General features: G+C 62.3%; 49 protein-coding genes and 4 pseudogenes. 20 read left to right on the forward strand and 33 right to left on the reverse strand.

All coding sequences use genetic code 11. From position 1 onward, the window contains the following. The 6 genes and pseudogenes from OZ411_RS21625 to OZ411_RS21650 all read left to right on the forward strand — a co-directional run. Positions 1-753, forward strand: a pseudogene (locus OZ411_RS21625) (hypothetical protein); the annotation flags it as partial. An 886-nt stretch (positions 754-1,639) separates the two neighbouring features. Further along, the gene (locus tag OZ411_RS21630; RefSeq protein ID WP_282529585.1) at positions 1,640-2,122 is read left to right on the forward strand and encodes a helix-turn-helix domain-containing protein; all 483 of its coding nucleotides are present in this window, start codon (positions 1,640-1,642) and stop codon (positions 2,120-2,122) included. A 15-nt stretch (positions 2,123-2,137) separates the two neighbouring features. Then, complete coding sequence (locus OZ411_RS21635; RefSeq protein ID WP_282529586.1) at positions 2,138-3,736, forward strand: MFS transporter; 1,599 nt, start codon at positions 2,138-2,140, stop codon at positions 3,734-3,736. A 29-nt stretch (positions 3,737-3,765) separates the two neighbouring features. Further along, complete coding sequence (locus tag OZ411_RS21640; RefSeq protein WP_282529587.1) at positions 3,766-4,254, forward strand: cupin domain-containing protein; 489 nt, start codon at positions 3,766-3,768, stop codon at positions 4,252-4,254. Positions 4,255-4,301: 47 nt separating this feature from the next. Beyond that, positions 4,302-4,823 carry a hypothetical protein gene (locus tag OZ411_RS21645; RefSeq protein ID WP_282529588.1) on the forward strand — a complete coding sequence of 174 codons (522 nt, stop codon included), beginning with the start codon at positions 4,302-4,304 and terminating at the stop codon, positions 4,821-4,823. Between the two features lie 138 nt (positions 4,824-4,961). After that, positions 4,962-5,903: a haloalkane dehalogenase gene (locus tag OZ411_RS21650; RefSeq protein WP_349017027.1), complete on the forward strand. Its 942-nt coding sequence runs from the start codon at positions 4,962-4,964 to the stop codon at positions 5,901-5,903. Positions 5,904-6,597: 694 nt separating this feature from the next. On the opposite strand, the gene OZ411_RS21655 is transcribed toward OZ411_RS21650, so the two are convergent. Genes OZ411_RS21655 through OZ411_RS21690 form a run of 8 tightly spaced genes read right to left on the reverse strand, consistent with a single transcriptional unit; the run spans position 6,598 to position 13,826 of the window. Beyond that, positions 6,598-7,110: an amino acid synthesis family protein gene (locus OZ411_RS21655; protein ID WP_282529589.1), complete on the reverse strand. Its 513-nt coding sequence runs from the start codon at positions 7,108-7,110 to the stop codon at positions 6,598-6,600. Next, positions 7,107-8,480 (reverse strand): amidase family protein, encoded by a 1,374-nt coding sequence (locus tag OZ411_RS21660; protein ID WP_282529590.1) that lies wholly within the window; start codon positions 8,478-8,480, stop codon positions 7,107-7,109. Before OZ411_RS21660 ends, OZ411_RS21655 begins: the two co-directional genes overlap by 4 nt. After that, entirely contained in the window at positions 8,477-9,667 is a 1,191-nt protein-coding gene (locus OZ411_RS21665; RefSeq protein ID WP_282529591.1) for an ABC transporter substrate-binding protein, read from the reverse strand. Before OZ411_RS21665 ends, OZ411_RS21660 begins: the two co-directional genes overlap by 4 nt. A 20-nt stretch (positions 9,668-9,687) precedes the next feature. Further along, a complete protein-coding gene (locus tag OZ411_RS21670) occupies positions 9,688-10,383 on the reverse strand; it encodes an ABC transporter ATP-binding protein (protein WP_282529592.1) in 696 nt (231 codons plus the stop codon). After that, positions 10,383-11,096 (reverse strand): ATP-binding cassette domain-containing protein, encoded by a 714-nt coding sequence (locus tag OZ411_RS21675; RefSeq protein ID WP_282529593.1) that lies wholly within the window; start codon positions 11,094-11,096, stop codon positions 10,383-10,385. Before OZ411_RS21675 ends, OZ411_RS21670 begins: the two co-directional genes overlap by 1 nt. Beyond that, on the reverse strand, positions 11,096-12,100 hold the full coding sequence (locus OZ411_RS21680; RefSeq protein WP_282529594.1) for a branched-chain amino acid ABC transporter permease: 1,005 nt from the start codon (positions 12,098-12,100) through the stop codon (positions 11,096-11,098). Before OZ411_RS21680 ends, OZ411_RS21675 begins: the two co-directional genes overlap by 1 nt. A 2-nt stretch (positions 12,101-12,102) precedes the next feature. After that, positions 12,103-13,002 (reverse strand): urea ABC transporter permease subunit UrtB, encoded by a 900-nt coding sequence (gene urtB / locus OZ411_RS21685; RefSeq protein WP_282529595.1) that lies wholly within the window; start codon positions 13,000-13,002, stop codon positions 12,103-12,105. After that, complete coding sequence (locus OZ411_RS21690) at positions 12,999-13,826, reverse strand: FCD domain-containing protein (RefSeq protein ID WP_130579877.1); 828 nt, start codon at positions 13,824-13,826, stop codon at positions 12,999-13,001. Before OZ411_RS21690 ends, urtB (OZ411_RS21685) begins: the two co-directional genes overlap by 4 nt. Before the next feature lie 95 nt (positions 13,827-13,921). Between OZ411_RS21690 and OZ411_RS21695 the strand changes: the two genes are divergently transcribed. Continuing rightward, the gene (locus OZ411_RS21695) at positions 13,922-15,301 is read left to right on the forward strand and encodes an amidase (RefSeq protein ID WP_282529596.1); all 1,380 of its coding nucleotides are present in this window, start codon (positions 13,922-13,924) and stop codon (positions 15,299-15,301) included. 532 nt (positions 15,302-15,833) lie between these two features. On the opposite strand, the gene OZ411_RS21700 is transcribed toward OZ411_RS21695, so the two are convergent. The 4 genes from OZ411_RS21700 to OZ411_RS21715 all read right to left on the reverse strand — a co-directional run bounded on the left by OZ411_RS21700 (position 15,834) and on the right by OZ411_RS21715 (position 18,810). Then, the gene (locus tag OZ411_RS21700) at positions 15,834-17,015 is read right to left on the reverse strand and encodes a vanadium-dependent haloperoxidase (protein ID WP_282529597.1); all 1,182 of its coding nucleotides are present in this window, start codon (positions 17,013-17,015) and stop codon (positions 15,834-15,836) included. Between the two features lie 548 nt (positions 17,016-17,563). Continuing rightward, positions 17,564-17,872: a DUF1330 domain-containing protein gene (locus OZ411_RS21705; RefSeq protein ID WP_282529598.1), complete on the reverse strand. Its 309-nt coding sequence runs from the start codon at positions 17,870-17,872 to the stop codon at positions 17,564-17,566. 76 nt (positions 17,873-17,948) lie between these two features. Next, complete coding sequence (locus tag OZ411_RS21710) at positions 17,949-18,167, reverse strand: SAM domain-containing protein (protein WP_282529599.1); 219 nt, start codon at positions 18,165-18,167, stop codon at positions 17,949-17,951. Between the two features lie 367 nt (positions 18,168-18,534). Beyond that, a complete protein-coding gene (locus OZ411_RS21715; RefSeq protein WP_282529634.1) occupies positions 18,535-18,810 on the reverse strand; it encodes a hypothetical protein in 276 nt (91 codons plus the stop codon). A gap of 913 nt (positions 18,811-19,723) precedes the next feature. Here OZ411_RS21715 and OZ411_RS21720 point away from each other — a divergent pair. Both OZ411_RS21720 and OZ411_RS21725 read left to right on the forward strand, forming a co-directional pair. Next, positions 19,724-20,005, forward strand: a pseudogene (locus OZ411_RS21720) (septal ring lytic transglycosylase RlpA family protein); the annotation flags it as partial. Between the two features lie 367 nt (positions 20,006-20,372). Further along, positions 20,373-21,050: an Arm DNA-binding domain-containing protein gene (locus OZ411_RS21725; RefSeq protein WP_282529600.1), complete on the forward strand. Its 678-nt coding sequence runs from the start codon at positions 20,373-20,375 to the stop codon at positions 21,048-21,050. Positions 21,051-21,624: 574 nt separating this feature from the next. Here the strand turns inward: OZ411_RS21725 and OZ411_RS21730 are convergent. The 9 genes from OZ411_RS21730 to OZ411_RS21770 all read right to left on the reverse strand — a co-directional run bounded on the left by OZ411_RS21730 (position 21,625) and on the right by OZ411_RS21770 (position 31,182). Then, a complete protein-coding gene (locus OZ411_RS21730; protein ID WP_282529601.1) occupies positions 21,625-23,367 on the reverse strand; it encodes a nitrilase-related carbon-nitrogen hydrolase in 1,743 nt (580 codons plus the stop codon). A 22-nt stretch (positions 23,368-23,389) separates the two neighbouring features. Beyond that, entirely contained in the window at positions 23,390-24,088 is a 699-nt protein-coding gene (gene urtE, locus OZ411_RS21735) for an urea ABC transporter ATP-binding subunit UrtE (protein ID WP_282529602.1), read from the reverse strand. Then, positions 24,085-24,834, reverse strand: a complete 750-nt coding sequence (gene urtD / locus OZ411_RS21740; RefSeq protein ID WP_282529603.1) for an urea ABC transporter ATP-binding protein UrtD — start codon at positions 24,832-24,834, stop codon at positions 24,085-24,087. The genes urtE and urtD overlap by 4 nt, the downstream gene beginning before the upstream one ends. Positions 24,835-24,836: 2 nt before the next feature. Next, positions 24,837-25,994 carry an urea ABC transporter permease subunit UrtC gene (gene urtC, locus OZ411_RS21745; RefSeq protein ID WP_282529604.1) on the reverse strand — a complete coding sequence of 386 codons (1,158 nt, stop codon included), beginning with the start codon at positions 25,992-25,994 and terminating at the stop codon, positions 24,837-24,839. Between the two features lie 5 nt (positions 25,995-25,999). Continuing rightward, the gene (urtB, locus tag OZ411_RS21750) at positions 26,000-26,893 is read right to left on the reverse strand and encodes an urea ABC transporter permease subunit UrtB (RefSeq protein WP_130577225.1); all 894 of its coding nucleotides are present in this window, start codon (positions 26,891-26,893) and stop codon (positions 26,000-26,002) included. Between the two features lie 78 nt (positions 26,894-26,971). Beyond that, positions 26,972-28,222, reverse strand: a complete 1,251-nt coding sequence (locus tag OZ411_RS21755; RefSeq protein WP_282529605.1) for a transporter substrate-binding domain-containing protein — start codon at positions 28,220-28,222, stop codon at positions 26,972-26,974. Positions 28,223-28,564: 342 nt separating this feature from the next. Further along, positions 28,565-29,155, reverse strand: a complete 591-nt coding sequence (locus tag OZ411_RS21760; RefSeq protein WP_028161838.1) for an ANTAR domain-containing protein — start codon at positions 29,153-29,155, stop codon at positions 28,565-28,567. Positions 29,156-29,169: 14 nt separating this feature from the next. Continuing rightward, positions 29,170-30,321 carry a transporter substrate-binding domain-containing protein gene (locus OZ411_RS21765; protein ID WP_130577227.1) on the reverse strand — a complete coding sequence of 384 codons (1,152 nt, stop codon included), beginning with the start codon at positions 30,319-30,321 and terminating at the stop codon, positions 29,170-29,172. Between the two features lie 33 nt (positions 30,322-30,354). Further along, positions 30,355-31,182: a LysR substrate-binding domain-containing protein gene (locus OZ411_RS21770; RefSeq protein ID WP_282529606.1), complete on the reverse strand. Its 828-nt coding sequence runs from the start codon at positions 31,180-31,182 to the stop codon at positions 30,355-30,357. Between the two features lie 10 nt (positions 31,183-31,192). Between OZ411_RS21770 and OZ411_RS21775 the strand changes: the two are divergent. Both OZ411_RS21775 and OZ411_RS21780 read left to right on the forward strand, forming a co-directional pair. Continuing rightward, a pseudogene (locus tag OZ411_RS21775) lies at positions 31,193-32,542 on the forward strand (GMC oxidoreductase); the annotation flags it as partial. 32 nt (positions 32,543-32,574) lie between these two features. Beyond that, positions 32,575-34,074, forward strand: coding sequence for a CoA-acylating methylmalonate-semialdehyde dehydrogenase (locus tag OZ411_RS21780; RefSeq protein WP_282529608.1), 1,500 nt, complete (start codon positions 32,575-32,577; stop codon positions 34,072-34,074). 94 nt (positions 34,075-34,168) lie between these two features. Here the strand turns inward: OZ411_RS21780 and eutC are convergent, their stop codons facing one another. The 12 genes from eutC to OZ411_RS21840 form a co-directional block, all read right to left on the reverse strand. Continuing rightward, a complete protein-coding gene (gene eutC / locus OZ411_RS21785; protein ID WP_130577229.1) occupies positions 34,169-34,975 on the reverse strand; it encodes an ethanolamine ammonia-lyase subunit EutC in 807 nt (268 codons plus the stop codon). A gap of 1 nt (position 34,976) precedes the next feature. After that, on the reverse strand, positions 34,977-36,368 hold the full coding sequence (locus OZ411_RS21790) for an ethanolamine ammonia-lyase subunit EutB (RefSeq protein WP_130577230.1): 1,392 nt from the start codon (positions 36,366-36,368) through the stop codon (positions 34,977-34,979). A 9-nt stretch (positions 36,369-36,377) separates the two neighbouring features. Beyond that, positions 36,378-37,166 (reverse strand): histidinol-phosphatase, encoded by a 789-nt coding sequence (gene hisN, locus OZ411_RS21795; RefSeq protein ID WP_130577231.1) that lies wholly within the window; start codon positions 37,164-37,166, stop codon positions 36,378-36,380. Further along, positions 37,166-38,101: a choline/ethanolamine kinase family protein gene (locus OZ411_RS21800; protein WP_130577232.1), complete on the reverse strand. Its 936-nt coding sequence runs from the start codon at positions 38,099-38,101 to the stop codon at positions 37,166-37,168. The genes hisN and OZ411_RS21800 overlap by 1 nt, the downstream gene beginning before the upstream one ends. A 20-nt stretch (positions 38,102-38,121) precedes the next feature. After that, positions 38,122-39,087, reverse strand: a complete 966-nt coding sequence (locus OZ411_RS21805; RefSeq protein ID WP_282529609.1) for a phosphotransferase — start codon at positions 39,085-39,087, stop codon at positions 38,122-38,124. Then, positions 39,084-40,373 (reverse strand): Zn-dependent hydrolase, encoded by a 1,290-nt coding sequence (locus OZ411_RS21810; protein WP_282529610.1) that lies wholly within the window; start codon positions 40,371-40,373, stop codon positions 39,084-39,086. Before OZ411_RS21810 ends, OZ411_RS21805 begins: the two co-directional genes overlap by 4 nt. Beyond that, a complete protein-coding gene (locus OZ411_RS21815) occupies positions 40,366-41,127 on the reverse strand; it encodes a DeoR/GlpR family DNA-binding transcription regulator (RefSeq protein WP_130577235.1) in 762 nt (253 codons plus the stop codon). The genes OZ411_RS21810 and OZ411_RS21815 overlap by 8 nt, the downstream gene beginning before the upstream one ends. Before the next feature lie 61 nt (positions 41,128-41,188). Then, a complete protein-coding gene (locus OZ411_RS21820; RefSeq protein WP_282529611.1) occupies positions 41,189-43,027 on the reverse strand; it encodes an ABC transporter ATP-binding protein in 1,839 nt (612 codons plus the stop codon). Continuing rightward, complete coding sequence (locus tag OZ411_RS21825; RefSeq protein ID WP_130577237.1) at positions 43,024-43,944, reverse strand: ABC transporter permease; 921 nt, start codon at positions 43,942-43,944, stop codon at positions 43,024-43,026. Before OZ411_RS21825 ends, OZ411_RS21820 begins: the two co-directional genes overlap by 4 nt. 13 nt (positions 43,945-43,957) lie before the next feature. Further along, complete coding sequence (locus tag OZ411_RS21830) at positions 43,958-44,938, reverse strand: ABC transporter permease (protein WP_130577238.1); 981 nt, start codon at positions 44,936-44,938, stop codon at positions 43,958-43,960. 69 nt (positions 44,939-45,007) lie between these two features. After that, the gene (locus OZ411_RS21835; protein WP_282529612.1) at positions 45,008-46,591 is read right to left on the reverse strand and encodes an ABC transporter substrate-binding protein; all 1,584 of its coding nucleotides are present in this window, start codon (positions 46,589-46,591) and stop codon (positions 45,008-45,010) included. Between the two features lie 399 nt (positions 46,592-46,990). Beyond that, positions 46,991-47,650, reverse strand: a complete 660-nt coding sequence (locus OZ411_RS21840) for a TetR family transcriptional regulator (protein ID WP_282529613.1) — start codon at positions 47,648-47,650, stop codon at positions 46,991-46,993. A 157-nt stretch (positions 47,651-47,807) separates the two neighbouring features. Between OZ411_RS21840 and OZ411_RS21845 the strand changes: the two genes are divergently transcribed. From OZ411_RS21845 to OZ411_RS21885, 9 genes and pseudogenes are all read left to right on the forward strand, one after another. Next, a complete protein-coding gene (locus OZ411_RS21845; RefSeq protein ID WP_282529614.1) occupies positions 47,808-49,175 on the forward strand; it encodes an aminotransferase class III-fold pyridoxal phosphate-dependent enzyme in 1,368 nt (455 codons plus the stop codon). A gap of 41 nt (positions 49,176-49,216) precedes the next feature. Continuing rightward, complete coding sequence (locus tag OZ411_RS21850; RefSeq protein WP_282529615.1) at positions 49,217-50,326, forward strand: class II histone deacetylase; 1,110 nt, start codon at positions 49,217-49,219, stop codon at positions 50,324-50,326. Positions 50,327-50,464: 138 nt separating this feature from the next. Beyond that, on the forward strand, positions 50,465-51,760 hold the full coding sequence (locus OZ411_RS21855; protein ID WP_130577242.1) for an ABC transporter substrate-binding protein: 1,296 nt from the start codon (positions 50,465-50,467) through the stop codon (positions 51,758-51,760). A 12-nt stretch (positions 51,761-51,772) separates the two neighbouring features. Beyond that, positions 51,773-52,588: an ABC transporter ATP-binding protein gene (locus tag OZ411_RS21860; RefSeq protein WP_130577243.1), complete on the forward strand. Its 816-nt coding sequence runs from the start codon at positions 51,773-51,775 to the stop codon at positions 52,586-52,588. After that, positions 52,581-53,309 carry an ABC transporter ATP-binding protein gene (locus OZ411_RS21865; protein ID WP_130577244.1) on the forward strand — a complete coding sequence of 243 codons (729 nt, stop codon included), beginning with the start codon at positions 52,581-52,583 and terminating at the stop codon, positions 53,307-53,309. The genes OZ411_RS21860 and OZ411_RS21865 overlap by 8 nt, the downstream gene beginning before the upstream one ends. Positions 53,310-53,313: 4 nt before the next feature. Further along, positions 53,314-54,198: a branched-chain amino acid ABC transporter permease gene (locus OZ411_RS21870; protein WP_130577245.1), complete on the forward strand. Its 885-nt coding sequence runs from the start codon at positions 53,314-53,316 to the stop codon at positions 54,196-54,198. Between the two features lie 7 nt (positions 54,199-54,205). Further along, on the forward strand, positions 54,206-55,243 hold the full coding sequence (locus tag OZ411_RS21875) for a branched-chain amino acid ABC transporter permease (RefSeq protein WP_130577246.1): 1,038 nt from the start codon (positions 54,206-54,208) through the stop codon (positions 55,241-55,243). A gap of 15 nt (positions 55,244-55,258) precedes the next feature. Next, positions 55,259-56,845, forward strand: a complete 1,587-nt coding sequence (locus OZ411_RS21880; protein WP_282529616.1) for a GMC family oxidoreductase N-terminal domain-containing protein — start codon at positions 55,259-55,261, stop codon at positions 56,843-56,845. Positions 56,846-56,943: 98 nt separating this feature from the next. Further along, positions 56,944-57,052, forward strand: a pseudogene (locus OZ411_RS21885) (transposase domain-containing protein); the annotation flags it as partial. Positions 57,053-57,671 lie beyond the last annotated feature (619 nt).

Below are 57,671 nucleotides of genomic sequence, written 5' to 3' on the forward strand. Positions count from 1 at the left end.
GCCGAGACAAAGCGGCTCCATCTTCGCCCATTGGCCGTCAGTCAAAACGAATCGTTCCATCCAAAGCTTGACTCACAGCCAAGCACGAATGAGAATCCTGAATCCCAACAGACCCTAGACAATCCTATCCGGCGCGAATTCCATCTTTTCACATTGCTGTGGGGGTCTAGGCCCACCGCATTGCAGCAGGCTAGGCCCGAACACATCAATTTTCCACGGCGAACGCTCCACATCCCTAAGCCCAAGGGAGGCAGCAAGCGAGCGTTCGACATCCCGCTGTCTCGGGAAATGATCCTGAGCCTCATTCGGGTGCTTCGTTTCGGCAGGCAAATCCATCCGTCTCAGGCGCAAGAATGGTTGTTCCCAGCTGAGAGCGCCTCAGGACACTTGGCGGAAACAAAGGAGGATCGAGATATCTTGTCAAAATGGGGCAATGACCTTCGTCAAACATTTCGGACAATTGCCACCGCTGCTGGCGTTTCCGAGTTCGACGCCAAGCTCCTCATGAACCATTCAATCCCTGGTGTGAACGCAGGTTATGTCACTCGACACAAGCTAGTTGAAGACCACCTGCGCAGCCAACAACAAGCCATCAGTACCGTCGTGTTTTCCGGACTCGGTAAGCTGCTTGCAGAACAGGAAGCTCTGATCAATTGGCTTGGCCACGGGGCAAGCCGAAAAGCCGTAACCCAATTCCGATTGGAGCCAAGGACTCTTGACGAGGAGCAAGAAAGAATTCGGCAGGCGGCCTGACCTCAAGCCGGACGCTGGAAAAGTAGGGCAGCGTAACTCGGCAGACTGCTCTGGACGGTGTGCCGAAGGTTGCAGTTTGGGCATGGTCGATCACCGCCTCCGATAGCTTCGGTACAGTGGTGCAAACCCGGATGCGCGATCCCGTTAAGTCAGCCCGGTGACCAGAGTGCAGCGCTTTCCAAATGCGCTGTAAGGACCCGTGCGTACCGGAGTTCTGTACGTAACAAACTCAACGCTTTAAGTCTCGTTTTGGCCGCAACAGATCAGAACCGAATGGCGGAATCAAAACCTGCTTGATTATTCAGCGATTTCAACGGGCATTTGGAAAAAATAGCCGGATTCGCAGATAGTAATATCAATTGCTTAGCAGGCATTTCCAAATAACAGAGCGCCTCGCCGGCGAAGATCGGCTTGAACAATAAGGGGCTGCGCGTACGCGCATCGACGTAGCAGATCGATGCCTCCGAGGTCGGGGGTTCGAGTCCCTGGAGCGCTACATCGCTAAACCACTATTTCGGAAGCCCTTTTTTCTTATCGGCGGGCAGCGTAAGCGGCTGGCGACGCTTTGAAAGCAGGCCAAAAGCCGCCGTGTCTGCGCAATCCAAGCGTGCCGTGCAAATCGGCCGAACAGGTTCGAATCCCATGTCGGCCGACCGAGAGTGGGCATCGGCGAGCTAAGCGACAAAGTCCGCGATGGGCCAAAAAGGCGGCATTGGAAAGAAGAAGGCGTCGCGGAGCGTTCCGACCGGATGCTTTCCAGAATCTTTGCTGGCGCTACTTGACAGGGTATACGCATATGCCGATATGCCTACGCATATGCTGACATTCGGCATAGGGGCGGCGTCGTTACGCGGGGTCCGTCTCGGGTGCAGCGGAGGACACCATCATGCCTAGCCGCAGGGACAGGCGTCGGAAGATCGCGGAGCGGCCCGCCGACGAGGAGGCCTGTAATTGCACTGTTCTGCGCAAGGCAGCGCGGCGGGTGAGCATGCTTTACGACCGTGCTCTCGATCCCGCCGGCATCAGGCTCACGCAATATGCCCTCCTGGCCGAGCTCGACCGGACTGGCCCGATGACCATTACGGAATTGGCGAACGCCATGGTCATGGAGCGCAACGGGCTCGGCCACAATTTGCAGCCGCTCGAGCGCGACGGACTGGTGAGGATGGAGATCGGCCGTGACCGACGCAGCCGCATCATCGTGATGACCGAGGTGGGCCGACAACGCCTCGCTGAGGCCAAGCCATTGTGGCGGCGGGCGCAGAAGCAGTTCGCCACGGCATTCGAGGCCGAAGAGATCCATGCGCTGCGCGCCCTGCTGACCACTGCAGTCGCTGCCGATTACGGCGACACCACCGCTAGCGACTGATCGAAGGGCGAAGTCATGCGTCTTGCGGAAACGCTCCACTCCCAGCGAACGCGGCAGTTCCTACTGCTCCTCTGTGTCTCCGTGCCGTCGTTCATGATCAATCTCGACGCCAACATCGTGCCGGTGTCGCTGCCCTCGATTGCTCGCTCCATGCATGCCGACTTTGCTGCCATGGAGTGGGTAGTGAGCGCTTACACGCTCACTTTTGGCTGTCTCGTATTGCCGGCAGGAGCGCTGGCGGATCGCTATGGGCGCAAGCGTTTCTTGCTGCTCGGGCTTGGAATATTTTCCGTGGCCTCGCTTCTCTGTAGCGCAGCACCTTCGCTAGCAGTGTTGAACAGCGCGCGAACGCTGGAAGGCGTCGGTGCCGCGCTCCAACTCAGCGCATCGCTCGCTATTCTCAGTCACGAGTTCAGCGGAGCCCAACGGGCGCGCGCCTTCGCGTTTTGGGGCGCGATGGTTGGCCTTGCGATTACGGCCGGTCCGATCGCAGGTGGCATCGTCACCCAGACGTTCGGCTGGGAGTGGGGTTTCTGTATCGATCCTCCGCTTGGGTTTATCCTGGTGCTGCTGTCTCTCTATGCCGTTGTGGATTCGTCCAGTCCCCACGCGGACCCAGTAGATGTCCCTGGGTTCGTCCTCTTCAGCAGCGGCGTGTTCGCCCTGACGCTGGCATTGATCTTCGGCAATGCCAAGGGCTGGTCAAGTTCGCCGGTCGTAGTCGCCTTCGGCTGTGCGGTTACGCTACTGGCCGGATTTCTCGTGGCCGAAGCGCGGCAGCGCCGGCCGATGGTGGATCTGCATCTCTTCGGGCGACCGACCTTCCTTGGTGCCAACATCGCGGCGCTTGCTTTCGCGGCAACGCTGCTGGCGCTGCTCACTTATCTGCCGATGTACTTCCAAGGTGCGCTCGGCTGCAATCCCGTGCAGGCCGGCTTCCTGATGCTGCCGCTCAGCCTGCCGCTCTTCGTAGTCCCGCGGCTTGTTGCCGTTCACTTATCCTCGCGGCTGTCGGGGCGCGAGCTACTGACACTTGGGCTCTCGCTGGTTACCATCGGCTTGGTTGAGCTTGCGGTAGCGGTTCCTCTCTTCAACTACACGGCGCTGCTTGCGGGCCTTATCACCGCGGGCACCGGCGCCGGCGTGCTCAACAGCGAGGTTGTGAAGGTCGGCATCAGCGCTATTCCGCCCGGGCGTGCAGGCATGGCATCGGGTGTGTCCGGGACAGTACGCTTCACCGGTATAGTCATCGGCTTTGCGGCGCTCGGCGCCGTGCTCGCGGGACGGATAACAGCTGTCTTGCATCGAGGCCTCAACGGCCTCGGCCCCGCTGTGAGCGGGGGCCGCGACCACGCGGCACTGGTGCGAAGCGTGGTCGCCGGCGATCTGTCGGGCGCGGTTTCAAGCGCGCCAGAAGCCGCTCGCAGCTCGCTGCACGCGCTCGTGATGACGAGCTTTGGCGAGGGCTTCCAGGCAATCCTGCTTGTCGCGGCGGCATTCGCCGCACTCTCGGCTCTTCTGACCTGGGCGCTCGTTCGTCAGAAGGATACCGCCCCAGTCGAGCGTAAATCACGTCCGCTTCGGTCGGACGCGATCAATCTGGTGAACGAGTGACGCCGTTCCCCACATAAAAGGAGATAGACATGCACAACCGTCACGATAGATCCTTCAAAGGCATTTTCGCTTTGCTCGGCGCTGCGGTGCTCCTGGCGACGCCCGCCGTCGCGCAGACCGCCGCGAACAAGCCAAAACAACAGGCCGGTGCGGAAACGATCACGCCGCTTCCTGACCTCACTACAACGACGGCAGGCGAACCGCTGATCTACCTCAGCACGCCCAACCCTGTGATCTTGTCGGACATTCTGACCGTCCCGCCTGGCGGCGTTACGCGTTGGATGACCCATCCGAATCCCGAATACGTCTACGTCCTTCAGGGCGATCTCACCGTTCAGTTCGCCGACGGCAAGGAGAAAACGTTCCACCAAGGTGAAGTCCTGCTGCAGCCCAGGACAGTGTGGCACCGTGGGCGCAATGAGGGAAAAGGCCCGCTTCGCTTTTTAGCCGTGGCTTTCGGAGCGAAGGGCGTTCCGGCAATCCTCCATCCACCAGGCGACTCAATGGCCACGAACTGAGACGGAATACTTGGCCAGTGTGATCAATCGAAACGGAGGTCTATATCATGCCATGGGTCGAAATAACCACACGCGAACCGTTAGCCGACGACGTTCGTGCACATCTCGCGCGGAGTATCTCAGACACGATGGAAACGATTGAGTTCGGCCATCCTACGGAGAAAGCCCGTAAGGTTGACTGGACGTGGTTCCATACGCTGCCCGCCAACATGTGGGCTGTTGGCGGCCAATTTGACGATACCTATGTGAGCGGACGCAAGTTGGCTTTCGCTCGCATCATTGCGCCTGAAGGCTTCATGAACTCGCAACTCAAGGCGAGAGCTTTGAGCGAAGTTGCGAAAAATATTCGGGAGGCGCTCGCAGTAGGCCCCGATGACGATGCGTCCGGCATCTGGGTCGTGTGTGCCGAGGAGCGGGAGCGGCATTGGCTTGTGGGAGACCACATGACCCCGTTGCTTGAGATCGTCGATATGATGGAAGGCGACGTCTCGCAGGAGCGCCGGGACGAAATGGAGGCTCTCTTCGACGGTCAAGCCAGGCTCAAGGACACGTTCGGCATCCCCAAATAGCTCGGCGGTCGGTCAATCGCCGGGACACGCCTTTGGAGCGGGGGCACGGAGTGTTCGCCTGACACCTACACGCTCCTCCCCCTGCGCCCAAGGGGACATCTACTGACGGAGGCGAGGATCTCTCGCGCCCGAAAAGACGTGAAGCTGCGGCTTGCCGGGCGGGCGCTGTGGACCTCACGCGGAGAGGACAAATCGATGACTTTGCGTTCCAAGAAGTATGTGGAAGTTCTAGGCTCGAAGATGGCCTATGTGGATGAAGGCGTCGGTGAAGCTGGGACGCCCGTTGCACTGCTCCTGCATGGCAATCCCACGTCCTCCTATCTTTGGAGGAACGTGATTCCGCACGTCGCGCCTCACATGCGCTGCATCGCTCCCGATCTGATCGGGTTCGGGGACTCCGACAAACCCGACATTCCCTATCGCGTCGAAGATCACGCGCGATATCTCCAAGGATTCATCCAAGCGCTTCAGCTGAACGACGTGATCTTGATTTTGCACGATTGGGGTTCGGCTTTGGACCTCGACTGGGCGCGGCGGCATCCGACCCGGATTCGCGGCCTGGCCCTCATGGAATTCATCCGGCCAATCCCGACATGGCTGGACCTGGGGCCGCAGGCCTATGAATTCTTCAAGGCCTTCCGCGACCCGGTCATGGGGCGAAAGTTGATCATTGGTGACAACGCCTTCATCGAGAAGGGTTTGCCGGACGGCATCGTGCGCGAGCTTTCTCCCGAGGAAATAGCGGAATATCGCCGACCGTTCCTCGACCCGAAAGACCGTGAGCCGATTTACAGGCTCCCTAACGAACTCCCGATAGCTGGCACACCGAGCGATGTCTATGCGATGGCGATGGCCTACCACGATTGGCTTCTCGAAACGGAAACGCCGAAAATCTTCTTTCTCGCGACTCCGGGTATCTTTATTCCGCCAGCGCGTGCTGCTTTCTATCGCGAGTGTCTGAAATCGTGTCGCGCCGTCGACCTGGGGGAAGGCTACCATTATCTCCAGGAAGATCATCCAGACACAATCGGGAAGGAAATCGCGGCATGGTTAGGTGATAAGGGACTTCACTCAGGCTGAAAAAGTGAACGTGATCGTGGTACTCATCAACGCCCGCACCCGTAGTCGCACTTGCGTTGGACGAGCGGCGGCCCTTCGCTCGTGACGCAACCTACGACAATCAAATTGCAGCCAACGAGGCGCAACCCCCTACCATATTTCGCGAATTCATAAGCAATGGCAACTATTTATCAGATATCTGATAGCGGGGGAGCGCTACCGCCTTTCCCCACACTCGAGCAGCTTGCGATACGTTCTTCAATCCTCCGCTTGATGCGGGACGTGAACGACTGGTCTTGCTGAGTTTCTAAGCGCGCAATGCAAATCTTGGAACAGCACGACCTTCGATATCGGCGGCGAGGATACTGATCGAACGGCCCCGCGCCTCTTAGCCGCTCAATCGTGAAGCGGCACGCAATCTTCCTCTCTTCTCGGGCATAGAATGAAACATATTCAAATCGCAGAGTACAACGCCCGATTCGAGTGGCCGCTCGGCGACAAGAGCTGCCCTACCCGCCAATGCTTGACCAAGCAGCCGTCGGCCAAGATAGCGACTGCGGCCGCTTGCTGTTGACCCGCGCTCGTTGCAGCACGCGCGAGGCGGCAACGAAACCCGGCGTTTCAAAACCCTCGGTGAACTTTTGATAGATAGGGGCGAGCAATCGGGACGATCGGCTGCGGGATATTGCGCGTAGCGTCAGATCGGCTCGGCCGGCTAGCTGCCGGTCTTGCCGATCCTTGCATGAGCGCGTCCACCTGCAGCCAAAGCAATGATGATGACGATTTCGTGTGCCGCCGGTGCACCAGGGACCGAGGCCTCGATCGAATCGAGCAGCGCAAAGTCCCATTCATCGTCCTTGCCGTGCACGGGGACGTCGATCATGCAACCCGGCGCGCCTTTTTTCACGGTTGAGGGGATGAGCGCCTTGCCGCCGCCGACAAGCCGACGCAACGGTTTCCCCAGCCGCGGATGCAGGATCGCAGCGCCGTGCTCGATCTCAAGCGCGGTACCTACGATCGCGCTCTTGCCGTAGGCCGTTGCCGGCGCGCCGTCCAGCAATGCAACGGACCGCCTGCCGAGCAGGTCGCCCAGCCGCTCGCCAAGCGCCATCAGCGGCTCCAGTCCGTCGCCAGTGTCGACGGCGATAACAGCAGCGGCCCAGGCGCGCCACGATTCTCCGATCTCGTCGAGATGACTGACCAGACGCACAATCCTGAGTTCGCTCATGTCGGCCCCGGAAAAGCTCCACGCGCAACTTCATAGGCTGCGGCGGCGCGTAGCACGCGTGCATCGTCATAGCGTCGACCGACGATCTGCAGCCCGATGGGCAGGCCGGACCGGGTCAGCCCGCATGGCACGGACGCTGCCGGTTGCATGGTCTGATTGCACCACGAGGTGAAACGCGGCGCCTCGCGCAGTTCGACCGGCAGCCCGGGCACGGGCGGCGCTTCGACATGGAAGGTCGGACTGATCAGGAGATCATGGTCGGCGAAGAAGGCGTGCATCTCCCGTCCGAGCTTTTCGCGCGCCGCGAGCGCATCCGCCAGCACGGAAGCCGGCAGCTCCGAGCCGATGCGCGCAAGTTCGACCGTGTCCGGATCGATCAGCGCACGCTGCTCAGGCGTAAACTGTTTCAGAAGCTGCGCGAGATTGACCATCCACTGGATCGAATGCAGACGGCTTTCGACATAACCGGCGAGCGGCGGCACCTCCGTTTCTTCGACAATGGCGCCTGCCTCCGCAAAGGTCCTTGCGGCTGCCGCTACTGCTGCTGCGATATCTTCTTGCACCGTGGCGATGCCGAGATCGGGACTGAACGCGATGCGCCAGCCGCGCACACCATCGTTCAAGCCATGACGGTAGTCCCGCCCATCGGGAGGCGTCACCTGCCAATCGCCGGCGAAGGGCTGCGCCATCACGTTGAGCAGCAGGGCGGCATCCGCCACGCTGCGCGCGATCGGCCCGACATTGCTGAGCGAGCCGGGGCTTTCTCCTCCGAATGTCGGCACGCGCTTGTACGACGGCTTGAAGCCGACGACACCGCACCAGGCCGAGGGAATCCGGATCGAGCCGCCGCCATCGGTCGCGATGGCTACCGGACCGAGCCCGGTGGCAACTGCGACTGCGGAGCCGCCGCTCGAGCCCCCCGACGTGCGGTCGCGATCATATGGATTGCGCGTGATACCGTTGAGCGGCGATTCCGTGACGATCTTGTTGCCGAACTCGGAGGTCGTCGCCTTCGCAAACAGCAGCGCACCCGCTTCGCGGCAACGAGCCGCGGGCGGCGCATCGACCCGAGGGATCGCATCAGGCGCGACCGCCCGGGAGCCCTGGCGAGTCGGCATATTTTTCGTTGGCATCAAGTCCTTGACCGAGACCGGTACGCCGTCGAGCACGCCGCGCGGCGCGTCCGAAAGCCAGCGCGCTTCCGACCCCCGCGCCTCTGCCAGCGCGCCCTCCTCATCGATCGCGGCGAGCGGATTGAGCACAGGCTGCAACTCAGCGGCACGCGCGAGCACCGCCTTCATGACTTCGACCGGTGAAAAGGCGCGGCTGCGATAGCCCTCGGTCAGCGCATCGATTCCGAGTTCGATCATCCCTTTGTTCCCGTGCATACGGGCGCAATCGCCCCGAGCCGCGCGATCACGTCGATGCCGCGGTCGGGCATGACCTTGCCGACCAGCGTGTCGCAGACGAGATGGCTCGCGGCGAGATCGACCTTCACGGTGCCGCGGGGTGCGGCCGGCGTGACCTTGCCGAAACCGCTGCGCAGCGCGTCGTAATCCGTGCCGCCACCGAGCCGGATCGCTTCCGAGAGCAGCTTTGCCGCGACATAGGTCTTCTCCCCGTGCGGCAGCATCACGACCTTGCCGCGTACGCGCCGCGGCGTGAAATCCGCGAAGCGTCTGCTGTAGGCGTCGATGAAAGCGCGATTCGCTTCGGTATCGACGCTCATATAGGAGGATTCCACGCCGATATTACCGACCGACGCATCCTCTGTTGCGGCCGCAATGGATTCGTGGACCAGGGGCGTTACCAACTGCGGCTTCATGCCGAAGCTTGCATACTGCTTGACGAACGTGATGGGGTCATCGCCAATCGCGTGCCACACAATGTCGGGATTGGCGGCGGCGACCTGCTGCAGGGCCGGGCCGAAATCGCGTGCGCCGAAAGGGAAGAACTGCGCGCCCGCGAGCGTGCCGCCCTGCGCATCGAGCTCGGCCTTCAGACTACCGAGCATGATCTGGCGATTGGTCGCAAGGTCGGAGGCAATAACATAGATCTTCTTGCCGACATTGCTGGTAAGCCATCGCACCATCGGCACGGTGCTCTGGTTGCTCGAAAGCCCCGTGCAGATCAGGTTGGGATGACAGCGCCCCTCATCGAAATTGGGAAACAGCACGTAGCGCTTGACCTGTGCCGCGATGGAAAGCGCCGCTTCGCGCTCCGACGGCAGCACCATGCCGGTCACGGCGACCACGCCATCGCTCTGGAACAGCTTGCGCGCCTTGTCGAGCGTCGTCTTGGTCGACATCTGCGAGTCTTCGGCGATCACCTCGAGCATCCGCCCGGCGATGCCGCCGGCCTCGTTGATCTCGCTGACCGCGAGATCAAGGCAATTCTGGTTGGTCTGGCCGACAAAGGCGAGAGCGCCGCTCAGCGGCCCCAGGAAACCGATCCGAATCGGCTCGGCCGCGCGCAATGCACGCGGGAAGGCCGCTGCGCCGGCGAGGCCGCCCGCAAGACCGCCGAACCTGCGGCGCGTGATCGTCGATAAGCCCATGGCCCCCTCCAACACTTGTGTCAGATCGCGAGGAAACGCGTCTGAACATCCACATCACGAAACCGTTCCGATGCGCATTCATGCGCGATCGTGCCCTTGTCGAGCACCACGATGCGGCTTGCCGCCGCCATCGCGAGATCGAGATTCTGCTCGACCAGGATCACGCCAAGCCGATGCGCGCGCGCGATCTCAGGAATGAGCTCGCCGATCTCCTGTACGATACGTGGCTGCACGCCGTCAGAAGGTTCGTCGAGCAGAAGCAAGCGCGGATGCGAAGCGAGTGCGCGGGCGATCGCCAGCATCTGCTGCTCCCCACCCGACATGGTGCCGCCAGACTGGCCAAATCGCTCCTTGAGAAACGGGAACAGCTCGAGCACGTCGCCCGGAATGCCATCCTTGGCGCCGGCGGCGCGCGCGCCGATCTCGAGATTCTGCCTGACGGTGAGCCGCGGGAAGATGCCTCGCCCCTGCGGAACATAGGCGACGCCGCGCCGCGCAATCTGATGGGCAGGCAGACCAAGCAGCGCCTCGCCGTCGAGTTCGATCGTGCCGAGTGCCACCGGCAGCAGACCCATCACCGCCTTGATAAGGGTGGATTTGCCCGAACCGTTGCGGCCGACCACGCTGACGACCTCGCCGCTCGCTACCACGAGGTCGACGCCGTCGAGGACCGGGCCAGCGCCATAGCCGCCGCGAAGGTTTGCAATTCGGAGCATCAGGCGCGCCCCAGATAGGCGTCGCGTACCCGCTCGTCGTGCGACACCGCATCGAACGGGCCATCGGCGATCAGGCGGCCCTGACGCATCACCAGCGTGCGGCAGCCGAGCCGGCGCACAAAGGACATGTCATGCTCGATCACGACGACCGACATCTCCGCCGCAAGCCGCAGCGCCAGCTCCGCCATCTCCACAGTCGCAACCGCGGTCATGCCGGCGGTCGGCTCGTCGAGCAAAAGGATGCGCGGCCGGCACATCAGGGTCATGCCGACCTCGAGCCACTGTCGCTGGCCGTGCGAGCACATCGAGCCCAGGCGATGGGCCTGATGGCCGAGCTTGATGGTTGCGAGCACGTCCTCGACGGCGGGCGGCGCGCGGCCGGAATGCAGCGCAACGCCAAGTCCCGCCATGCGCAGGCTGTCGGTAACCGTCATCCAGGGAAAGACGTTGGCGCCCTGGAATTTGCGTACAATGCCATGGTTGGCGAAGGCATGCGCGGGCTGGCTCCGCAGCGACCGGCCCCGAAATCGCACGTCACCCTGATCGGGCCGCAGCGTGCCGCTCATCACGTTGAGCAGCGAACTCTTGCCCGCGCCATTGGGTCCGATCACGCAGACAAGCTCACGCTCACCGATCGTGAGGGAGACCCTGTCGATGGCCGTGATGCCGCCATAGCGCTTGCCGACCTGTTCGATCTCAAGCAGCGCGCCCATCACGCCTCCTTCCTGCGCCGGAGCAACGAAACAGGCCCGTCGGGAGCCGCGAACACGATCAACAGGAACAGGACGCCGAGCAGCAGCGGCCACAGGCTGGTGCTGAGGCTGCTGATGGTCTGGCTCGCCTGGTGCACGAGCAGAGTTGCCAACAGAGGACCGACGAAGGTGCCACGGCCGCCGATTGCGACCCAGATCATCACTTCGGTCGAGAGCAGCGTTCCGAGCAGGTCGGGCGCGACGACGCCGGCCGTTGTCGCGAACAACGCGCCTGCGAACGCCGCGAGCGCCGCCGAAGCGGTGAAGGCGATCAGGAGCTGGCGAGCGGTGTCGAAGCCCAGCGTGCGCGCGCGGTTCTCGTTGCTGCCGATCGCCTCGAGGATCAAGCCGTAGGGACCGCGGCAGGCAAGCCACAGCACCAGCATGGTGAGGAAGGCCAGAAACAGCGCACCGTAGTAGCTCGCCGTGCCGTCGCCACCGGAATAGTGCAAGCCAAAAGCCGAGAACTCGATCGGAGGTACGCCGAGAATTCCGACGTCGCCCCCGGTTACGCTGGACCAGCTTACGGCGATCTGCGTCGCGATCAGGGACATCGCCATGGTGAGGACAGCGAAGAAGTGCAGCCGCACGCCGGCATAGAGCAAGAAATAGCCTACAGCCGCGGCAACCGATGCGGCCACCGCGATGCCAAGCAAGAGCCCGCCGCCGGTCGGCCAGCCCAGCCTGGTGGTGGCAATCGCCATGCCATAGGCGCCGATCCCGAAGAACAGCGCGTGCCCCATCACCAGCATGCGGGTACGGCCCCAGAGGTAATCGAGGCTCAACGCGAAGATCGCAAGCAGCAGCGCATCGCGGAGTTGCGCCAGATGATAGCCCGATCCGACCGCGGGATACAGCACAAGCACTGCAAACGCCGCAACGGCTACCTGTGCGCCGACCCGTTCGCGACCGCCAAGCCCAGGTTGCGCAAAGAGCAACCGGTATGCGAAGAGGAGCCGCGCCATGTTCAACCCTTGCCCAGGAGCTCGTGAGCGGCGCTGTAGCCCGGCACGATGCCTCTCGGCCGCAGGCGTACCAGCACGATGGCAAGCGCAAGCACCAGCGCGGACGCCAGCGAAGGATCGAGCTCATAGTTGAGAAGCGTCTCCGCGCCGCCGACCAGCACGCTGCCGGCGACACTCCCGAGCACCGAGCCGATGCCGCCGAGGATCACGACGAAGAAGGCCTTGCCTATATAGAAGGTGCCGAGATGGGTCTCGACAGAGGCGAGTGGCGCCAGCAGCACGCCGGCGAGCGAGGCCAGCGCAGAACCTCCGGCAAAGGCGATGCGGGTGAGCCGCTTGGCATCGATGCCGAGCGATTCCGCCATCGCACGGTTCTGGATGACTGCGCGCAGGTCGACGCCGAATTGGGTCCAGCGGAACGCGGCGAGCGTTGCCGCGATCACCAACCCGCCCAGTGCAATGATCAGGAAGCGATAGGCCGGATAATGCGCGCCGAACAGGTCGACCATGCCGGAGACCGGCGCGACGACGACCTGCGGCAGCGCGCCAAAGCTCAGCTCAATGAGCTTCTGCAGGATCAGGCTGATGCCGAACGTGGCGAGAATCGTGTCGAGCGGCCGATGATAGAGCCGGCGGATCACGGCCCATTCAATGATAAGGCCGACCAGCGCTCCGATCAGCGGCGCCAGCACCAGCGCAACCCAATAGGCCGTTTCCGGCGGCAGCATCCAGCGCGCCGCCTGCACGAAAGACAGAGTATAGGCGCCGATGGTGACAAACTCGCCATGAGCGAGATTCATCACGTCCATCATGCCGAACACGATGGCAAGCCCGATCGCGACCAGCGCCAGGATGCTGATCAGCGTGAGCGCGTTGAGGACAACGACGACGGCGCCACTCATGGCTTGCGCGCCAGACGAGGCGTGATGTTGACCCGCATTTCCGAATCCAGCACCAGGCGGCTGCTCATGGTGCCGTGCATCCTGAACACATGCGTCTCGGCTTCCTCGATATGGGCGAGCATCAACCGCCGCACCTTCTCGACATCGCGCTTGCGCGCAGCCGCAAGCAATTCCCGATGGGCCAGCACGTTGGTGCGCCCGAGCTCCGTATTGTGGGATTGCAGCGGATTCGCACCGAACACGACCAGGCGCCGGAGCGTCTGATTCACCATCTGGCAGAAGAAACGAAGGAACGGGTTCGGATTGGCTTCCGCAAGGATGTCGTGGAAGTGCAGGTCCTCCTGGCGCATGCGCAGCGCATCGTCGACCGAGGCTGGTGTCGGCGCGCAGGTGTCGATACTCGCCTCCATGGCCTCGAAATCGCGCTTCGTCAGATGCGGGACGGCACCCGCGGCGAGCTCAGGCTCCAGCATCTTGCGAACCGTGTAGATGTCGCGGACATCGACTTCCTTGAAGAAGAGATAGTTCTGCACGAGCTGGAAGGTGCGCTCGAGCGGCACCTCGACCACGGTGGCGCCGCCGGACGGTCCCGTGCTGACCGAGATGAAGCCCTGCACCTCCAGTGATTTGAGCGCTTCGCGCACCGTGCCCTTGCTGACCGAGAACAGGTCCTGCAGCTCGGCTTCCTTGGGCAGCCGGTCGCCGGGCTTGAGCTGGCGCGTCACGATCCAGCGCTTGATCTCCTCGACCACGAGGTCTCCGCGCTTCGGCGCCCTCACCGCGTCATTTGCCGGCGAGCGCGCCGTCGATGCCTTCCTTGCCACGTCTTGTCGCCTCGCTTCTACCGGTCCGCATTTCGGTTGACTATATTTATTATGATAAATAGGAAAATAATGATATGTCAAGCGGAGGAGCGCCTATGCAGCCTGAGATCCTGAACCTCGACGCCACCGAACTCGTCGCGCGCTTTCGCAAGCGGGAGCTTTCACCGGTTGAAGCAATCTCAGCCGTGCTCGAAAGAGCGGAGGCGACTCAGACGACGCTCAACGCCTTCATCGTCATTGGCCGCGATGCCGCGCTCGCAGCCGCGCGTGAATCCGAGAAGCGCTGGCGCGCCGGTGCGCCGCTTGGCGGGCTCGATGGCGTGCCGGTATCGATCAAGGACAACGTCTACGCACATGGCTGGCCGACCCGCTTCGGCTCGCTTGCCATTGCCGAGTCAGATACGCGAGGCCCCGATAGCCCGTGCGTGGCGCGGCTACGCGAGGCCGGCGCGGTGATCTTCGGAAAGACGACGCTGCCGGACTACGCCCACAAGATTGTGACCGACAGTCCGCTGACCAGGATCACCCGCAATCCCTGGAATCCTGCGCACAGCCCAGGCGGCTCAAGCGGCGGCGCGGCGGCGGCGGTCGCCTCGGGCATCGGTCCTCTTGCCGTAGGCACCGACGGCGGCGGTTCGATCCGTGTGCCGGCTGCGTGGAGTGGGATCTACGGTCTGAAGCCGAGCTTCGGCCGCGTGCCGCATCATCCGCGAGGTGCCTTTCCGACGGTGAGCCATATCGGACCAATGACTCGGTCGGTGCGTGATGCCGCAGCGATGCTCGACATCATGTCACGTCCAGATCCGCACGACTGGTATGCTCTGCCCTATGACAGCGCCGACTATACTGCGGACATCGATCGGGGAATCGACGGCTTGCGCGTGGCGGTCAGCGATGATCTCGGCATGGGCGTCGATATCGAGCCGGAGATCGCCGCCTCCGTTCGCGCGGCCTTCAAGGTCGCCGAAAGCCTGGGCGCGCAGATCGAGGCCGATCATCCGGCGGAAATTCCAGCATGTGCCGACGTGCACCGCGTGCATTGGTTCTCGTTTTCGGCCCGGCTTGGACGAAAGCTAAGCGAGCGCGTCAGCCAACTCGATCCGTCAATGCAGGCGCTCGTTCAGATGGGCGAGAAGCTGCCGGCGGGAGCCTTTGTGGATGCTGTTGTCGCCCGCGGCGACCTCGCCAGTCGCATCAACATCTTCTTCGAGCGCTACGACCTGTTGCTTGCGCCGGTCATGAATATCAGCGCGCCCGAGATCGCCAGCCTCGATCCGGCTAATCCGCCGTTTCCGACGCTGACATCGTGGGTCAACCAGGCCGGTCTGCCAGCAGCCAGCGTGCCATGCGGGCTGACATCGGCGGGGCTGCCGATCGGCCTTCAAATCATAGCTGGACCACGCGCCGACGCGCTGGTGCTGCGGGCAAGCTATGCATTGGAGCAGGCACTTGGCCGCCTGAAACTGCCGCGCTAGCGCGATGCCGGCCGGCACTCGTCGGCGCACGTTCCGACTCCAGCGTGGCGTGCCATGACACGATCAGCGATTTCGTATATGGAGCCGATATCGTCGAGGTATCGCCATTTCGGGAAATACAGCGGTTCATCATCCCAACTTCGGAAACAGCACTCATTTTCACCGTGCTCGCGACGGTCAGTCGCAAGGTCGCCGAGCCGGAGGCACACCTGAACGCGACTTTGCTGATCCAGTCAGCGAAGGGGCCATAAGCGGAAGTGCTCGCCACGTTCGATCATCCTGTAGACATGGCGCGCTATCGGATCACTCACGGATCGTAGGGTCTGAAACGCTCATGCCGGCGCGAAGCCGCTGCGCGCGGTGTGCGGCTGCCGGAGGGATCGGCGGAGTAGCGCCGATTCCGGTCATTGGAAGTTTGCGGATCGAGCAGGCGCCGCCCTCAGCTTCCATCAATAGCCTGTCGGGCACGACGCTTCCGCTCCTCTGCACATGACCGGGCGCGCCTCACGCCAGGGGTGTCGCCCGGCTGCTGTCAGATTGTCACGCGGCTGCCGTCGAAGCGCGTGAAGGAGAAACCGTCGAAGGGTTCGCGGAGGGTGGTGCGCTCGTCCCGCAGCATGCCGATAGCCACTTCCTCGCCGATCGCCATTGAGGCGGAAGCGTCGGATCGCCAGTGGATGCCCGCCCAATTCCGTCCGAAACCGAAATTCACCGCGAGCTTGTTCAACTCTCCACCAACCGTGAGCGGCGGGCCGCTATAGGGCACGAGCCTCGTCGGGTCAGCCAGATCGGGCTGCACTGGGTTGGCGATGACGCGGCTCTCGTCGAAAAACGCCTTCAATATGGTAGCCGTAACGGCACCAACGCTCGTGGCACCGCCCGGATAGGTGGAGTGAAGGGGCGCGGCCTCCGGATAGGTTTGTGACAAAAGATAGGTGCCGTATTTGGCTTTGCTGCGATCGAGGGCTTCCGATTTCAGGAAGCTCTCGTGCAACGGGTAGTCGCTCACGCCATTGGCAAGGCGATGGTGCGCCAGAGCGCCGTAGGCTTCCGGTCGCACAGCCCTGTGCACGAAATATTTCTGCCAGTAGGCTGCGCGGACGGAGTTACTGATCCCCGTGGCGAGTAGTGCCTGCACATAGGCCAAGCCGAAGGTGGCACCGGCAGGGCTCTGGGTTTTCGATTTCCGATACAGGTTCGATGGGTGGGACACGGCCTCTGCCGGTGGATACATCCCGGAGTACCGCTGATCCGCTCCACCGCCGGGGGTTGCAAGGATCAGTGCTGCCGCCCACCCAAGTGCAGGACCTGTGTGGATATACTCCGCGAGATCTCTTCCTGTCGTTATATATCGCGGTGTCGTGTCGAACTGCAGCTCGCGCTTCGGTGCGGCGCCGTTCTGGATCGCCAGCCACTCCTCGTATTCGGTCAGGAATTCGTTGGCGGGCAGCGCGGTGCGAATTTGAGCACTGATCCACTGTGCGGCATACGGTACGTCCCGGAGCAGGAATTGCGAGATCGGCGGGCCGTCCAAAACGCCTGGAGGCGTGACGGAGCGGCCCTTCGGGTCAGCCGGATCGAAATAAAGCGCATTGGCACGGAACAGCGTACTGGGCGTGACCCGCCCACCAGACTTCGGCCCCCGGGAATCGGCAAGCTTGTTGAGTTCCTCGGTTGCTGCAAGCACGTCGTGATTGGAGGTGTCGTCGCGCAACTCGGTAAGCGGAACATCACGAAGCAGGGATTGCCAATATACTTCGACCGCCTCGCCGCCGCGCTCCGCACTTGCGAGGGCTGGTGCCGGCGGTATCCCAATCTGAGTAGGGTTTATGCCGCAGAGACTGACCGCCTGTGTGCCTACGGGATTGACCAGTTTGCGAGTGCCGCCGAGCGGGATTTTCTCGAAATCAGCGGGATCGCCCGACTGACAAGCAGTGTAGAGGGCCTGCCATGCCGCTTGTTCGACTTCGCCGCGTTCGTCGTGCGGCAGGCCCCCTGAATCGGAACCGATCTTGTTGGTGTACCGCGCCTCATCGCCATTCGTCGGGTGTGGAGCGATGGGAATTTTCTCGCTGTTGCTCGCGCAGACCTCTCGGACTTCGAAGGCGCGGCGCTTGAACGTCGAGTGGTCGCGGGTCCGCGCTCACAGGCCCCGCGGCCTGGGCATCAGCCGACATCAGCCTGCCAACCAGGGTGGCCTCACTCAGGTGGGTGGCGCCCCTCGGCGTGGGCCAACGCCGAAAGGGCGCGCGGGAGAGGCGATCAGTCCGTCGGCTGCGGCCCGTCGTAGCCTTCGATTACGATGATGTCGATGTCTACGGCGCCCGCGCGCAATGCCTTCGCCTTGGCATATTCGGGCGACCGGTAGCAGGCGAGCGCGGTCGCATAGTCCTTGAACTCAAGCACTATGTTGCGGCCGCGCGCCTTGCCTTCCACCGCCTCGAATGTGCCGCCGCGCACCAGAAATTTCGCGCCGTATTTGCGAAGCACCTCCTGGAGGACGACGCCGTAGGCCTGGTACCCTTCCGGCTTAATGACATCGACGCGCCCAACCCAATATCCCTTCGGCATGTTGTCATCCCTTCGGCATGTTGTCCTCCTTACCTCTGCCCCACTTTATCCGGAACCAGCAGGGCCACTCCAAAATTCAACTCAAACAAGAGGTCGCCCTTGTTGAGGATATCGCCGTCCTTGAAACGATCGCGAGCAGTAGCTGACGGCGATGACCGAGCGACGCGACGCCAATCTTTTCAAGGTCTTGATCGATCAGATCAGGCAAAATATCAAAGGTGATGTCATTCTCGGCAAGGCGTTGCGCGTATTGCCCGAGACCAAGCTTCTGAAGCCAGTTCGGAATCTGCTGCATCGCGGCACCTCTACGGGCTCAGCGCTATCCGTTCTGGACCGGGAGGACTTCAACTCTAGCACACGCGCGAGCCTATTGTAGCCTCAAGGAAGAGGCCTCATGTCCGGTCAGGGTCAAAAGCCGTAATACTTGCGGCGAACGAATCGAGTCCGCTTTGCCTCTGAGAGCGGACCACATCGCGACAGATCAAATCTGTCGCAATGGGCCAAGAGGCCACACTCAACCCACCTTTCCAGCCCCCTGCGGGAGCCGATCAAACGGCCTGAAAGAGGGCTTCAACAAGGTGGTCTGCAAACAAAAAAGTCGCGCCGACAGGAGTGGGCGCGACTCGGCATCGCCAGAATTCGATCAGGAATGAGGCCGTCGACTACTTCTCTTTAATAACGGTCGTGCTGCTAGAGCCGCCAGTGCTACCAACAGTGCCGTCATCGCAGACTTTGGTCTGCTTGATGCGGTCTTCAGCTTCCACGCGGCTCGTGAAGGCCATTGGACCGATCTGCGTCACGACTTCCTTGTCCGCCGGGCGCGTGGTGGTAATCGTGCAGTGACGGCTGGGTCCTTGTACGACGTAGTACTCATCAGCCAGTGCTGGGGCGGCGCATCCGATGATTAGTGCGCCAGCAAGAAGAAGGGGTGTTTTCATTGTCGCCTCTCTATTCAAGTACTGAAGGACGAGCGCGGTGAACAGAAATCCGCGTGCTACTGCGAACTCGACTAGATTGCCGCTCATCGTTCAATCCTCTCGGCGGTTCTGTAACTCGCCCGACGGTTTGGAGTTCCGCGATTCTGGTGCAATGTAGGCCAGCACCAAACGAGCTGCATTTGGTTGCAATGGTACAAAGACCCTGAGTTCTGCTCCGGGTCAAAAGCGCCGATTGGAAGGTCGACCAGTCACTTCCGATCTACCCCCGATGAGCAGACGATTTCCGATCCCGCGCGGACTTCGCATTCGGGCCAATAGCAAATATCGCGCGTACAGCGGGCCAAGAGGAATGCGTAACAGTGGCCGCCCTTTCTAGGATGTCGCGCTGCGCCGCAGTAGTTTGCTCCACATCTGCCTCCTCTCCTTTGTAAGTGCGATGCGCTGCATCGAGACGACTGTCTTCTTGTCGGGTGAAAAGCAACAAACTCTCGACAAAGCATACCGAGCGAAATGGCGCGTTTCTTGCTGCGGTGCGCCTAAGCATTGCCTTACGTCATAGCCCGAAAGTGTCAGAATTTACTCATCTTTTGCTGACGCGGGAATTTCTGCATGTGCAGGAACCCTGCCTCATGAGTTTGCATTGTCTATTTGTTTTCCATTTGTTGTGAGGCCGATCATGCGTCTCATTTTCAGAATGGTCGCGATTGCGGCGGTCCCGGCTTGGATGGGGATACACACGGACCCTGCTGCAGCACAGAACTTCGATGAGAGATGGTCCATCATTCCAAAGGCACACGCAGAGCCGGTACCCGAGGCACGCGACCAGTCTAAACAGGATTCGCAAACGCAACCTCCGGTCGGAGCAGAGCCGACACGTGGTTCGGAAGATCGCTCAGCGACTCGTTCTTCCAACCGAGTATTTTCCGGAAAGGCCTCCTACTATTCGTATCGGACAGGAAAGACAGCGAGCGGCTCTTCGTTCAACCGGAGCTTACTGACCGCAGCCCACCGCAGCCTGCCGTTCGGCACGCGAGTTCGCGTCACCGACCTTGAGAGCAACAGGTCGGTAGTCGTCCGTATCACCGACCGCGGACCGAGTGTTCGTGGCCGCGTCCTCGACCTTTCGCTCGGCGCCGCGCGCAGCTTGGGGATTACGGATCGTGGCGTGGCCCAAGTTCGTGCTGAGGTATTCTAGACTTGTTCCGGCCAGGGGCACCAACTAGGCTGTTCAAGCCCGTTCCCAAGCGTCCGCAACCGTCCGCGCAGTGCTCGGAAGCCCTGGAAAAATAGGCCTTTCTGCGTACATCGGTGTTCGTCACCGTTTGTTCTCATCCGATCCCAGCCGCCCGATTTGTTGGTATTTTTGTTGGTATCGTGTTGGTAATGGGAGAACAAACGTTCACGGCGACTTTCGCTATTCCGAATGAAGGGAATGCAGCAGATGGCCGGCAAGAACGATGGCGCGTCTATCAATCCCAAAGAGATCAGGACTGACGTCGACTGTCGCGCCGCCCCAACCGAGATTCGACAATGGCGCGTGGAGCCCCGCCAAGATTTCCGACGTGACCGGCGGCGGTCTCTATCTCTTCGTCACGCCGGACCAGAGCACGCCGGGCAACGCCGCTTCCAAACTCTGGCGGATGGGCTACCGCTTCCACGGCCGCCAGAAAACCTACTCCATCGGCCCTTACGGCAACGGCAAGGATGGCACCTTCTCGCTCGCCGACGCGCGGCGAGAGCGCGACAAGGCCAAAGACCTGCTCAAGGAAGGTAAAGACCCGAGCAACGAGAAGCAGCTCGACAAGCACAGGCAGGCGGCAGCCCGGCCTTTCGAGAAATGGGCTGACGAGTGGCTCGCAAAGAAGAAGGTGGAGAAAGTCAAACGCGGCAGGATCGTCGCGGTGCGCGACCCCAAGACCATCGAGGTGCTTGAGCTCCGCGTCGGCTACGTCAAGGATCGCTTCGGCAAGCTGTGCAGGCAGAATATCAAGCGTCCGGACGTGCTCGCTTTCATGCGTTCATACGAAGCCGAGGGAAAGCGGGAAACCCGCGACCGCGTGCGCAGCATCGGCGAGCAAATCTGTGACTATGCCGATGTCGAAGGCGACGGCTACAATCCATTCCGCAACCTGAATGGGCAGATGATTGCCAACATTTCGACGCCACGTCCCGGCGTCACCGAACCGCGCGACGTGACGCGCGTCTTCAAGCTCAGCCTAACTCGCGAGGTGGCGACTTGATAGTCCGCCAAAAGCCGCCGTTCGTGCGCGATGTACCTCCGCCTCGCGCCGTCCGCTGGCAAGCTCAAATCGTGGACTCGCAACATCCGATTCCTGCGCTTGATCGAGCGGCAGATACGAAGCTTGTTGCATGAGGTCGATGTGACCGAGAGAGTGTCAGTCAATCTCCGTTGAAAGATAAAGCATTTTCGATCGTCGTGGAACAAAACCACCAATTGAGCTACGGCTGAAAAACGGTGTTCGTCTGCCAGCACGTCCGGCTTATGCTCGACCAGATCCGCGCTTGAAGGCTCGAGGCTGCTGAGCGAAAGCCTCGGCGAATACGTACTGAGGGCGACCACTGCGCCCCGAACGCAATGAACATCTTCTAAGCCGTTGGTTTTTTGGCGTCGCGCATTTCCGCCCCGCTTTGACAACGGTCGTTTCACCTAATTCGTTGCCTGCTCCTTATGCTGCTACTCGGACAACAGCACTATGTCGGCAGCGCGGGAGATGGCGATGGCCGTTTGCGTCTGTAGGGAATCGATGCTTTGCGGTGTCTATGACCACGCGACGCCAGGTCATTTCCGCTCTGCTACTGATGCCATGTCACCAGGGGCAAGTAGTGGTGCGGCAAACGCATCACGACGAGATCCTTGCGCCGCACGATGTTGGTTGGATATGGCGTATCGAGATTGCTCGTATCGATGGTGGTGACGGCGCCCTCCTCCTGATCGAGGATGGCGGTTTCCTGCCGCGGGAAGACGAAATTGTCCGGACCAAAGACGGCACTCGCCCCCAGGAAGCCGCGCGGGGGATCGAACACGTTTGCGAACGCCAGATAAACGTTGTTCTCGCCACCGCGCGTACGGAAGGCGTGCCAATGATAGGGATCGGCGCCTTTCGGGATCGGATAGTTGTGCGGGATGGCAGTCCCTGTATGCGATCCCGTGAAGACGCCCGCGATCGCCGACGGGCAAGCGACGATATCGCATCCGCGCAGCGCCAACGAGCGGATGGCCTCGGGATAGAGCGCGTCGTGCCCGATGGCGATGCCGACCCGGCCCATGGCAAGATCGAAGACCTTCCATCTGTCGCCCGCTGTCGCCCAGCCTGCATCCGCATTGCCGAGGTGAATCTTGCGATAGCTCCCGACGAGGCCCTCGGGCCCCGCGAGGACGGCCGTATTGTAAATGCAATTGCCATCGCGCTCGGCAAGACCGGCAACGATATACGTCCGCAGCTTCATGGCGAGCCTGGTCAACGCCTTGACGGCGGGCCCCTCCAGTTCCTCGGCGTGCGCTGCCGGATCGGTCAAGCCGGTCAATGACAGCTCGGGAAAGACGACCATGTCGGGCTTGGCAGTCCCGACAAGCTCGCGGGCGCGATGCTCGATGGTCGCCAGATTTGCAGCGACATCGTCGGCTGGCGAAAATTGCACGACCGCCAGCCGCGACAGCTTCCCCTTCGGAATCGGCTGGTAGCCGTAGAGCTTGAAAAAGTCGCCCGGATTCCAGGTGAAACTGTTGGTCATCAGTTCGGGGTAGAGTTCCGGGCGCCGTTTCTCAAACACTTTCTCGCCGAGCACCTCGCGTTTGCGTGACCTGCTCAGATCGATTTCTGCATAAGCGATGCCGTCCCCGGCATCGATCGACGCCGCCACGCGGCCGTCCGGCTCGATGATGCAGCTGCCGCCCGAGAACTGCACGGTGCGCTCCAATCCCCAACGGTTCGCCTCGATCACGTAGCAGGAATTCTCGAATGCCCGGTTGATCCAGTAAGGCGCAGGCGTGCGCTCCTGCAGCCAGTTCGAGATGTGGCAGATCACGTCGGCGCCCGCGACCGCCTCGATGCGTGCGGTTTCGAAAAAGTGCAGGTCCATGCAGACCAGCATTCCGATCCGACCGAGTTCGGTCTTGAAGACCTGATGCGCGACGTCGCCGTTCGCCGCCCATTTGGGCTCGGCGATATAGGGATGCGATTTGCGATGCCGACCGACGATCCCGTTCGGTCCGATGAGGACGGCTGTATTGTAGTAGAGCTCGGTCGCAGGATCGACCTCGGGCATCCCGAGCACGATGTAGCAATTATGCTGCTCGCAAATCCGCTGGAAGCGGTCCGTCGACGGGCCCGGAACGGTCTCGACGAACGGCTTGACCTCGTCGCGATCATACCAGCAGTACCCCGTCGTCCCCATCTCGGGAGTGACGATCAGGCGCGCGCCCTCGGCTGCGGCCTCGGTGCAGAGCTTGATCAGACGCGCGAGATTGCGCTCCTTCTCGTACATGGTCGGCTCGAATTGAACCGTTGCGGCGCGGTAGCTCGTGGATGTCGTCATTGATGTACTCCGGAAGGCGCCGTCAGACGGCCATGTGCTCGTGAACGAGCGTGTCGGTGAGAGTGGAGATCGGGCCAGACGCAACGATCTGCCCCTTCTCGAGCATCGCGAAACCGTGGGACGCGAAGCGAACGAATTCGATGTTCTGCTCGACGAGGACGACGGTCAGCCCCATCTCGCGATTGAGCCGAACAATGATGCGCTCGATATCCTCGACGATCGACGGCTGGATGCCCTCATTCGGCTCGTCGAGCAGCAACACCTTCGGGTCGGCCGCGAGCGCGCGTGCGATCGCGAGCTGCTGCTGCTGTCCGCCGGACAGCAAGCCGCCTGGCCGATCGAGATTCTCGGTGAGGTAAGGAAACAGCTCTCCGATGAAATCCGGCAAAACGCGCTTGCCATCGCGGCGGGCAAAGCAGCCCATCAGGATGTTTTCCCGGATCGTGAAGTCGGCGATGATCTCGCGCCCCTGCGGCACGTATGCGATCCCGGCGGCAGCCCTCAAATGCGTCGGCTTGGCCGACAGATCCTCGCCATTGAGGACGATGCGCCCGTCGGCGTGATCCGTGAGCGCCATGATCGTTTTCAGGAGTGTCGTCTTGCCGGTCCCGTTCCGGCCCACGACGCTCGTCACCTGCCCTGCCGGAACTGTGAGCGACAAACCGTGAAGGACGTGGCTGCGGCCGTAAAAGCTGTCGATATTGGAGAGCTGGAGCGTCACGACAACCCCTTTGACCCGAGATAGGCTGCGCGGACCTTCGGGTTCGCCTCGATCTCCGAGATCCCGCCCTCGGCCAGGACGCGGCCGAGATGGAGAACCGTGATCCGCTGCGCAATCTCGCGCACGAAGCCCATATCGTGCTCGACCACGAGCATCGTCTGCTGCCCTTTCATGCCGTTGATGATCTCTGCGGTTCTCATGGTTTCCGCTTGCGTCATGCCGGCCGTCGGCTCGTCCAGCAGGATCACTTTGGGGTTCTGAACCATCAGGATTCCGAGCTCGAGCCATTGGGTCTGCCCATGGCTGAGATCGGCTGCAGTCGTATTGATCTGTTCACGGAGCCCGATCAGCTCGACCGCACGATCGACCTTCTCGCGCGCGGTCGCCGGATGGCCGAAGCCGAGATTTGCGATCACTCCGGTCCGCCGGCAGCTCGCGACCTGCAGGTTCTGCTTCACGGTCAGGTCGCGAAACACGCTCGGGATCTGAAACTTGCGGCCCACGCCTGCACGGGCGATCAGATGTTCGGGCCAGTTCGTGATCTCGGTGTCATAGATCCAGACGCGTCCTTCCGTGCTTGGTGTCTTTCCGCTCACCAGATCCATCAAGGTGGTCTTCCCGGCACCGTTCGCACCGAGCAGAACGCGAAGCTCTCCGTCATCGACGGTGAGCGAGACGTTGTCGACTGCCTTGAAGCCGCCGAAGTTCACGCCGAGCCCGTCGATCGTGATCGCGACCGCCGACATTCTCAAGCCTCCTTGGTTTCCGTGACGGCCGCGCTGGACATCGGGACATGAGCAACACGCGGCTTGTCACGCCCGACCGAAGCAAACCGCCCGATCAGGTCATGCAAGAGCCCACCGAGGCCCCGAGGAAGGAACAGGACGGTCAGCACGAAGACCAGTCCTATGATCGCTTTCCAGGCTCCGACCAGCGCCTCCGTTTCGCTGATGCCGGCCTCCATCATGTTGATCAGAATCGCTCCAACGCACGCGCCCAGGATGGAAGCGCGGCCGCCGACGGCCGCCCAGACCACCATCGTCACGGAGAAGGCAAGATCCATGAAGGTCGGCGAGGCAAACTGCGCGACGATCACATAGAGCATGCCCGCCACGCCCGAGATCGCCGCCGCCACGCAAAAGAAGAACGTCTGGTAGAGCGAGACGTCGAAACCGAGATAGCGAACGCGCCGCTGGTCGTCCCGTGCCGCCTGCAACACCAGACCGGCCCGGGTCTCGACGATCAGGCGCGTCGCCACCAGGGTCAGGGTCAAGATACCCGCGGCCAGCCAGTACGTGCCCTTGCTGTAAGGGTCGAACTCGAAGCCGAAGATCTCGAGCGAGGCGAGGTCCGTCAGCCCGTTGAATCCACCCGTGACCGGCTGCGCATCGACCAGCACGAGGCGAACGAGCAGCACCAGGGCCAGCGTGATGATCGAGACAAACGGCCCTTCGATCCGCTTGCGAAATACAATGATGCCCAGCAAAGCCGCCACGATCACCGGCAGCGCAATTCCCATGACGAGACCGACGCTCTGGTGCTGGAACGGCAGCCAGAGAAATGATGCCTTGTTGATGCAACACAGGTCGGTCGGCGCACCCGGCTCGGCATTCCAGAGCATGAAGTCCGGCACCGGCTTGTCCGCACCCTGTTGTAGGCTGGTTGGGCTCGCCAGTTTCAGCGACATGGCGAGCATGTAGGCGCCGAGCCCGAAGAAAAGCCCCTGCCCGAGATTGAGGATACCCGCGTAGCCCCAGGACAGCGCGATCGCGATGCCGAGCATGCCATAGACGAGAAACTTGGCGATCCGGTTCAGCCCAAATTCGTCGACGAACAGCGGCACCGCAAAGATTGCGACGATGAACAGCGCGTAAGCGCAAAGTGTCAGCCTGCGATCGAGAGTCATGGAGCTCAGCGACGTTTGAACGAGAACAGCCCTTCGGGCTTCAAGACGATGACGAGAATCACGGCCGCGAAGATCACGGCGCGCGCCAGGATGTCGTTGGTCGCGACTGCGACGAGCGCATTGGTTTCTCCCAGAAGTCCGGATGCCATGATGGTACCGATCAGGCTACCGAGGCCGCCGGTGACTACAACCATGAAGCCGTCGACCACCATGCTCGAACCGAGATCAGGCGAGACCCCCTTGAAGCCTGACATCATGACGCCGGCAACACCGGCTAGTCCCGAGCCATAAGCGAAGGTGAGCGCATTGACCTTCCTGACGTCGATACCGCAAGCGGCCGCCATTTTCGGGTTGCGAATGATCGCGCGGACCTTCATTCCGAGCGACGTCCAGTACATGATGAACCAGGTCAGCGCGGTGAGCACCACGGTCACGAGCACGATGAAGCCACGGTAGGCATTGAGTTCGACGCCGGCGATGTTGACCACCCCCTGAAGTTCGGCAGGCACGGCGACATTCTGCAGGCCAGTTCCCAGGCCAGCGATGTGGATTCCCAGGAATGTCAAGCCGAACTCGAGCCGGATCGCCTGCTGAATCAGCATGGAGACTCCCCACGTCGCGAGCAGGGTGTCGAGAAGCCGCCCGTAGAGACGGCTCACCACCAGACGTTCGATGATCCAGCCAAGGGCTGCAGCGGCGAGAAAGGCCAGTGGTAAGGCCACATAGAAGCTGGTCTTCAGCCATATCCCCGAGAGCACCGCCACGTAGGCCCCTGCCATCACGATCTCGCCATGCGCCATGTTGATGACGCCCATGGCACCGTAGGTGATCGCAAGGCCGAGTGCGACCAGCAGCAGAATCGAGCTCAAGCTGAGGCCGATGAAAAGAACGTCAATCATGAAGCGTACCGCAAATCCAGCGCCTGTCGCTGTCATAGCCCGTGAGCCGAAGATCGTCTCACGGGCTGAGTGATGAGCTCAGGTCTTCAGCTTCGCCGTATCGAGGCCCTTCGAGGTGCAGAAGAGATTGGATTCGGTTTCGCCATAGGCGAAATACGGAAGCGGCTTGATCGGGTGCGGATAGGCATCGACCACCTTGCCCTGGCCGTCCGCCTGCCACTGACCGATGCGCGGCGTCAGCCAGCAATGCAGATTGTCGGCGTCGATCGTCACCTTACCGCCGGGCGCCTCGTAGCTCTGACCTGCGATGCCGGTCCGGATCCCCTCTGCGCCGAGATCCTTGCTCTTCTCCACCGCCTGCTTCCACAGGAAGACCTGGAAATAGGCGGCCTCCAGCGAATGATAAGTGACCTGCTTAGGATCGTTGACGAATTTACGGAAGCGCTCGATGAAGCTCTTGTTGCCGGGCATGTCGAGCGACATGAAATATGGGAACGAGGTATAGCTACCGGCCGCGTAATCCGCGCCCATGGCGGCGATCTCGATTTCCGACGTCACAGTTGCGCAAATCGGGATGTCGGCCTGCGAGATGCCCTGGTTCTTGAACTCTCGATAGAATGCGATGATGGAGTCACCGACGACATTGGACAAGACGACATCAGCGCCCGACTCCTTGATCTTCTTCACCATGACCGCCCACTCGGAATGGCCGAGCTCGAGATACTCGTCGGCCACCCATTGGGCGCCAGCGGCCTCGATCAGCTTCTTGGAAACTTTCGCCATCTCGCGTGGGTAAATGTAGTTCGAACCAACGATGAAGAACTTCTTCTTTCCGAGAGTCTTCACGATCCAGGGAATATAGTTCGCGAGCTGATGGTTCGGCACGGCGCCGGAGTAAATCACGTTGCGCGAGCACTCGAACCCTTCGTAGTGGGTTTGATAGAACAGCATCGCACCGCGCTTCTCGAAGATCGGCAGTACAGCCTTGCGGCTCGCGGAGGTGTGGCAGCCAAAGACGGTCATGATCTTGTCCTTGACGATCAGCTTGGAGGCCTTCTCCGAGAATGTCTTCGGATCGGACGCCCCATCCTCAACGACGACCTCGACGGGACGGCCCAGGATGCCGCCCGTAGCATTGATTTCGGCGACGGCCATCGACACGCCATTGGCGAGCAGCTTCTCCGCCACTGCCAGATTTCCCGTCTGCGAGTAGAGCGCGCCGACCTTGATCGGCTCGGCCGCAAAAGCACGGCTCACAATGTGTGGTGCGGCGAGGCTGGCCGAACCCAGCGCGGCCGCTTTCAGAAGGTGACGACGACTTACGTTCATAGAACTTCCCCTGTTTCCAAAAGTCGATGAAAGCGGAAAAACATCCATCTCCCTTCGTCCGGCGCCGGCAAATTCAAGCCAACACCTGCCGAGCTCAAGGCGAGCGCCATCGGTCGAACAACATGTCGACTTGACGATCATCCCGAAATGAATGGGCTGACGGCCTTGTCAGCAGGCAACAAAAAACCCGCACTCTCCTCTGTTCAGAGGATTGAGCGGGCTCCATCGCCGCAGTGTCGCGTGTGCTACACGCCACACACCTAGAACATGGCCTCAATGGTTGAGGGGATGCGCCAGGAACATCTGTTTCAGATGTCGGAAAATACAAGCATCGTTTTTTATCTAACGCAAGAGGATTTCGGAATTGATGACTGAATTTGCAATCTCGTCGATCGGAAGACGCTGCGCCATCGCCTCTTGGCGCAGCTTTGCGTAGGCGTCCTGCTCGTTCAAATTGTTCGCCGCCATCAGGATCGCCTTTGCGCGCGCAATTTTCTGATCGCCCAGAACCTTCCTCTTGTACTTGCGCGCCTCTTTCAAGAGACGTTGCCGTTGCAGCCAGAGATTGCGGGCGATCGCGAGATTCGTGAGCACGCCAAACGGCTTGATCGGACGCTCGATCACCGACAATGCGCCGCTCTCGAGCACCATCTGCAGCATCGACGGATTCTCATAGCTCACAATGGCAAGGATGGTCGGCGGCGGATTCGGCATCGACTTCAGCAGTTGCCCGATCTCCTCGCGAGCCTCGTCTTCCATCGAGAGAAAGACCACGTCGCATTCCTTGGGCACGGACGAAGGTACCGGCCACAGCAGGTTCGCCATGCAACCGATACGGCGCAGATGCTCGACAAGCCGTTCGCCGTCGGCGTCGAATGGGTGGATCACGGCAACGTCGAGGTCACGAAGATCCTTGAGAAGAGCGACGGACATGGATTTGGCCTCGCTCAGTAGGACAATGCCCATGCACTTCCCGGTTCATGCTTGAAGCGGACCTCCAGCATGAACGGGTCGGGTGGCACCCTCACTCCGGCATCATGCACGACGCGGTAATTTCCAGTGGCATCAACGCGCGCAACGCGCGGCCACAGATGCGTGTGGTTGGTGTTGGCATCGATCCGGACCGGTCCCTGCGGCGCGTCATACTCCACTTCCCAGAGCGACCGCAGCAGCTCTTCGAGATGGTCGCTGCGGCTCCGCTCCAGTGCTGCCGCGAAGAGGTGAACCGAGAAGTAAGCCGCTTCGGCGGGCGCCGTCATCGGCCAGTCCTTCCCTACCCGCTTATGGTAGGCATCAACGAACGCGCTGGCGGCCGGCGTATCGATGGTCTGAAAGAATGGCGCGGCTGTGACATGGCCTTCAGCAACATCGGGCCGCATCAGAACGACATCAGCTTCGCTGGTCGATTGACTGGCGATCGGAAGCTGGCGGCCGTCAAACCCGGCGTCTTTGAAGGCAGTATAGAATGGCACGATGCCTGCGCCGACAATCGTAGAGTAAATAACATCGGGCTTCATCGTGCGGACCCTGTCGAGGATCTTTGCGATGTGGCCATCGGTCAAGCTGAGCGGCACATACATTTCGTCGACAGCATGACCACCGGCCCCCGCGAAGAGATCCGCAATGATCCTGTTCGACTCATAGGGATAGACATAGTTAGATCCCACCAGAAACACGCGGCCTCCGTAGTTCTTCGTGAGATAGTCGACCAGCTGAACTGAGTTCTGATTTGGAGCTGCACCGGTAAAGATGCAGTGGCGCGAATACTCGAAGCCCTCGTAGAGCGTCGGATAGAACATCAACGCGCCTCGCGCCTCGACGACCGGCAACATCGCCTTGCGGGTACTCGACATATGCCCGCCGAAGATCACGCGCACACGGTCCTCATCCAGGAGCTTCACCGTCAGCTCGCGATATCGAGATGGCGTGGAGGCCGGATCGTAGGCTACGGGCTCAATGGGACGTCCGCATACGCCGCCAGCCGCGTTGATTTCTTCGATCGCGAGAAGCGTAGCCGCCCGCTGCGTGCGCTCGATCGCTCCGGTCACTCCGGTCTCGGAAAACAAGATACCGACGCGCCAAGTCTCTGAATCCATCAGCGTTCACCCAAAAAAAATGGTCCCCGCCCCCTTCTACAGAGGCCGAGAACCACACTGTTCGCGTTCAGGGCGACCTCGACCATGCGAGCCGCATACAAAGTATGTCAGAGGCCGGGACTCGTTGCAATGCAGCAACCGTAAAAACTTCGGCCATAAACGAACGCGAGTTTCCGCGCGAAATGCGGGGGCGTCCAATTCAGCGCAAGAAGGACCTGCGATCTGCGCGGACCGCTGCCGCAACCGCCTCGAGCACCACGCGGACACGGCGAAGTTGACGGGTATCGTCGTGGACAGACATCCAGTAGCTGCGCGTTGCCTGGAACTTGTCTCCGAGCAGAGCTTCAACCCCGGTCGCTCGCGTGCAATATAACGCGGCAGAACGCCGATCGCCGCGCCGCTGACCACCGCGTCGACCTGCGCGATCACGCTGCTGGTGCGGATCGTCGGAACGACTTCCACACCGTCACCCAAGTCAAGGAAGTTCAACTGCTGGGTGAAGAGAAGCTCGGGGATGTACCCGACGAAGACGTGTTTCCTGAGATCCTGCAGCGACCTCGGACGACCCATCCGCTGGAAGTAGATATCCGAACCATAGAGATCGAGCGTGTAGTCAGTCAGCTTCTGCGCCGTGACCTGCCCCGTCACCGGCCGGTCGAGCGTGATCGAAATATCGACCTCGCGCGCCGCCAACGAATAGGTCCGCGGCAAGGCGACCAGTTCGATTTCGAGCTCGGGATGCGCGGCAGACAGCAGGAAGAGCTTCCTGCCGAGATATCCGGCCCCGAGGCCTTCCGGAGCACCGATCCGGACGCGTCCATTCACCAGCGACTGCGCATCGGCCAGTCCGGCGATGTCGCGCAAGATGATCGATTCCAGTTTGATCTCGATGCGAGGTCAGGCCGCGGACTATGACGGATGGCGCCAGATCGGACTGACGGGCTGGGGCTGGGATGATGTCCTGCCGGAATTTCGCAATCTCGAAGACCACTTCATGGGCGCGAGCGACCTCCATGGCGCGGGCGGCGGTTGGCGGATCGAGCCTCCACGCGTGTCATGGCCGGTTCTCGATGCCGTGGCAACGGCCGCTCAGGAGATGGGCATTCCGCGCAGTCTGGATTTCAACACCGGAGACAACGAAGGCGTAGGCTACTTCCACGTCAACCAGAAGCGCGGCCGACGGTGGTCTTCGGCGCGAGGTTTTCTGAAGCCGGCCTTGAGCCGCCCAAACCTCCGCCTCCAGACCAATGTTTGTGTGGACCGGCTCCGCTTCGAAAACCGCCGTGTGACCGGCCTGCATCTGGTCCGAGACGGTCAATCCGTCGAGGTCGATGCCAAGCGGGAAGTCATCCTGTGTGCCGGCGCGATCGGCTCCGTGCAGATCTTGCATCGCTCCGGCGTGGGGCCAGCGGACTGGCTTCGCCCGTTGGGTGTCGACATTGCGCTTGATAGTCAGGGCATCGGACGAAACCTGCAGGATCATCTTCAGCAGCGCGCGATCTACAAGGTCAGCGGCATTCGCACGTTAAACGAAACGTACCATTCGCTTAGCCGCCGCGCCCTCATGGGACTCGACTACATCTTTCGCCGGCGCGGCCCGCTCACCATGGCGCCTTCACAGCTCGGCATCTTCACCCGATCGAGCCCTACGCATGAGAGAGCCAATATCCAGTTTCATATCCAGCCTCTCTCGCTCGACAAGTTCGGCGAACCACTGCACCGCTTTCCTGCGATCACGGTCGCCGCCTGCAATCTTCGGCCGACATCACAGGGCACGGTCCGGATCGAGTCCAGCAGCCCCAATGCCCCGCCACGCATCGCGCCAAACTATCTTGCCACGCCCGAGGACCGGCTCGTCGCGGCGGATGCCATTCGGGTCACCCGCACGCTGATGCGACAGCCGGCGGTCGCTCCCTACGCGCCCGAGGAATTTTTGCCCGGTCCGCACGTCGTCGACGACGACGCGTCACTCGCACACGCTGCCGGCAATATCGGGACCACCATCTTCCATCCGGTCGGCACCATCAAGATGGGGCCCGAGGCGGATCCGCTGTCACCGCTTGACGCACGCCTTCGCATGCGAGGCATCGACGGGCTCCGGGTCATCGACGCCTCGATCATGCCGACCATCACATCGGGAAATACCAACACTCCAACCGCAATGATCGCGCGCAGGGGCGCCGGCATGGTGCTGGACGACGCGCATCGATCCCGCATCGCTTAGCTGCCATTCGTTTCATCGAGGAGACTCCGCAAATGACCCATTCCGTTCCGCATTTCATCAATGGCGCCCCGGTCGGGTCTTTGCACGGCCGTGCCGCACCGATATACAATCCTGCGACAGGCGAGCAATCAGGGACCGTGCCGCTGTCCAGCGCCGACGAGGTCTCTTCAGCCGTTGCGTCCGCACGGACCGCCTTTCCCGACTGGGCCAAGTCCCCGCCGCTGCGGCGTGCGCGCATCCTCAATCGTTTCCTCCGTATCCTCGAGGACCGACTCGATGAGCTCGCGGCCGTGATCACGTCGGAGCACGGCAAGGTTTTTTCCGACGCAAAGGGAGAAGTGCAACGTGGAGCGGAGGTCGTGGAGTTTGCCACCGGCGCGCCGCAGCTTCTGAAAGGCGAAATCACCGAGAACGTCGGTACGCGCGTGGATAGCCATTCGTTGCGCCAGCCGCTCGGAGTCGTCGCGGGCATCACACCATTCAATTTTCCGGCGATGGTTCCGATGTGGATGTTTCCGGTGGCACTGGCCTGCGGCAACACATTCATCTTGAAACCCTCCGAGAAGGTTCCCTCCGCATCCATCCTGCTGGCGCGATGGTTGCAAGAGGCCGGGCTGCCGGACGGCGTGTTCAACGTCATTCACGGCGACAAGCAAGCGGTCGACGCGCTGTTGACGCATCCTGATGTCGCAGCGGTCAGCTTCGTTGGCTCGACACCCGTCGCACGATCGATCTACGAGACCGCAACTCGGCACGGAAAGCGCTGCCAGGCCCTGGGCGGCGCAAAGAATCATATGATCATCATGCCGGATGCAGACATGGACCAGGCTGTAGACGCGCTCATGGGTGCGGCCTATGGCTCGGCCGGCGAACGCTGTATGGCGATCTCGGTAGCGGTCCCTGTCGGTGAGACGACGGCAAGGACCTTGATCGAAAAGCTGGTACCTCGGATTCATGCATTGAACATTGGTCCAGGCATGGACCCGGAGAGCGAGATGGGCCCGCTTGTCAGCCAGCAACATCGCGACAAGGTGCGAGGATACATTGATGCCGGCGTCGCCGAAGGTGCGACGCTGCTGGTGGACGGTCGTGAATTTCGGCGCCAAGGTTACGAGAATGGCTACTTCACAGGCGGCACACTGTTCGATCGCGTCACACCCGACATGACGATCTACCGGGAAGAGATCTTCGGACCGGTCCTCGCGGTCGTACGCGCCTCGTCTTATGACGAGGCCGCCGCCCTGATCAACGCGCACCAGTTCGGCAATGGCACCGCGATCTTTACGCGCGACGGCGATGCGGCCCGCGAGTTCGCGAACCAGATCCAGGTTGGCATGGTGGGCATCAATGTGCCGATTCCCGTTCCGATGGCTTTCCATTCCTTCGGCGGCTGGAAAGCCTCCTTGTTTGGCGATCACCATATGCACGGACCGGAAGGCGTCCGATTTTATACCAGATTGAAGACAATTACCACGCGGTGGCCGACGGGTATTCGCACCGGCGCGGAGTACGTGATGCCAACGATGGGATGAAAGGCAAGCGACCGGATACCCCTGCTGCCAAGACATGCGCGGTAGGGAAGGGTGACCGCCCTTCCCCACACCAACCAGCATGCGGCGAATACACCTATAGTGCACGATGCGGAAGGCGCGCGCCCCCTGCAACGTCCGCGACCGCTTCTCGGCAATAAGTCTCTAGGGCATTCTTCAATCCAACTCCGCTAATGCCCGTTTTGAGCATATCCGCCACTAACGACGCCACACCGTCCGCCGCGTTGTCGATTCCGAGCCCACCGGCACGGATGTTCGAGATGCAATTCCTCCGCGAATCGGGCGTACCCGACTGCGGCGAATAGGTGACATAGACCCCGGCGCTGTCGGCCGCCGAGAGGCCGGGACGCTCTCCGATCACCATGATGCAGATCTGCGCACGAAGCGTTTCCGCGATGGGATCGCCAAGCGCCACGCGCGCCTGCGATGTCAACACCAGAGGTGCAATTGAAAGCCGTCGTGCCAAAAGACGTTCGACGATGGCGCGGACCAGGGGCACGGCGTTGGCGTCGATGGCGTTGGCCGACAATCCGTCCGCCACGATGATCACGATGTCGGCGCCTGACCTCATGCCGGCAAGGCGCTTCGCCGCCTCCGTCGAGAGTTTCCGGCCGAGATCTGGACGACGGACATAGGTGGCGCGGTCGATGGCCTGGCTTTCGACCTCGACGATGCCGAGCTTCAACTCGCCCAACGCAGCCCGCAACGAAGCCCAATTGACCTCGGACCAGACTGCCTGCCGCGCTCGCGCGTGATCGAGCAGGAACGACTGCGCTGCCCGCGTCGGCACCCCCGCGCCGAACCGGCCGAGACGCACCCGCGCGTCGGTCATCTGGCGAAGATCGAATGACGCCGCGGCCGTTCCTTCGCGTTCATCCTTCATGTCAGGCACCAGGTAGCCGTGCGTTCGCCATGTAGTTCGCGAGTCGCGGCACCTCCTCCAGAAGACGGCCAGCCCGATCGGTCAACCCGATCTCCACGAGCCATCGCTCGAACTCCGGCGCGGGCGGCCGCTTCAGCGTTTCACGGCAATAGACAGCGTCGTGGTGTGCGAGCGACTGGTAATTCAGCATCACGTCATCTGAGCCGGGCACAGTGATGACGAAATTGACGTTGGCCGCGCAGAGCAGCGTCAGCAGCGCATCCATATCTTCCTGGTCTGCATCGGCATGATTGGTGTAGCAGACGTCCACACCCATTGGCAGGCCGAGCAGCTTGCCGCAGAAGTGATCCTCGAGGCCTGCGCGAATGATCTGCTTGCCGTTGAACAGATATTCCGGTCCGATGAATCCGACCACGGTGTTGATGAGCAGCGGGCTGAACTCGCGCGCGACAGCATAGGCCCGGACTTCCATCGTCTGCTGATCGACGCCGAAATTTGCTTCCGCCGAGAGCGCTGCGCCCTGCCCGGTCTCAAAATACATCAGATTGGCATCGGCCGGACCCCGGTGGAGGCCGCGCACGGCTTCATGGGCCTCCTTCAGCAAAGCGAGGCTGACGCCGAATCCCTCATTGGCCTTCTGCGATCCAGCGATCGACTGGAACACAAGATCGACAGGCGCATCGGCCATGACGGCTTTCAGGGCCGTCGTCACGTGCCCCAGGCAGCAGGTTTGCGTCGGAATCGACAGGCGACTACGCAAATCGTCCAGCAGAGAGACGATACGGACATAGTCATCCACCGTATCCGTCGCCGGATTGACCCCGATCACCGCATCGCCTGATCCCATCAGCAATCCGTCGATGGCCGAAGCGGCAATGCCATAGGAATCATCGGTCGGGTGGTTCGGCTGATTGCGCGTCGAAAGCCGTCCCTTGAGCCCGATCGTCGAGCGGAATGTCGTAACCACTTCCCGCTTGGACGCCACCGAGATCAGATCCTGCAACCGCATGATCTTCGAGACCGCAGCCACCATCTCGGGCGTCAGGCCGGGCGCCACCGCTTCAAGCTGCCTCTGGCCTGTCTCCGGCTTGAGCAGCCATTCGCGAAATTCACCGACAGTGAGCGATGAAACGATCGCAAAGGCGATCGGGTCATGGCGATCCATGATCAGGCGCGAGACGTCGTCGGTGTCGGCCGGAATCAGCTCCTCGGCCAGGAAGGTCTTGAGCGGCAAATCGGCGAGCGCCATCTGGGCCGCGAGCCGTTCGACCGGACCGTCCGCGGCGATGCCGGCAAGCTGATCGCCCGACCGCTCGGGCGTCGCCTTGGCCATCAGATCCTTGAGGTCGGCAAAGCCGAAGACGGTTCCTTCGATGGTTGTCTTGTACGGCATGATCGGTGGCTACCCGTTGATCAAGGCCAGCGCTTCGGCATGAAGTCGCGGCGTTGCCGTCGCCAAGACGCGTCCTTCCGAGCGAATTGAAAGCGGACATCCGTCCCAATCGGTGATGCAGCCGCCCGCGCCCTGCACGATCGGAACCAGGGCCATGTAGTCATATGGCTGAAGCCCCGTTTCGAGAACGATGTCGCAGTGTCCCGACGCAAGCAGACCATAGATGTAACAGTCTCCGCCAAAACGGCGCAGTCTGGCGGCTCGCGAAAGCCGCTCGAATGCCACCATCTCGCTGTTGCGGAACATGTCGGGCGATGTCGTGTAAAAGCGCGCGTCCACGACACGCTCGCAGGCGCTGGTCCGCGCCGATCCACTGCCGAACAGCGCGAGACCAGGCTTTGCCGCCCACCGTTCGCCTGTAAAGGGAACGTCGATCAGGCCGCAGAACGGTTGCTCCTGATAGGTCAGCGCGATCAGCGTGCCGAACAAGGGAAAGCCGCTGATAAAGCTCTTGGTGCCGTCGATCGGGTCGACGATCCAGGTGAACGCACCGCCGGGCTTGCGTCCGATCTCCTCACCGATGATGCCATGCTCCGGAAAGCGTGCCTGGATTCGTTCCCTGAGGCGCAACTCGACCAATCTATCAGCAATCGTCACCGGGCTGGTATCGGACTTGGCGACGACGTCCAGCGGCGTGCGGAAATAGGACAGCACGATGGGCCTGACCGAATCTGCGAGCTCGGCAGCGAATGACAGGTAGACGTCGGCATCGTCTGCCGTGACGGCCTGTTGAGCCATTACAGCGCTTTCAGGAACAGCGGCCATCGCGGATCGTGGATGATGGAGCGCGCCCGCATGTGTTTCCATATGCCGTATTTGTAGAAGTCGAAGTCCAACGTCGAGAGCCGGTTCTGCACCATCGCCCAGGTGCTCCACTTGATGTCGGCGAGTGCCTTGTGGACAATGAAGCGCGCGTGCCATCGCTTGTCGTATCGGCCGAAATACGCCTCGATGATCTCCTGCTCGACATCTTCCGGAAAGAAGTGCTCGCCGCTCCAGATCGCGAGGTCGTAGAGCCGCTCGTTGTTGGATGCATATTCGAAGTCGATCAGCTTGATCGAACCGTCCTCGCCGACCAGGAAGTTTCCAGGCATCGGATCGTTGAAGCAGGGAACGAGGTCGAGCCCGGCGGCCTCGAGCGCTGCACGCGCCTGTTGATATTGGCGGTAGAGCCAGGCATGATCCTCGGGCCAATGTCCGCCGAGTTGCCTCACCTGCTCGTAGTGCTCCTCGATCATGTCGAACACGGTCTTGGTCAGCGGCAGTGGCGAAGCCGCGTGGAGGCGGCGATAGATCTGCACCACGTTGGCACGAAAGGCCGGATCGACGAAGTCGCGATGGGTCGACGCCCGCCGGTCAGCGAGAAATTCGGAGACCTCGATGTCGAGATGGTCGAGGAAGTCGAAAGTGCGAGGCCCGACACCGATCACCTCGGCCTGCCTGCTGGCGGCCCGCGCCGCATTACGATCGATGAACATCTCGGTGCCGCGGCCCGGAATCTTCACGAAATATCCGACGGGATCCTGCTCGACCGTCACACGGAAATTGGTGTTGCTGATGCCACCGGACACCGGCTGATAAGACAAGCGGCGCCCTTTCCAGGCCTCGACCTGAACGATCGCGGCCTCGAGAGACCGCTCCGTATCCGACCTGCCGCTACCGACTTCAATCATGCCTCTTGTCTCGCTTCGCCCTAGAGAGTTCGCAACCGCTGCTCGAAGCCCGGATGTCCGAGCAGCATCCGGCAGCGCAGGAACCGCCATTCCGCGTATTTCAGGAACTCCACGCCGCGAAGCGGCGATCGTGCGTGCTGAAGCAGGCTGCGCAACGCCCAATACAGATCGTCGGCTGCGGCATACAGCCTGCATCGACTGAAGGCCTGCTCGCTGAATCGACCATCATGCATCTCCAGCAGCGGCTTCATCTGGCTCTCGAACTGGAACAGCTCGTTCATCTGAACACCCAGTTGGTAGTAGGGATCGATGTCGCCGGCCATGTCGAAATCCACCAGCATCATCGCGTTGTCCGGGCCGAGCATCACGTTTGAGGAATGCGGATCGCCGTGCGCAGGTTTCCGTTCGACCCCGGCCGCGGAGATCGCCTCGCGGATCGCCGTCATCCATGCCAGCATCCAGCCCGCATCGCCCGGGAGCACGGCTCCTGCCCCTGCGACCAGCGGACAAAGCTCATCGATCCCGTCGAAAACCGACCAGGACCGACCGAATGGCTCGCCCGCGGCGATCGACTTCTGCATGTCGATGAGCCGGACCATCGCGCCGTCCTGCATCAAGTCGTCGATTTTCGCCGTGCGCCAGCCATTGCCGAGCCGCGCGAACAGCGCGGCCCTTTCGGCAGGCGCACGCGCGATCGGCTGCGGCGACAGATGAAGCCCATGAAGGCGGCACGCCGCCGAAAACGCCACCTCGTCGTCGACCAGTTCGGCAACCTCGTCATTTGCGAGCCGAAGGAAGAGCGTTGCATCATTGCCCTCGGGGGCGACGTTGAACGAGGTCGACTCGACGGCATGGTAGGACGGCGAGGCCACCGGAAACGTGGAGGCTGCATAGGCCGCTCGCGCGGCATCGATGACCGGCAAGCTCCTGATCGCGCGTTCGGCGCGCTGCTCGAGGGCCGTCGCCGGATTGCCGAGCGTCTTCATGCTGCCGTCCCGCTTGGATCGACCGCTTGCAGGCCTTCGCTGGCGATCGCGTACAGCATGTCCGCCAGGACCTGCGTTCCGAGGGCCTGATCGGGGGCGCTCGTGAACTCGGTCGGGTGATGAATGACGCCGTCGCGCGAGCGCACCGCCAGAACGACCGAAGGACAGACACCGGACATCGCCACGGCATCGTGCCCGCCGATCGTGTCCAGATGGCGCGCCGCTTCACCATGGGTGGCGGCAGTTCGCTCGGCGAGCGCGATCAGCCCTTCGGCAAACCGACCCGCCTTGCGGCGGTCGACCGCCCTAACCTGGTAGGTCACGCCGGCCTTCTCCGCCGCTGCCTCGACCCGGAGCTTCATCTTGCGTTCGGCTTCGGCGAGAACGTCGGGCGAGCCCGACCGTAACTCGATGAAGAGAACGGCTTCGGACGGGACCGTATTGGGCGAATTCGGAAACACCTCCAGACGGCCGACGGAGGTGTGCAGGTCGAGGCCGTGCTCGCCGGCGATCTGCTTCAGATCGGCAATGAGATAGGCCGCCCCGAGCACCGCGTCCTTTCGCTCTGCCATCGGCGTCGCGCCCGTATGCGCCTGCCGGCCAAGGAATGCCAGACGATACTTGGTTGCGCCCCAGAAGCGGGTAAAAATTCCGAACGTCTCGCCGGCCTCGAACAACGCCTTGTCGCCCTCGATATGAAGCTCGATCAGTGCGCTGGGGATTGCCACCTTGTCCTTTCCGGCATAGCCGATCTCGGCGAGGGATTGGCGCACGGTCACTCCATCGCCATCCTTGCGGTCGAGCGCCCATTTGAGCTCGGTCGCCCCGGCGAATACGCTGCTGCCCAACAGGCTCGGCTGGAAACGCGCGCCCTCCTCATTGGTCCAATTCACCACCTGGAAATTGCAGAGCGGCAGCTTGTTCTCCGCCTTGAACCTTTCCGACACGGCGAGCACCGCCTCGCAAGCCGCGACGACACCGAGGGCCCCATCGAAGCGGCCGCCATTCGGCTGGCTGTCGATATGCGATCCGACCATGACGACCGGCGCGTTGGCGCCCGCCATCGACAGGCTCCCGAACTGATTGCCGATCGCGTCCACGGCCTGCGCAAAGCTATTTCGGGCGAACCATCGACCGAGCCAATCGCGTGCCGCTCCATCTTCCTTCGACAGCGCCAGCCGCGTCATGGATCCGTCCGGCCCGCCACCGAATGTCGACAGTTCATCCATCATCGCCTGAAGGCGCGAAGGATCGATGGGAGCGCGACTGCAGGCGATTTCAGACATAGATGATTTCCACGTTGGATTTGAGGAACTGCTCGGAAAAATCCTTGGTCAGGGTGCATCCTGTGATCACCCCATCGACGTCGTGCAGACCGAACGTGTGGATTGAACCGAGGCGACCGAATTTGGAGCCGTCGGCGACGATGACCGAACGCTTGGCCTGGGCCCGCGCCACGCGGCGGATGATCGCCTCGTCCTCCCCGTAGTCCATGAAGCCGCGTTCGGCATGCACGGCGCTGATCGCGATGATCGCGAGATCGAAGAAATGCTCCTTCATCGCGGCCACCGTCTCCGGCCCGAAAGTGGCCTGGTAGTCCGGCCGCAACCGTCCTCCGAGCACGCGAACGCTGGGCGGCGACGAATAGTAGAAGTGGGCCGCGACCGCGAGCGAGTTGCTCACGATCGTCAGATCCTTGCGGATTTCGAGATGCTTCAGGCATGCCAGCGCCGTGGTTCCTTCGTCGACGAAGATCTTCATGCCGTCCTTGACCAGAGCCGCCGCGGCCTCGCCGATCCGCGCCTTCTCCCTTGCGCCGACCCGCAAGCGTTCGGCAAAGGGCTGGTCGCTCTCCTGCCGATCCAGCACGGCACCACCATAGACACGGCGCGCGAACCCCTGCGTCTCGAGCTCCCTGAGGTCGCGCCGGATCGATTCCTGGCTGACGTTGAACTGATCGACCAGATCCTTGACATGGACCCGCTGCTGCTGACGCAGCAGATCGCGGATCAGTTCCAGACGATGCTCTGTAAAGCTCATGGCCGTTTCCCGGTTGCCACGGCACTGTCGGCCGCTTCATGGTCCATATTGACGCCCCATCTCATGGCATCGTGGCGCGCACGTCGAGGCTGGCGGAAGCTGTCGGCGGCACCACCAGATGGCAGGCGGCGAAATCCTGCCGCTCCCGCACCGTCAGGCTGGGCTGAAGACGACCGCATTTGTTCATGGCCTGGGGGCAACGCGACCTGAAGCTGCAGCCGATGGGAATGTCGAGCGGGCTCGGCGGCTCACCCTCCAGCAGGCAATCCTCCGGCCGATAGCGACGCTGCTCAAGTGTCGGCATGGCGCTCAGAAGCGCCTTTGTATAGGGGTGTGCCGGATCGAAGAACAGACGCTCATTGTCGGCGAGCTCGAAGACCTCGCCGAGATACATCACGGCCACGCGGTTGCAAGCTTTCCTCACCATCGCAAGGTCGTGCGAGATGAAGATGTAGGTGAGATCATAATCCTTCTGAAGCTTCTGGAACAGGTCAAGCAGCTTGAACTGCTCGGCCTGGTCAAGCGCCGATAGCGTCTCGTCCATGATCAGGATTTCCGGCTCAAGAACCAGCGCACGGGCAACGTTGACGCGTTGCCGCTGTCCCGCGCTCAAGCCCAGCGGGAGCTCCTCGTAGAGTTCGGCCGGCAGCCCTACCTCTCCCATCACCTTCAGCACGCGCTCGCGAATCCGGGCTTTGTCGCGCCACCCGTGCGTCCGCAGCGGATCCTCCAGCATGGTTCCGATCGCGGTCCGCGGCGGCAGCGAACCGAACGGGTCCTGCAGCACCATCTGCAGCTTGCCACGAAATTCGAGTAAAGCCCTGCCCTTCAGCGTCGCGATATCCTTGTCCGCACAGAGAATCTGCCCGGAGCTCGGCAGTTCGAGCCTACTGAGAAGCCGCATCAGGGTCGATTTTCCGCAGCCGGACTCACCGACGATGGCGAAGCTGTCGCCCCGACGGATGTCAAAGGTGACATTGCGCACCGCGCGCACGAGATTGACCCCGCCGAAGCCGGTCTTCTTCCTGACCTTGTAGATCTGTGAGGCGTCGCGGAGGCTGAGGACCACTTCGCGCTGCCCGTCGGAGTGCGGCGTCGATGCGGGCTCACCCCATATTCTCGGTGTCTGCCGGACCAGCTCACGGGTATAGGGATAGACCGGTCGGTCGATCAGATCTTCGGTGGACTGCTCCTCGACGATACGACCTGCATCCATGACCAGGATGCGCGAGCAAGCCTCGCGCGTCACCGGAAGCGACGACGAGATGAACAGGACGGCGGTATTGAACGTCGTCGTCAATTCCTTCATCAGCCGGATCACCTGGGCTGCGACGGTGACATCGAGCGGCTGCGTAACGTTATCGGCGACCAACAGCGCAGGATTTGTCACCAACGCGTCCACGATGAGCGCGCGCTGCATCATGCCGCCCGAAAACTGCGAGGGATAATCGTGAAAGCGATTTCGCGCAGACGGAATCCGCACGGCGTCGAGCAGCTCGACGACGCGCCCTTCGGCCTCCCGACGCGATACGCCAGGCACCACCGCGCGCATCTTCTCGACGATCTGGGCGCCGACCGGCAGGGTGGGATCGAGTGCGCCCATCGGATTGGCGCCGACATAGGACACCCGCTGGCGCAACGCGCGCATGTCCGCGCCGCGCAGCGCGTAAATGTCACGTCCCTCGAACAGGACCTCGCCGGATCGTTTCGTCAACGGCGGCTCGAGCCAGTTGACCACGGCTTTGGAAAGCACGGTCTTGCCGGAGCCGCTGGCGCCGACGACGCCAACGATCTCGCGCGGCGCCAGGCTCAACGACACGCTGTCGAGGATGATCTTCGGCGCCTCGATGCGGCCGGCGGCAATCGTCACGTTCCTGAGCGCGAGAAGCGGCCGCGTCATCCTTCCGCTCCTCCGTGAACGGTGTTGCGCGCGCGTTCGAGGGACGCCCCGATCAGGTTGATGCTGGTGAGGGTCAATCCGAGGAACAGGCCCGGCATTGTGGCGATCCACCACGCGTTCAGCAGATATTTGCGCCCGTCCGCAATGATGTTGCCGAATGTCGGCGTCGGCGGCTGCACCCCGAGCCCGAGAAAGCCGAGCGTCGATTCGAAGATCATCATGCGCGCGACGTCGAGCACGGAGGTGAACAGGACGGGCGGCAGCAGCAATGGCAGCAGCAGGCTCAGGATGATCCGAAGGTCGGTCGAACCGCCGATCTTCGCGGCGCGGACATACTCCCGCTGCCGCTCGGTCATCACGATGCTGCGCATGATGCGTGCGTAAACCGGCCAGTTGGAAATCCCGAGCACCAGGATGATCGCCGGGATGGTCGGGCGAGAGACGCCGAGGACGGAAATGGCAAGGATGATCATCGGGATCGAAAGCTGCGCGTCGGTCAGCCGCATGATGATCGCGTCGGTCCGTCCGCCGAAATAGCCGGCAATCGTGCCGAGCGTGCAGCCGATCGCCAGCATGACGATGACGGAGGCGACGCCGATCAGGAACGAGTAGCGCAGGCCGACGAGCGAACGCACCAGCATGTCGCGGCCGATCTGGTCGGTCCCGAGCGGATGGGCCCAGCTCCAGTTGCCGCCGAGAAACAGCGGCGGCAGCAGGCGGGCCTTGATATCCATCTTGGTCGGATCGAGGCTGCTCAGTTCCGGATAGAGCGCGGCTGCCAACGCAAGCACGACGAAGATGCCGAGGCCGACGCGGAATCCCGGCGTGGCTGCCGCCTTGTCGAAAATGCGTCGGGCGATGGAGCGTTGGACCGGCTTGCGCGCAATCGGCGCGCCGGCGGCGGTGGCGACTGACATCAATATTCCAGCCTCAATATTCCAGCCTCGGGTCCATGGTGGTGGCGACGAGATCGACGACGATATTGATCAGCACGAAGATCGCACTGGTGACGATGGCGATCCCTTGGATCAGCGGGAAGTCGCGCTGCAGCACCGCGTTGATGGTGAGGAGGCCGAGCCCAGGATAGTCGAAGATGTACTCGACGATGATCACCCCACCGAGCAGGCTCGAAAACTGGATCCCGAGCAGGTTGAGGAGCGGCACGGAGGCATTGCGGAGCGCATGGTTCGCAATGATGCGGCCGCGACCGAGGCCGCGTACGTGCCCCACCGCCACATAAGGCTCCGTCATCTGCGCCGATACGGAGCTGACGAGCGTCCGGATCAGAACGGGTGACAGTTCGACGGCCAGCACGACGGCCGGGAGGACCGTATAGGCGAACCCCTTGTAGCCAATCGCCGGCAGCCACCCGAGCTTGACCGAGAACAGCAGTGCCAGGACGATTCCGAGCCAAAAGTTCGGCAGCGATATGAAGATCGAGGAAATGTAGAACGCGAGCTTGTCCGGCCATCGCCCGATCGCCAGACCGCCGGCAACTCCAATGACGCCCGAGAAAACCAGCGCGATCACCAGCGTGAGCGCGGCGAGCTGAAGGGTCATGGGCAAGGCTTCCAGGATCAGGCTCAGGACCTTTGCCCGTTCACCGCGCGTCGTGTCGTTGAAGGTCGCGCCGCCCGTCGCGGCGCCATTGGCTGGCCGCACGAAGGATTGGCCGAGATCGCCGCGCACGACGCCGCCCATGTACCGCCCGAACTGGACAACGATCGGGTCGCGCAAGCCCATGTCAGTCGCAATCTTCTCGATCAGGGCCTCCGGTGCCATACCGCCTGCCATCAGGCGCACCGGATCGCCCGGCACGATTCTGAGCAGCGTGAAGATCAGCAGCGACACGAGGAATATGATGAGCACGCCCTGAGCCAGACGCCGCAGCAGGAAATTCAGGACGAACATTCGCGAGCTCCGGAAGGGGCATGCTGAACCGCGTGCCGGCCAGGCCCAGCACGCAGCGAGCATTCGTGGTCAGGCGACGGGCCTGGAGGCATCCATTGATCCATCCGGATAGATGTACAGGCCTTCGAAATCCTTCTGCATCGCGTGGATCATCACGGACGTGAAGAGCGCGAGCGCCGGCATCTTCGAGGCCAGCAAAGGCATCGTTTCGGTCTGCAGGATCTTCTTTCGCTCCTCGAGCGTCGGCGCGCTGCGCTCCTTGTCGAGGCTCGCATCGATTGCCGGATCCTCGATGCCGCAGATGCGATGCGACGACGAGTGGAAATGGGTGCGGAGGATCAAGTCGGGCTCGGGCGAACCGGTCGACCAGCCGCAGTCGACCATATGGCCGGGGCCGCCGCCAGGGCGATGGTACAGCCTCTCGTTCCAGGCGGCAGGCTCAAGCACGGTCAGGCTGACGTTGAAGCCCTGTTCGTTGAGCATCGCGGTGATGATCTCGCCATACTCCTTGGTCTTCGGATAGAAGCCGACCGACGTGATGTATTCGAGTGGCGGCAATCCTTTGCCATTCGGAAAGCCGGCCTCGGCGAGCAGCGCCTGGCACTTCTTCGGATCGAACTTCGGATAGTTCTCGAGATCGATGTAGCCGAACTTGACAGGCGATACGAAGTTGGATGACGCGTGCCCTGCGGAGCCCAGCACTTCGAGGATGAGATCGCGATTGACCGCATGACAGGCGGCAAGACGGATGCGCGGATCGTTGAACGGCGGCTTCGAGCAGCGGAACCAGAGATACTTGTTCTCGACCGATACCACCCGGTTGATGTGGATGTTCGGATTGCCCTTGACGGTATCGACCTGCTCGGGCTCCAGCCGCTCGACGATCGAGGCCTGGCCGTTCATCAGCGACAGCATGCGCGTCGTTGAATCGCCGGTGAAGGTGAAATTGATGCCCGTGATCGCAGGCTTGCCTTTGAAGTAGCCATCGAAGGCCTTCATCACGGTATCGTTGCCGCGCTGCTCGACGAACTTGAAGGGACCGGTGCCGTTGAGCCGCTGCGACAGCACGCCGCCCGGCCCGCCGGCAACATCCTTTGCCGACATGATCGGCAGGAAGGCCGCGAGGAACATGAAAAGGTGCGCCGGATAGCCGCCCTTCGAGGTGTCGATGATGACGGTGTAGTCGTCGGGCGTCTCGATCTTCAGCGTTTCGCTCGGGCCGGGATACCATTGCGCCGGGCGATCCGGCTTGGAGCCATATTCCAAAGTGGCCTTGACGTCGTCCGCCTTGAACGGCTTGCCATCGTGGAAGACCACGCCCCGGCGCAGCTTGATCTGCAGGCGATTGGGATCGAGCAACTTGATGTCGGTGGCGAGCTCGTAGACAACCTCGCTCGGGTTATCGAGCCTCATCGGGGTGCGGGTGAGGAAGCCCATCACGAAGCCCTCGATGTTCTTCTGCGACAGCGTCGTGTGAGCGGTCGGATCCCAATTGCCGGTGATGTTCTCGGCCGACAGGAAGGTCATGGTCTTGCCGGCCTGCGCGTGAGCCGCGGAGATGAAATAATCCGGATTGATCTGCATGTAGCCTGCGGCAACCGCGGCTCCTGCCGCCCCTTTCAAAAAGTGGCGGCGGTCAACTTTCGGATGCATCGACATTCCCCTTGTTTCGGAACGACCAGAGAATCGGTCAAAACGGTCATGCAGGAGCCGTGCCAGAGCCCGGAAATCGACAAGTGGCGCGGGAGTCGACGTGGTTTTTGACCACTTCTACAGCAGGATTGCGCTCAAGCTGTCCCGGACCTCCCGCTAAACCGCCCTCCGATGGGCAGTTCGCCTATGAGAAGGGCATTGAGCTCAACACTTCGGTCAAGCCAGCCAGCTGAGGTGAGGAAGCATTCGCGCGAACGCCACCAGCGGACGTCGCTCTTGAAGCAGACCCACAATCGATAAAATCGCACGAGTGAGCGGCGACGTGGATTGGGCAGACACTGCATTGTTACGCGTCGTAGTCACGAACCTGGCGACGGTGTGCTAGGCATGCTGTAGCCCTCAGTTCCGCGGCGCCGCGCGCTTGCTCGTCTTGCGTTCGTTCGACAGCCCGCTTGCGAATACCTGAGTCGCCGCGATCAGCGTCTCGATCGCGCGCGATGATCTGGTCCTGTTCGGCTTCGCCAGCTCCTGCAACAATAGTCCATCAATACCGGCTAGCATGAACCGCGCAACGTCGGCGCATCCCGCCGCATCGAGCTCGCCGGTGCGCGCAGCAACGCCCTGCAGGATGTCCTGATAGACCTTGATATATGCATCATATTGATAACCCGCGAGCCCGGCTGCATCGTCACGGCGGAGCGCGTACAAGGTTAGCTCGTACTGCACGATCTGCAGCTCGAGCGTTCGCGTCAGGTAGCGCCAACCGGCACGCAGGGACTCGCGGATGCAGCTTGCGATGTCAGCCGTCTCGCCGGTCTCCTCGCGCAGCGCCGTGACCGTCTCATCGATCAGATGTTCGAGCACCGCAAGCAGCAGCGCGCTCTTGCTCTCGAAATGATAGTGCAGCGTGGCGAGCCGAACGCCGGCACCGGCCGCGATGTCGCGGGTCGTCGTCGCCGCGACGCCGCCGGTCGCGAGCGCCTGCAAGGCGCCCTCGATGATCTGGCGCCGCGTCCGTTCGCCCTTGGCGCCGATCTGCTCACGTCCTGCAGTTGTCATCCGTCTCTCCAATGCGCGCGACGATTGTCTATCCCGTGACGCACAAATTTGCATGTTGCACAAAATTGGTCATTTGACCAATTTTGACTCCTGTGTTTTCCTTGAGGCAGGGAACATCGAAGTTCCGGGGGAAACACATGTCGAGAGGAACGAGAACATGACCACAGCAGCCGCTCGCAACAACGACACGCTGACTCGTCACGTCGTCTACCCCTTCGCGAATGCCAACTTCCTCGCCGCGAACCCGCCAATCTGCATCGAGGGCGGTGACGGTGTCTATGTCTCGGACGGCCAGGGCGGCCGCTATCTCGATGGACAGGCCGGGTTGTGGAACGTCAATGTCGGGCATGGCCGGCCCGAGATCAAACAGGCAATCATCGAACAGCTCGATCGTCTCAGCTTCTATTCGACCTTCGGCAACACCACCAACAGCCCGTCGGTCGCGCTCGCGGACGAGCTCTGTCGGCTGGCCGAGCCGGAAGGCATGGTCCGTGCATTCTTCTCATCCGGCGGCTCGGAGGCGAATGAAGCTGCCATCAAGCTCGCCAAGCAATATTGGCGGCTCGCCGGCCAGCCGCTGCGCACCAAGATCATCTCGTTGCGCGGCGCCTATCATGGCGTGACGCTCGGCGCGTTGTCGGCCGGCGGCGTCAATGTCTACAAGGAGCAATTCACGCCGCTGCTGCCGGGCTTCTTCCAGGTCGAGGCACCGCACGTCTATCGCAATCCCTTCACGTCGGATCCGGAGGCACTCGGCCGGCTCTGCGCCGAGTTGCTGAAGCGCGAGATCATCTATCAGGGTCCGGATAGCGTCGCGGCCTTCATGGCCGAACCGGTGCAGGGCGCCGGCGGCGTGATCGTGCCGCCTGCGAATTTCTGGCCGCTGCTGCGCGAGGTCTGCGATCGCCACGGCGTGCTGCTGATCGCCGACGAGGTCGTCACCGGCTTCGGCCGCTCCGGCAGCATGTTCGGCAGCCGCGCCTGGGGCGTGAAGCCCGACATCATGGTGTTCGCCAAGGGGATCAACAGCGGCTACATCCCGCTTGGCGCGACCTTGATCAATGCGAAGGTCGCGGCGGCCTTCCAGTCCGACGACAAGTCCCAGTTCACGCCGCGCGCTTTCATGCACGGCAACACCTATGCCGGGCATCCCCTCGCCTGCGCGGCCGCGATCGCCAATCTGCGCATCGTCGAGCAGGAAGCGCTGCCGGCCAATGCCGGCAAGGTCGGCGCCTATCTGCTGGCGCGGCTGAAGGACATCCAGACGCGCCATCCCAACATGGGTGACGTGCGCGGCAAGGGACTGATGATCGGCATCGAGCTGGTCGCCGATCCCGCAACCAAGCGGCCGTTCGATCTGGCGGAGAATTTCGGCCAGCGGATCTGGGAGCGTTGCGTCGCCAAGGGCATCCTGATCCGCAACCTCGCCGATACGTTCATCATCTCCCCGCCGCTCACCTTCACGACCGAACATGCCGACAAGATTGCGGACACGTTCGACGAGGCGATCAGCGCGGTCGAATAGATCAACACGAGGGCGGCGCGTCAGGACGAAGGATTGCACGCATGGCTACTGGGTTCGTCTGCCATGAACTTTACATGTGGCATAACACCGGCAACTGGGCTCAGGTGTTTCCGCCGGGATTGACGATCCAGCCAGGGACCCATGCGGAGAATCCGGAGACCAAGCGCCGCATCCGCAATCTGGTCGAGGTCAGCGGCCTGCTCGATGAGCTCGTGCAGATCAAGCCGCGTTCGGCGACGGTCGCCGAGATCGCCCGCGTCCACACGTCAGAGCATATCGCGCATATCAAGCGCCTCAGCGATGCCGGCGGCGGCGATGCCAGCGAGCTGACGCCGCTCGGCGCCGGCAGCTACGAGATCGCGCTACTCGCGGCCGGCGGCGCGATCGCCGCGGGCGAAGCGGTCGCATCCGGCGCGGTGACCAATGCCTATGCGCTGGTCCGCCCTCCCGGACATCATGCGCGCCCCCAGCTCGGCATGGGCTTCTGTCTGTTCGGCAACGCAGCGGTCGCAATCCGCCATCTGCAGGCGACGGGCAAGGTCGGCCGCGTCGCCGTCGTCGACTGGGATGTGCATCACGGCAACGGGACGCAGGCGATCTTCTACGAAGACCCCAGCGTGCTCACCATCTCGCTGCATCAGGACAATCTATTTCCGCCGAACTCGGGCGCGCTCGCTGAGAACGGCGCTGGTGCCGGCGAAGGCTACAACATCAACGTGCCGCTGCCGCCGGGATCGGGCATCGGCGCCTATCGCGCGGCATTCGAGCGCGTCGTGCTGCCCGCGGTGCATCGCTTTGCGCCAGACATGATCGTGGTCGCATCGGGCTTCGATGCGTCGGGTGTCGATCCGCTTGGCCGCATGATGCTGTCATCGGCGGCCTATCGCGAGATGACGCGCATGCTGCTCGCCGCCGCCAAAACCTTGTGCAATGGCCGCATCTTGATGACACATGAAGGCGGCTATTCCGAGATGTACGCGCCCTATTGCGGGCTTGCGGTGCTCGAGGAGCTGTCGGGCGTGCGGACACATATCGCCGATCCCTGGGAGCCGCTGATGGCCGCATGGGGCGGCAACGATCTGCAGCCGCATCAGGCCGCAGTGGTCGAGGCCGCCGCTGCACTGGTGGCGCAGCTTCCTGCCACGCGCTGAGTTCACTCGATGGTGTTGTCGATGCACGTGATTGCCGGATGCCATGGCATGGTTCGTGCAACAACGGCCGCCGTGCATCTCTTGCTCTAGAGGGAGGCGTCGGATTGTCCGCGCCATTGACGAGGGGTACTGACGCTCATGATTGACCGACGTTCACTTCTCGGCGGCGTTGCCGCCGGCGCAGGTTCAATTGCAATGCTGGCGAGCTTGAACGGCGGGGCTCGCGCGGCGGGCGCACCGGCCAAGGTCGGCTCGGCACTGCCGATGTCCGGCTTCGCCGCCGCAGACGGCATCGAGTTCAAGAACGGCCTCACGCTCGCCGCCGAAGAGATCAACGCCGCCGGCGGCATCCTCGGACGCCCGATCCAGATCGAGATCGAGGACACCAAGGAGATGGGCGCCGACATCGTGACCCAGGCGATGCAGCGCCTGATCGATCGCCATTCGGCCGGCGCGATCATCAACGGCTACAATGTCGGCACCAACATGGTGGAGATGGATGTCGCCGCCGACAACGACGTCATCTTCGTGCACTACAACACGCTGATCTCGCACAACACCAAGTTCCTCAGCGACCCGCAGCGTTATTATTCGTGCTTCCAAGGCGACCCGCCCGAGTTCTACTACGGCCCCGGCTTCCTGCTGTTCCTGAAGTCGCTGATCGACAGCAAGCAGTGGAATCCGCCGAACAAGAAGATCGCGATCATCCCCTCGGCCAACGAATATTCGATCGTGATCGCCAACGCGATCCGCGACCGGGTCAAGGAGTTCGGCTTCGAGCTCGGGCTCTACGAGACCGTGCCCTTCCCGACCAATCAATGGGGACCGACGCTTGCCAAGCTGCGCCAGGATCCGCCGGCCGCGATTGCGGTGACGCACTTCCTGCCGCAGGATCTGGCGCAGTTCATGACCCAGTTCCTGCCCGAGCCGACGCAGAGCCTGGTCTACATGCAGTACGGACCATCGCTGCCGGCGTTTCGCGAGATCGGCAAGGAAGCCATCAACGGCGTGATCTATTCCACCGTGATCGGCTGCCTGCCGGATGAATTCTCCGCGGCCTACCGCAAGACCTATCGCGAGAAGTTCGGCGCCAACGCTGCCTTCATCACGGGCTCGCAGACCTATGACGGGCTCTGGCACTACGCATTGTCGGCAGCGATCGCCGGCGGCGCCAGCGAGCCCAACAACAAGGAGCAGACCCGCAAGGTTTCGGAAGCGATGAAGCGGCTGATCTATCGCGGTGTCAACGGCATCTATCACGCCGATCCGAAGGGCCAGTCCGCGTTCTGCTATCCGACCCAGGTCAAGGATCCCTCGCTCGGCATGGCGCACCAGTTCCTGCAACACCAGGACTATCGCACCGATCCCAAGCTGATCGCGCCTCCGCTCTACGCCACCGACGCGATGAAGCTGCCGCCCTGGATCAAGGCGTGAGAGGCTGGCGCGGTGACCTCTCCTGACCAGACGAATGATCCACTGCTCGTCTGCGAGGACGTGACCAAGACGTTCGGGTCGCTCCGCGCGGTGGACGGTCTCTCCTTGACCGTCCGGCCCGGCGAGGTGGTCGGCCTCGGCGGGCCGAATGGCGCCGGCAAGACGACGTTCTTTGACGTCGTCACTGCCGTCACCCCGATCACCGATGGCCGCATCCTGTTTGCGGGACGTGACATCACCGGTCTTGCGGCGCACGAGGTGTGCCGCGCCGGCATCGCCCGTACCTTTCAGCTCAATGCGGCCTTCGACAGCCTGTCGGTGCAGGAGAATATCGAGGTGGCCGCGCATTTCGGCCACAGCGAACGCCGCTTTCCCGGTTTTGCCATCAGCCGTGCCGCCAGGCAGAGCGCCGCCACAGCGCTCGATCTCGTCGGCCTTGCCGGGCGCAAGCGCATCGCGCGTGACCTGCCGGTGCTCGACCGCAAGCTGCTGATGATCGCCGGCGCCGTTGCGACCTCGCCGCAATTGCTGCTGCTCGACGAGCCGGTCGGCGGCCTCAGCCCGTCAGAGGTCGACCGGATCGCCGACGTCGTGAAGCGGCTGTCGGCCTCGGGGATTGCGATCCTGCTGATCGAGCACGTCATGCGCTTCCTGCTCTCGCTGTCGACGCGCGTCGTGATCATGCACCATGGCAAATCGATCTTCGAAGGCGCGCCCGCGGCGGTGGCCGACGACCAGACCGTGGTCGAGACCTATCTCGGCAAGGCCGCGACCAGCCGGTTGAAGGCCTTCTTCATCAAGCAGCCTGAGATGAGCGCGCATGGTTGAACCGTCGAACTCTCCCTGCCTCGTCGTCAACGGGCTCGTCACCGGCTACGACGGCCGTAACGTCCTGACCGGCGTATCGCTGTCGCTCGATCCGGGCGAGCTCGTCACCGTCGTCGGCCCCAACGGCCACGGCAAATCCACCCTGCTGCGTGCGATCTCCGGCCTGCTTCCGGTGCGCAAGGGATCGATATCGCTGAACGGCCGCGTGATCTCCGGCCAACCGGCGCATCGCGTGGCATCCAGCGGCGTGATCCATGTGCCGCAGGGTGATCTGTTGTTTGCAGGGATGAGCGTGATCGAGAACCTGCTGATGGGCGCCTATCTCGATTCCGACCAGGCGGCAGTGGCGCGGCGGCTCGACGAGGTGTTCACCCTGCTGCCCAAGCTTGCCGAGCGCCAGACCCAGATCGCGGCCAGCCTCTCCGGGGGCGAACGGCGCATGGTCGGCATCGGCCGCGGCTTGATGATGAACGGCTCGGTGATGCTGATCGACGAACCGTCGCTCGGCCTCGCGCCGATTATCATCGAGCAGATCTACGAGGTGATCGCGCGGCTGAAGGCGAGCGGCCGCACCATCCTGCTGGTTGAGGAGAACCCGGCCCGCGTCGCCGACATCGCCGACCGCATCCATCTGCTCGACAACGGCGCCTTCGTCTGGTCGGGCGAACCGGCCGTGCTGCTGCAGCGCGACGAGCTGCTCGCAACCTATCTCGGAGGCTGACGACGTGGAGATCATAGGACCCGTACTCGTCTCCGGCATCACCACCGGCGCTCTGTACGCGCTGGCGACACTCGGTCTGTCGCTGGTCTGGGGCTCGCTCGGCATGCTCAACATGGCGCATGGCACACTGTTGACGCTCGGTGGTTACGCGGCCTTCACGGCGGCCAGCCAACTCGGGTTGCCGGTGCCGCTTGCGGTGCTTGCCGCTGCCGCGGTCGGCGGCGTGATCGGAGCGCTGATCTTCGTGCTGGTCGCCTATCCGCTGTCGCGCCGCAGCCCGGAGACCTTCGAGACCACCATCATGATCGCGACCTTCGGCGTCGCGCTCACGCTCGAGAACGCCGTGCTGCGGCTCTATGGTGGCCAGCCGCTGGGGCAGCCGCTCTCGGTTGGCGGCGCGATCAATCTCGGCGGCTTCGCGCTGCCCTGGCAGAACCTCATCATCATCGTCAGCGCCATCGCACTGATGGGCGCCACTGCGCTGTTCCTGACCCGCACCAAGACGGGCCGCGCCATCCGTGCCACTGCACAGAACCCTGATGCCGCCAAGCTAATGGGCGTGCCGGTCGCGCGGGTCTATCTGCAGGTCTTGATCCTGTCCGGGATGCTCGCCGGCGTCTGCGGTGTCTTGGTGTCATCGATTACCCAGCTCTCGCCCTCGCTCGGCGCCGATCCGATGCTGAAGGCCTTCATCATGTGCGTGGTGGCAGGGCTCGGCAATCTGCCCGGCGCGATCATCACCTCGTTCGGTCTCGCCATCGTCGAGGCGCTGGTCCAGTTCCTGGCCGGCGCGCGATGGGGTTTCCCTGCTCTGCTCGCCATCGTGATCCTGGTGCTCATCCGCCGGCCCGGCGGATTGTTCGGCAGGGTCGAAGTGCGGCGTCTGTGAGGTCCATGTGAAACGCGAAGATCTCGCCCATCTCCTGGTCGGCCTCGTCGTCCTCGCCGCGGCGGTCGCGCTGCCGTTCTATGTCGACAGCCGTTACGTGATCGGCCAGGTCACGCTGGGCCTGTTCTATGCGATCGTCGCCTCGCAGTGGAACCTGCTGTTCGGTTTCTCTGGCGTTTTCTCGCTGGCGCAGATGGCGCTGTTCGGATTCGGCGGCTACGCCACCGCGATGCTGTGCTTCTATTTCGGCCTCAACATCTGGGCCGCGATGCCGCTCGCGGCTGTTGCCACCGTGCTATTCAGCCTGGTGATCGGCGCGGCCTGCCTGCGGCTGAGCGGCGCCTATACTGCGCTGCTGACGCTTGCGGTCGCGCAGGTGATGTATCTTTTGATCGTCACCGACACGGACTGCTTCGTGATGGTCGGCACCCAATGCCGGCAACTCACCGGCGGCGCCGTCGGCTTCGCTCGCTTCGGTGATCTCGGCACGCGCGCGATGTTCAAGGCCAAGTTCCTGGTCGCCAACTACGCGCTTGTCGTGGCGCTGTTCGCCATCACGATGGTGTTCACCTGGGCGATCATCCGCGGCCCGATCGGGCTCGCCTTCCGCGCGTTGCGCGACAATCCCGGCTGCGCCATAGCTCGCGGCATCAGCCGCTTCCAGATGCAGCTCCTGGTGTTCGGGCTGTCGGCATTCTTCACCGGCCTGGCCGGCGGGCTCTATGCCGCGCATTTCAACGCGATCGGTCCTGGCGTGCTGTCGTTCTCGCAGCTGTTCTTCATCATCGCCATGGTGGTCGTGGGCGGCATCGGCCGGCTGTGGGGACCGCTGGTCGGCGCCATCGTGCTGGTCGCCGCCGACGAGGCGATGCGCGAGATCGGCGAATTCCGCTCGCTCGGGCTCGGCATCATCATCGCCGCCGTCATGGTGCTGATGCCGAACGGGCTGATCGGCCTCTTTGAGAGCATCTGGGACCGCTTGCGCCGCTTGCGCACGCGCAATCCCGCGATGACAGCAGAGATATCCGGCGACACGCCGGCGTGACCCATGGAGCGAGAGATGTACGATACGATTATCGTCGGCGCCGGTTCGGCCGGATGCGTCTTGGCCAACCGGCTGTCCGCAGATCCGGCCCGCAAGGTGCTGGTGTTGGAAGCCGGCCGCGCCGCGCCGTTGGCGTCGGACATTCCGTCGGACTGGCCGACGATGTTCAACACCGCGGTCGATTGGGGCTTCTACACCGAGCCGCAGGCCGGCTGCCGCGGCCGCCGCGTGTTCTGGCCGCGCGGCAAGATGGTCGGCGGCTCCGGTGCGATGAATGCGATGATCTATATCCGCGGCCTGCCCTCCGACTATGACGGTTGGGAAAAGGCCGGATGCACCGGCTGGGGCTGGCGCAAAGTGCTGCTGGATTTCATCGCATTTGAGAACAATGCCGACTTCACCGACAGCCCGATGCACGGCACCAAGGGCCCGCTCTATGTCGCCCACGTTCCCTTCGTCGACCCCAATGAGGAGCTTTGGCTGGAGGCGGCCAAGGCAGCCGGCCACAAGCACAATCGCGATTTCAACGGTGACAGTCAGGAGGGTGCAGGCTTCTTCCAGTTCGTGATCAAGCAGGGCGAGCGGTTCGGAACCGGCAAGGCCTATCTGCGGCCGGCGCTGGAGCGGCCCAATCTCACCGTCAAAACCGGCGTGCGCGTGATCCGGATCGCCGTCGAAAAGGGCCGCGCCACCGGCGTCGAGTATCTCGAGAACGGCCAGCTCAAGACCGCGCAGGCGGCGAGCGATGTCGTGATGTCATCAGGTGCGATCGGCTCCGCTCAGCAATTGCTGCTGTCGGGCATCGGCCCCGCCGACGAGCTCAAGTCCGTCGGCGTGACGCCGGTGCACGACCTGCCGGGGGTCGGCAAGGATCTCCAGGACCACATCAACATTCCGATCACTTTCTACACCAAGGAGAAGATCGGTGTCGGCGCCTGGACCGATGAGAGCCTGGAGGCCAGCCTGAGGGAATGGCAGGACAGTCGCAGCGGCCCCCGCTCCTCGCCCTGGGTCGCAGCCGGCGCGCACGTCCGCAGCCGTCCGGACGTCGAGCCCGACCTGCAGCTCTATGGCGCGATCAGCCCGCACCGTGACTACGTCCGCTTCCTGTCCTCGAAGCCGGGCATCACCTTGCACTCGACATTGCAGCGGCCGAACAGCCGTGGCGAACTGACCTTGCGCTCGGCCGATCCGCTGGAATATCCGGCAATCGACCCGCGCTACTTCTCGTCCGATCCGAGTGGCCGCGACATCGCAACGCTGGTCGAGGGCGTGCGCATCAACCGCCGCATCGCCGCGCAGTCACCGCTCAAAGAGCTGATCGAGGGTGAAGTCACGCCGAGCGTGGAGGCGACCAGTGATGCCGACATCGCCGAATATGTGCGCGGCCATTGTACCACGCTGTATCACGCCTCCTCGACCTGCCGTATGGGCAACGACGGGATGGCGGTGGTCGATCCCCAGACCTTCAAGGTCCACGGCCTCGAAGGCCTTCGCGTCGCCGACGCCTCGGTGATCCCGATCATGATCTCTGGCAACATCCAGACGCCGACGATCCTGATCGCCGAGCGTGCGGCCGCGGCGATCGCGGGCCAGGGCTGATCCCTCTTCACCAGTGCAGCGGCCTGGAGGCAGTCGCAAGTACGCGCAAACGACGACACTTCTCAACACCAACAGGCGTAGTTCGGCAGTCGGCATAATCGTCGAAAATGAACGGCATCAACTCGCAGGTGTGCTTCACGGATCCCATGTCTCCGTATTGCCGCTCACCCGGCTCACCGGCTGGACGAGTTACTGTCCTGGAATTGGAGCGCCCATGTCCGGGCCCCGCGCGCGTCAGGGCGCCTGCGCGAATGCTGTCGCGCGAAATCGCTCAATAGAGTAGGTTGGCGTACAAAATCGTACAAATGGCGGAGAGAGTGTCAGTCAATCTCCGTTGAAAGATAAAGCATTTTCGATCGTCCTGGAACAAAACCACCAATTGAGCTGCGGCTGAAAAACGGTGTTCGTCTGCCAGCACGTCCGGCTTATGCTCGACCAGATCCGCGCCTGAAGGCCCGAGGCTGCTGAGCGAAAGCCTCGGCGAATACGTACGGAGGGCGACCACTGCGTCCCGAACGCAGTGAGCATCTTCTAAGTTATTGATCTTTCTTGATATGGGGACCGCATTGGTCGCGTTCTGTTCACGGTCGTTTCACGCAATTCGTTGCGAATTCGTTGCGGCGTCCCAGACGAGAACCGGACTTGGGGGAGAGCCGAAGCTCTCGCAAAGGCTGCATCGGCGTGATCGCCTTCAACAGGCCGGAGATCCCGGCAGCGGCGAGTTCGCCCACGTCAAACTGATCCGGAAGTTCGGCGAGCTGCCAGACGACCTGAGCTTCCCGTGAAGCTCGACTCGGTGCGCAAGAAATCGTGCGCATGCGCGGGC

The sequence above is a fragment of the Bradyrhizobium sp. Arg237L genome, assembly GCF_029990105.1.
Classification (GTDB): domain Bacteria; phylum Pseudomonadota; class Alphaproteobacteria; order Rhizobiales; family Xanthobacteraceae; genus Bradyrhizobium.

Coding starts and splice junctions, on each gene's coding strand:
- OZ411_RS21630 (WP_282529585.1), top strand. CDS start 1,640: ATGCCTAGCCGCAGGGACAGGCGTCGGAAGATCGCGGAGCGGCCCGCC.
- OZ411_RS21635 (WP_282529586.1), top strand. CDS start 2,138: ATGCGTCTTGCGGAAACGCTCCACTCCCAGCGAACGCGGCAGTTCCTA.
- OZ411_RS21640 (WP_282529587.1), top strand. CDS start 3,766: ATGCACAACCGTCACGATAGATCCTTCAAAGGCATTTTCGCTTTGCTC.
- OZ411_RS21645 (WP_282529588.1), top strand. CDS start 4,302: ATGCCATGGGTCGAAATAACCACACGCGAACCGTTAGCCGACGACGTT.
- OZ411_RS21655 (WP_282529589.1), bottom strand. CDS start 7,110: ATGAGCGAACTCAGGATTGTGCGTCTGGTCAGTCATCTCGACGAGATC.
- OZ411_RS21660 (WP_282529590.1), bottom strand. CDS start 8,480: ATGATCGAACTCGGAATCGATGCGCTGACCGAGGGCTATCGCAGCCGC.
- OZ411_RS21665 (WP_282529591.1), bottom strand. CDS start 9,667: ATGGGCTTATCGACGATCACGCGCCGCAGGTTCGGCGGTCTTGCGGGC.
- OZ411_RS21670 (WP_282529592.1), bottom strand. CDS start 10,383: ATGCTCCGAATTGCAAACCTTCGCGGCGGCTATGGCGCTGGCCCGGTC.
- OZ411_RS21675 (WP_282529593.1), bottom strand. CDS start 11,096: ATGGGCGCGCTGCTTGAGATCGAACAGGTCGGCAAGCGCTATGGCGGC.
- OZ411_RS21680 (WP_282529594.1), bottom strand. CDS start 12,100: ATGGCGCGGCTCCTCTTCGCATACCGGTTGCTCTTTGCGCAACCTGGG.
- urtB (WP_282529595.1), bottom strand. CDS start 13,002: ATGAGTGGCGCCGTCGTCGTTGTCCTCAACGCGCTCACGCTGATCAGC.
- OZ411_RS21695 (WP_282529596.1), top strand. CDS start 13,922: ATGCAGCCTGAGATCCTGAACCTCGACGCCACCGAACTCGTCGCGCGC.
- OZ411_RS21705 (WP_282529598.1), bottom strand. CDS start 17,872: ATGCCGAAGGGATATTGGGTTGGGCGCGTCGATGTCATTAAGCCGGAA.
- OZ411_RS21710 (WP_282529599.1), bottom strand. CDS start 18,167: ATGCAGCAGATTCCGAACTGGCTTCAGAAGCTTGGTCTCGGGCAATAC.
- OZ411_RS21715 (WP_282529634.1), bottom strand. CDS start 18,810: ATGAAAACACCCCTTCTTCTTGCTGGCGCACTAATCATCGGATGCGCC.
- OZ411_RS21730 (WP_282529601.1), bottom strand. CDS start 23,367: ATGACGACATCCACGAGCTACCGCGCCGCAACGGTTCAATTCGAGCCG.
- urtD (WP_282529603.1), bottom strand. CDS start 24,834: ATGTCGGCGGTCGCGATCACGATCGACGGGCTCGGCGTGAACTTCGGC.
- urtC (WP_282529604.1), bottom strand. CDS start 25,994: ATGACTCTCGATCGCAGGCTGACACTTTGCGCTTACGCGCTGTTCATC.
- urtB (WP_130577225.1), bottom strand. CDS start 26,893: ATGATTGACGTTCTTTTCATCGGCCTCAGCTTGAGCTCGATTCTGCTG.
- OZ411_RS21755 (WP_282529605.1), bottom strand. CDS start 28,222: ATGAACGTAAGTCGTCGTCACCTTCTGAAAGCGGCCGCGCTGGGTTCG.
- OZ411_RS21760 (WP_028161838.1), bottom strand. CDS start 29,155: ATGTCCGTCGCTCTTCTCAAGGATCTTCGTGACCTCGACGTTGCCGTG.
- OZ411_RS21780 (WP_282529608.1), top strand. CDS start 32,575: ATGACCCATTCCGTTCCGCATTTCATCAATGGCGCCCCGGTCGGGTCT.
- eutC (WP_130577229.1), bottom strand. CDS start 34,975: ATGAAGGATGAACGCGAAGGAACGGCCGCGGCGTCATTCGATCTTCGC.
- OZ411_RS21790 (WP_130577230.1), bottom strand. CDS start 36,368: ATGCCGTACAAGACAACCATCGAAGGAACCGTCTTCGGCTTTGCCGAC.
- hisN (WP_130577231.1), bottom strand. CDS start 37,166: ATGGCTCAACAGGCCGTCACGGCAGACGATGCCGACGTCTACCTGTCA.
- OZ411_RS21800 (WP_130577232.1), bottom strand. CDS start 38,101: ATGATTGAAGTCGGTAGCGGCAGGTCGGATACGGAGCGGTCTCTCGAG.
- OZ411_RS21805 (WP_282529609.1), bottom strand. CDS start 39,087: ATGAAGACGCTCGGCAATCCGGCGACGGCCCTCGAGCAGCGCGCCGAA.
- OZ411_RS21810 (WP_282529610.1), bottom strand. CDS start 40,373: ATGTCTGAAATCGCCTGCAGTCGCGCTCCCATCGATCCTTCGCGCCTT.
- OZ411_RS21815 (WP_130577235.1), bottom strand. CDS start 41,127: ATGAGCTTTACAGAGCATCGTCTGGAACTGATCCGCGATCTGCTGCGT.
- OZ411_RS21820 (WP_282529611.1), bottom strand. CDS start 43,027: ATGACGCGGCCGCTTCTCGCGCTCAGGAACGTGACGATTGCCGCCGGC.
- OZ411_RS21825 (WP_130577237.1), bottom strand. CDS start 43,944: ATGTCAGTCGCCACCGCCGCCGGCGCGCCGATTGCGCGCAAGCCGGTC.
- OZ411_RS21830 (WP_130577238.1), bottom strand. CDS start 44,938: ATGTTCGTCCTGAATTTCCTGCTGCGGCGTCTGGCTCAGGGCGTGCTC.
- OZ411_RS21835 (WP_282529612.1), bottom strand. CDS start 46,591: ATGCATCCGAAAGTTGACCGCCGCCACTTTTTGAAAGGGGCGGCAGGA.
- OZ411_RS21840 (WP_282529613.1), bottom strand. CDS start 47,650: ATGACAACTGCAGGACGTGAGCAGATCGGCGCCAAGGGCGAACGGACG.
- OZ411_RS21845 (WP_282529614.1), top strand. CDS start 47,808: ATGACCACAGCAGCCGCTCGCAACAACGACACGCTGACTCGTCACGTC.
- OZ411_RS21850 (WP_282529615.1), top strand. CDS start 49,217: ATGGCTACTGGGTTCGTCTGCCATGAACTTTACATGTGGCATAACACC.
- OZ411_RS21855 (WP_130577242.1), top strand. CDS start 50,465: ATGATTGACCGACGTTCACTTCTCGGCGGCGTTGCCGCCGGCGCAGGT.
- OZ411_RS21865 (WP_130577244.1), top strand. CDS start 52,581: ATGGTTGAACCGTCGAACTCTCCCTGCCTCGTCGTCAACGGGCTCGTC.
- OZ411_RS21880 (WP_282529616.1), top strand. CDS start 55,259: ATGTACGATACGATTATCGTCGGCGCCGGTTCGGCCGGATGCGTCTTG.